At 69.2% G+C, this 55932-nt stretch carries 56 protein-coding genes (2 of these 56 only partly in view); 19 read left to right on the top strand and 37 right to left on the bottom strand.

The window, feature by feature from the left end; all coding sequences use genetic code 11:
* The 17 genes from WI697_RS08005 to WI697_RS07925 all read right to left on the bottom strand — a co-directional run.
* On the bottom strand, nt 1–1147 hold the 5' portion of the coding sequence (locus tag WI697_RS08005) for an efflux RND transporter periplasmic adaptor subunit (RefSeq protein WP_345958078.1). It extends 80 nt beyond the left edge of the window; the window shows 1147 of its 1227 coding nt (coding positions 1–1147); the start codon lies at nt 1145–1147; its stop codon lies beyond the left edge, outside the window.
* Nucleotides 1144–1701: a PadR family transcriptional regulator gene (locus tag WI697_RS08000; RefSeq protein ID WP_014744683.1), complete on the bottom strand. Its 558-nt coding sequence runs from the start codon at nt 1699–1701 to the stop codon at nt 1144–1146. The genes WI697_RS08005 and WI697_RS08000 overlap by 4 nt, the downstream gene beginning before the upstream one ends.
* Nucleotides 1702–1977: 276 nt before the next feature.
* On the bottom strand, nt 1978–2226 hold the full coding sequence (locus WI697_RS07995) for a type II toxin-antitoxin system Phd/YefM family antitoxin (RefSeq protein ID WP_345958077.1): 249 nt from the start codon (nt 2224–2226) through the stop codon (nt 1978–1980).
* 135 nt (nt 2227–2361) lie between these two features.
* On the bottom strand, nt 2362–3219 hold the full coding sequence (locus tag WI697_RS07990; protein ID WP_345958076.1) for a class I SAM-dependent methyltransferase: 858 nt from the start codon (nt 3217–3219) through the stop codon (nt 2362–2364).
* Nucleotides 3220–3326: 107 nt separating this feature from the next.
* Entirely contained in the window at nt 3327–5018 is a 1692-nt protein-coding gene (locus WI697_RS07985) for a molybdopterin-binding/glycosyltransferase family 2 protein (RefSeq protein WP_345958075.1), read from the bottom strand.
* Between the two features lie 57 nt (nt 5019–5075).
* A complete protein-coding gene (locus WI697_RS07980; RefSeq protein ID WP_345958074.1) occupies nt 5076–5807 on the bottom strand; it encodes an XdhC family protein in 732 nt (243 codons plus the stop codon).
* Between the two features lie 16 nt (nt 5808–5823).
* The gene (locus tag WI697_RS07975; RefSeq protein ID WP_014744689.1) at nt 5824–6162 is read right to left on the bottom strand and encodes an XdhC family protein; all 339 of its coding nucleotides are present in this window, start codon (nt 6160–6162) and stop codon (nt 5824–5826) included.
* A 5-nt stretch (nt 6163–6167) separates the two neighbouring features.
* Nucleotides 6168–7427 carry a vWA domain-containing protein gene (locus WI697_RS07970; RefSeq protein ID WP_345958073.1) on the bottom strand — a complete coding sequence of 420 codons (1260 nt, stop codon included), beginning with the start codon at nt 7425–7427 and terminating at the stop codon, nt 6168–6170.
* Nucleotides 7424–8386 (bottom strand): AAA family ATPase, encoded by a 963-nt coding sequence (locus WI697_RS07965; protein WP_296719175.1) that lies wholly within the window; start codon nt 8384–8386, stop codon nt 7424–7426. The genes WI697_RS07970 and WI697_RS07965 overlap by 4 nt, the downstream gene beginning before the upstream one ends.
* Nucleotides 8387–8571: 185 nt before the next feature.
* Nucleotides 8572–9372, bottom strand: coding sequence for an FAD binding domain-containing protein (locus WI697_RS07960; RefSeq protein WP_062770689.1), 801 nt, complete (start codon nt 9370–9372; stop codon nt 8572–8574).
* A gap of 61 nt (nt 9373–9433) precedes the next feature.
* Nucleotides 9434–11821, bottom strand: a complete 2388-nt coding sequence (locus WI697_RS07955; protein ID WP_345958072.1) for a xanthine dehydrogenase family protein molybdopterin-binding subunit — start codon at nt 11819–11821, stop codon at nt 9434–9436.
* Nucleotides 11822–11891: 70 nt separating this feature from the next.
* The gene (locus WI697_RS07950) at nt 11892–12362 is read right to left on the bottom strand and encodes a (2Fe-2S)-binding protein (RefSeq protein WP_014744694.1); all 471 of its coding nucleotides are present in this window, start codon (nt 12360–12362) and stop codon (nt 11892–11894) included.
* Nucleotides 12363–12796: 434 nt separating this feature from the next.
* Nucleotides 12797–13750 (bottom strand): 2-hydroxyacid dehydrogenase, encoded by a 954-nt coding sequence (locus WI697_RS07945; RefSeq protein ID WP_345958070.1) that lies wholly within the window; start codon nt 13748–13750, stop codon nt 12797–12799.
* 98 nt (nt 13751–13848) lie between these two features.
* A complete protein-coding gene (locus WI697_RS07940) occupies nt 13849–14157 on the bottom strand; it encodes a hypothetical protein (protein WP_345958069.1) in 309 nt (102 codons plus the stop codon).
* 69 nt (nt 14158–14226) lie between these two features.
* Nucleotides 14227–14523: a hypothetical protein gene (locus tag WI697_RS07935; RefSeq protein WP_345958068.1), complete on the bottom strand. Its 297-nt coding sequence runs from the start codon at nt 14521–14523 to the stop codon at nt 14227–14229.
* Nucleotides 14516–15115 carry a hypothetical protein gene (locus tag WI697_RS07930; protein WP_345958067.1) on the bottom strand — a complete coding sequence of 200 codons (600 nt, stop codon included), beginning with the start codon at nt 15113–15115 and terminating at the stop codon, nt 14516–14518. The genes WI697_RS07935 and WI697_RS07930 overlap by 8 nt, the downstream gene beginning before the upstream one ends.
* Before the next feature lie 177 nt (nt 15116–15292).
* Nucleotides 15293–15487 carry a hypothetical protein gene (locus tag WI697_RS07925; RefSeq protein WP_345958066.1) on the bottom strand — a complete coding sequence of 65 codons (195 nt, stop codon included), beginning with the start codon at nt 15485–15487 and terminating at the stop codon, nt 15293–15295.
* A gap of 184 nt (nt 15488–15671) precedes the next feature.
* Here WI697_RS07925 and WI697_RS07920 point away from each other — a divergent pair, with 184 nt between their 5' ends.
* Both WI697_RS07920 and WI697_RS07915 read left to right on the top strand, forming a co-directional pair.
* Complete coding sequence (locus tag WI697_RS07920) at nt 15672–16565, top strand: hypothetical protein (RefSeq protein WP_345958065.1); 894 nt, start codon at nt 15672–15674, stop codon at nt 16563–16565.
* 145 nt (nt 16566–16710) lie between these two features.
* Nucleotides 16711–17418 (top strand): response regulator transcription factor, encoded by a 708-nt coding sequence (locus WI697_RS07915; RefSeq protein WP_296719196.1) that lies wholly within the window; start codon nt 16711–16713, stop codon nt 17416–17418.
* 4 nt (nt 17419–17422) lie between these two features.
* On the opposite strand, the gene WI697_RS07910 is transcribed toward WI697_RS07915, so the two are convergent.
* The 6 genes from WI697_RS07910 to WI697_RS07885 all read right to left on the bottom strand — a co-directional run bounded on the left by WI697_RS07910 (nt 17423) and on the right by WI697_RS07885 (nt 23763).
* Complete coding sequence (locus tag WI697_RS07910) at nt 17423–18331, bottom strand: ABC transporter permease (protein WP_345958064.1); 909 nt, start codon at nt 18329–18331, stop codon at nt 17423–17425.
* Nucleotides 18328–19266: an ABC transporter permease gene (locus WI697_RS07905; RefSeq protein WP_345958063.1), complete on the bottom strand. Its 939-nt coding sequence runs from the start codon at nt 19264–19266 to the stop codon at nt 18328–18330. Before WI697_RS07905 ends, WI697_RS07910 begins: the two co-directional genes overlap by 4 nt.
* A gap of 6 nt (nt 19267–19272) precedes the next feature.
* Entirely contained in the window at nt 19273–20304 is a 1032-nt protein-coding gene (locus WI697_RS07900; RefSeq protein WP_345958062.1) for an oligopeptide/dipeptide ABC transporter ATP-binding protein, read from the bottom strand.
* Complete coding sequence (locus WI697_RS07895; RefSeq protein ID WP_345958061.1) at nt 20301–21245, bottom strand: ABC transporter ATP-binding protein; 945 nt, start codon at nt 21243–21245, stop codon at nt 20301–20303. Before WI697_RS07895 ends, WI697_RS07900 begins: the two co-directional genes overlap by 4 nt.
* A complete protein-coding gene (locus tag WI697_RS07890; protein ID WP_345958060.1) occupies nt 21242–22846 on the bottom strand; it encodes an ABC transporter substrate-binding protein in 1605 nt (534 codons plus the stop codon). The genes WI697_RS07895 and WI697_RS07890 overlap by 4 nt, the downstream gene beginning before the upstream one ends.
* Nucleotides 22847–22917: 71 nt before the next feature.
* On the bottom strand, nt 22918–23763 hold the full coding sequence (locus tag WI697_RS07885; protein WP_345958059.1) for a metallophosphoesterase family protein: 846 nt from the start codon (nt 23761–23763) through the stop codon (nt 22918–22920).
* A gap of 189 nt (nt 23764–23952) precedes the next feature.
* On the opposite strand from WI697_RS07885, the gene WI697_RS07880 reads away from it, so the two are divergent.
* Together WI697_RS07880 and WI697_RS07875 are read left to right on the top strand one after the other, a co-directional pair.
* A complete protein-coding gene (locus tag WI697_RS07880) occupies nt 23953–24612 on the top strand; it encodes a TetR family transcriptional regulator (RefSeq protein ID WP_345958058.1) in 660 nt (219 codons plus the stop codon).
* A 101-nt stretch (nt 24613–24713) separates the two neighbouring features.
* Nucleotides 24714–25847, top strand: coding sequence for a toll/interleukin-1 receptor domain-containing protein (locus WI697_RS07875; protein WP_345958057.1), 1134 nt, complete (start codon nt 24714–24716; stop codon nt 25845–25847).
* Between the two features lie 19 nt (nt 25848–25866).
* Here the strand turns inward: WI697_RS07875 and WI697_RS07870 are convergent, their stop codons facing one another.
* From WI697_RS07870 to WI697_RS07840, 7 genes are all read right to left on the bottom strand, one after another.
* On the bottom strand, nt 25867–26241 hold the full coding sequence (locus WI697_RS07870) for a cupin domain-containing protein (protein ID WP_345958056.1): 375 nt from the start codon (nt 26239–26241) through the stop codon (nt 25867–25869).
* On the bottom strand, nt 26238–26912 hold the full coding sequence (locus WI697_RS07865; protein WP_345958055.1) for a cysteine hydrolase family protein: 675 nt from the start codon (nt 26910–26912) through the stop codon (nt 26238–26240). The genes WI697_RS07870 and WI697_RS07865 overlap by 4 nt, the downstream gene beginning before the upstream one ends.
* A gap of 18 nt (nt 26913–26930) precedes the next feature.
* The gene (locus WI697_RS07860) at nt 26931–28508 is read right to left on the bottom strand and encodes an ABC transporter ATP-binding protein (RefSeq protein WP_385998633.1); all 1578 of its coding nucleotides are present in this window, start codon (nt 28506–28508) and stop codon (nt 26931–26933) included.
* Entirely contained in the window at nt 28505–29197 is a 693-nt protein-coding gene (biuH, locus tag WI697_RS07855) for a biuret amidohydrolase (RefSeq protein ID WP_345958054.1), read from the bottom strand. Before biuH ends, WI697_RS07860 begins: the two co-directional genes overlap by 4 nt.
* A gap of 47 nt (nt 29198–29244) precedes the next feature.
* Nucleotides 29245–30171: an ABC transporter permease gene (locus WI697_RS07850; RefSeq protein ID WP_345958052.1), complete on the bottom strand. Its 927-nt coding sequence runs from the start codon at nt 30169–30171 to the stop codon at nt 29245–29247.
* Nucleotides 30172–30175: 4 nt separating this feature from the next.
* Nucleotides 30176–31294 (bottom strand): ABC transporter permease, encoded by a 1119-nt coding sequence (locus tag WI697_RS07845; protein WP_345958050.1) that lies wholly within the window; start codon nt 31292–31294, stop codon nt 30176–30178.
* Between the two features lie 68 nt (nt 31295–31362).
* Nucleotides 31363–32490: a BMP family ABC transporter substrate-binding protein gene (locus tag WI697_RS07840; RefSeq protein ID WP_345958049.1), complete on the bottom strand. Its 1128-nt coding sequence runs from the start codon at nt 32488–32490 to the stop codon at nt 31363–31365.
* Nucleotides 32491–32882: 392 nt separating this feature from the next.
* Here WI697_RS07840 and WI697_RS07835 point away from each other — a divergent pair, with 392 nt between their 5' ends.
* On the top strand, nt 32883–33602 hold the full coding sequence (locus WI697_RS07835; RefSeq protein ID WP_345958048.1) for a GntR family transcriptional regulator: 720 nt from the start codon (nt 32883–32885) through the stop codon (nt 33600–33602).
* Nucleotides 33603–33614: 12 nt separating this feature from the next.
* On the top strand, nt 33615–35438 hold the full coding sequence (gene atzF / locus WI697_RS07830) for an allophanate hydrolase (protein WP_345958047.1): 1824 nt from the start codon (nt 33615–33617) through the stop codon (nt 35436–35438).
* 32 nt (nt 35439–35470) lie between these two features.
* On the opposite strand, the gene WI697_RS07825 is transcribed toward atzF, so the two are convergent.
* Together WI697_RS07825 and WI697_RS07820 are read right to left on the bottom strand one after the other, a co-directional pair.
* Entirely contained in the window at nt 35471–35809 is a 339-nt protein-coding gene (locus WI697_RS07825) for an STAS domain-containing protein (RefSeq protein ID WP_345958046.1), read from the bottom strand.
* 97 nt (nt 35810–35906) lie between these two features.
* Complete coding sequence (locus WI697_RS07820; protein WP_296719251.1) at nt 35907–36590, bottom strand: NTP transferase domain-containing protein; 684 nt, start codon at nt 36588–36590, stop codon at nt 35907–35909.
* 233 nt (nt 36591–36823) lie between these two features.
* Here WI697_RS07820 and sugE point away from each other — a divergent pair, with 233 nt between their 5' ends.
* The 10 genes from sugE (at nt 36824) to pepN (ending at nt 46740) form a co-directional block, all read left to right on the top strand.
* Nucleotides 36824–37144: a quaternary ammonium compound efflux SMR transporter SugE gene (gene sugE, locus WI697_RS07815; protein WP_062763325.1), complete on the top strand. Its 321-nt coding sequence runs from the start codon at nt 36824–36826 to the stop codon at nt 37142–37144.
* A gap of 165 nt (nt 37145–37309) precedes the next feature.
* Nucleotides 37310–37663, top strand: coding sequence for an HPF/RaiA family ribosome-associated protein (locus tag WI697_RS07810; RefSeq protein WP_062763323.1), 354 nt, complete (start codon nt 37310–37312; stop codon nt 37661–37663).
* A gap of 339 nt (nt 37664–38002) precedes the next feature.
* Entirely contained in the window at nt 38003–39019 is a 1017-nt protein-coding gene (locus WI697_RS07805) for a TRAP transporter substrate-binding protein (RefSeq protein WP_345958045.1), read from the top strand.
* Nucleotides 39020–39035: 16 nt separating this feature from the next.
* A complete protein-coding gene (locus WI697_RS07800) occupies nt 39036–39512 on the top strand; it encodes a TRAP transporter small permease subunit (protein ID WP_345958044.1) in 477 nt (158 codons plus the stop codon).
* A complete protein-coding gene (locus WI697_RS07795) occupies nt 39509–40813 on the top strand; it encodes a TRAP transporter large permease (protein ID WP_345958043.1) in 1305 nt (434 codons plus the stop codon). The genes WI697_RS07800 and WI697_RS07795 overlap by 4 nt, the downstream gene beginning before the upstream one ends.
* Before the next feature lie 4 nt (nt 40814–40817).
* Nucleotides 40818–42413, top strand: coding sequence for an AMP-binding protein (locus WI697_RS07790; protein ID WP_345958042.1), 1596 nt, complete (start codon nt 40818–40820; stop codon nt 42411–42413).
* A 129-nt stretch (nt 42414–42542) separates the two neighbouring features.
* Nucleotides 42543–42833: a hypothetical protein gene (locus WI697_RS07785; protein WP_062763313.1), complete on the top strand. Its 291-nt coding sequence runs from the start codon at nt 42543–42545 to the stop codon at nt 42831–42833.
* Nucleotides 42834–42871: 38 nt separating this feature from the next.
* Nucleotides 42872–43639, top strand: a complete 768-nt coding sequence (locus WI697_RS07780) for an AzlC family ABC transporter permease (RefSeq protein WP_345958041.1) — start codon at nt 42872–42874, stop codon at nt 43637–43639.
* Nucleotides 43639–43959: an AzlD domain-containing protein gene (locus WI697_RS07775; RefSeq protein WP_014744727.1), complete on the top strand. Its 321-nt coding sequence runs from the start codon at nt 43639–43641 to the stop codon at nt 43957–43959. Before WI697_RS07780 ends, WI697_RS07775 begins: the two co-directional genes overlap by 1 nt.
* Nucleotides 43960–44076: 117 nt before the next feature.
* A complete protein-coding gene (pepN, locus tag WI697_RS07770; RefSeq protein WP_345958040.1) occupies nt 44077–46740 on the top strand; it encodes an aminopeptidase N in 2664 nt (887 codons plus the stop codon).
* A 63-nt stretch (nt 46741–46803) separates the two neighbouring features.
* Here the strand turns inward: pepN and WI697_RS07765 are convergent, their stop codons facing one another.
* Nucleotides 46804–47982: a methyl acetate hydrolase AcmB gene (locus WI697_RS07765; protein WP_345958039.1), complete on the bottom strand. Its 1179-nt coding sequence runs from the start codon at nt 47980–47982 to the stop codon at nt 46804–46806.
* A 276-nt stretch (nt 47983–48258) separates the two neighbouring features.
* Here WI697_RS07765 and WI697_RS07760 point away from each other — a divergent pair, with 276 nt between their 5' ends.
* On the top strand, nt 48259–49260 hold the full coding sequence (locus WI697_RS07760) for a helix-turn-helix transcriptional regulator (protein WP_345958038.1): 1002 nt from the start codon (nt 48259–48261) through the stop codon (nt 49258–49260).
* A 97-nt stretch (nt 49261–49357) separates the two neighbouring features.
* On the opposite strand, the gene WI697_RS07755 is transcribed toward WI697_RS07760, so the two are convergent.
* Nucleotides 49358–50707, bottom strand: coding sequence for a globin-coupled sensor protein (locus WI697_RS07755; RefSeq protein ID WP_345958037.1), 1350 nt, complete (start codon nt 50705–50707; stop codon nt 49358–49360).
* 197 nt (nt 50708–50904) lie between these two features.
* On the opposite strand from WI697_RS07755, the gene WI697_RS07750 reads away from it, so the two are divergent.
* Nucleotides 50905–51726: a YdcF family protein gene (locus tag WI697_RS07750; RefSeq protein WP_345958036.1), complete on the top strand. Its 822-nt coding sequence runs from the start codon at nt 50905–50907 to the stop codon at nt 51724–51726.
* Between the two features lie 153 nt (nt 51727–51879).
* The gene (locus WI697_RS07745; protein ID WP_345958035.1) at nt 51880–54105 is read left to right on the top strand and encodes a sensor domain-containing diguanylate cyclase; all 2226 of its coding nucleotides are present in this window, start codon (nt 51880–51882) and stop codon (nt 54103–54105) included.
* 4 nt (nt 54106–54109) lie between these two features.
* Here WI697_RS07745 and WI697_RS07740 read toward each other — a convergent pair whose 3' ends face one another.
* The 3 genes in view from WI697_RS07740 to moaA are tightly spaced (at most 55 nt apart) and all read right to left on the bottom strand, a layout consistent with a single transcriptional unit that may run on beyond the window.
* Nucleotides 54110–54313 carry a DUF1289 domain-containing protein gene (locus tag WI697_RS07740; protein ID WP_296719293.1) on the bottom strand — a complete coding sequence of 68 codons (204 nt, stop codon included), beginning with the start codon at nt 54311–54313 and terminating at the stop codon, nt 54110–54112.
* Between the two features lie 49 nt (nt 54314–54362).
* A complete protein-coding gene (locus WI697_RS07735; RefSeq protein ID WP_062763353.1) occupies nt 54363–55145 on the bottom strand; it encodes an NAD kinase in 783 nt (260 codons plus the stop codon).
* A gap of 55 nt (nt 55146–55200) precedes the next feature.
* Nucleotides 55201–55932 carry the 3' portion of a GTP 3',8-cyclase MoaA gene (moaA, locus tag WI697_RS07730; protein WP_345958034.1) on the bottom strand. The gene runs 312 nt beyond the window's last position, so only the last 732 of its 1044 coding nucleotides appear in the window; the start codon falls outside the window, past its right edge; the stop codon is at nt 55201–55203.

Raw genomic sequence — 55932 nt, 5'->3', positions numbered from 1 at the left:
CCTCGGGCGGCAGCGGCACCAGGCCGCGCAGCTCCTGCGGCTGCACCTCGACCGCAACGACCCGGTCGCCGGGGGCGACATAGCCCTGGCCGACCACGATCACGCGCGCATGTTCGGCAAGCCCGGTGACCCAGACCCCGGCATCGCTGGCGGACAGGATCGAGACCACGTCGAAGGCGACCCGGTCGTCGCCGTCCACCACCTTGACACCCACCCGGCCGCGCTCGTCGAGCGACAGGAGGGCGGGGGTGAGCAGCACGGCCGGGTTGCGATCCAGCGGCACCGCCACCTCGGCGGTCACCCCGCCGGGGAGCCGGCCGTCGGGATTGCCGACCTCGATCTCCACCCGGAAGGTGCGGGTCTGGGCATCGGCCTGACGGCTGATATAGGCGACCGAGCCGGTCACCAGGCTGCCGTCGGCCAGCCGGGCGCGGGCCTGCTGGCCGACCCTGATGGCGCCGATATCGCGTTCGGCGATGTCGGCGACGATCAGATAGGGCTCGGGCGCCAGCACCCGGGCGACCTGGGTGCCGGGCGAGACATAGTCGCCGATTTCGACATGGCGGCGGTCGACGATGCCGGCAAAGGGCGCACGGACGATGGTGTCGTCGATTTCCTGCTCGATCTGGGCAAGTTCGGCGCGGGCGGCCTCGAACTCGGCCTTGGCCTCGGCCAGGCGCAGCTCGGTCTGGAAGCCCTTGGCGCTGAGCGACGAGGCGGCCTTCAGTTCCGCCCGGCGCTGTTCGACCAGAGCCTGGGCGCGGGCGCGACGCGGTTCCAGATCGCGGGTGTCGAGCTTCGCGATCTCGGCCCCGGCCTTGACCCGGCTGCCCTGGGACACGGGCAGTTCGATGACGCGGCCCGCGCTTTCGGCGGCCACATCCACCACCCGGCGCATCTCGGTGCGGCCGCTGACCACCAGATCCCGGACCTGGGCGGTCAGCGTCAGCTCGGCCACCCTGACCGTGAACGGCTCCGCCGCCGCCGCAGGGGCCGCCTCGCCAGCGGCCGGCGCCGTCCCGGCCGCTGCATCCGCCGCCGGATCGGTGGCGGCATCGGCGTCGAAACCGTATTCGATGCGGCCGGTATACATCCAGGCACCAAGGGCGGCGGCCAGAATCAGGGCGAGCAGGATGGAGCGGTTCATGAAGGATCCCCGTCGTTCCGGGCGGCGGTTGCGGCAAGAGCTTCGACCAGGGCAGGGCCCCGGGTTTCGACATGGGCGAGGGCGGCGCCATAGACGGCGCGCCCGAATTCAAGGGTGAAACGCGGCCCGGGCGGAATCTCGCCCTCTGCCTCGGCCTCGCGCCGGTCCAGATCGGCCAGGATCTCGCGATATTCCCCGGCCTTGATCTTGAGCGCGTCCTCGATCCGCGCCGGCGGCAGCAGGGCGGCGAAGAACATCTGGATCATGAATTCCGAGCGCACCCGCTCCCGCGGGCGCGTGCGGCACAGCGCCTCGGTGAAGCGGGTCAGGCCTTCGGGCGTAATCCTGTAGATCTTCTTGTCGGGCCGGCCTTCCTGCTCCACCTCGGTGACCGTCACCAGCCCTTCGGCGGCCAGATCGGCCAGGGCGGGATAGATCGAGCCGAAGCCCGCCGCGTGGAAATGCGCGAAGGCCCCCTCGAAAACCTGCTTGATCTCGTAACCCGTGGCCTCGCCGAGCGTCAGCACGCCCAGGCACAACGTCCGCACGTCCATGGCGTGGGCCCGTCCCGTCTCCCTGGTGGATCGTCCCGTGATATCGATCCGATATAACCCCGCCGCACTGTGCCATGACGGGTGGTGGTGCGCTATGTGAGATGTGTCACAGGTGAGGGGATTTCGGACGGGGCGGGGGCCCGGGCCAACCGGGGGCGCCGGGGCCAGCCGGGATCACGCCATGGTGGCGGCGTCGTCAGGCGCGAGCGCCTGAACCCCGAGGGGCAGGAAATGCCGGATATTCCGGGTAACCACGACGATCTTGTTGAAATCCGCTCACAGATCCACATCTCGCGACGGGGCGGGATTGCGTTCCACATCAAGACCCGGAAAGGTCTTGAGGTAGGATGCCAGACCGACGGGTCTGGGGGCCATTGCCTTGCGGGCCAGTTCCGCGGCTTCCACAGGCACGAGGGCCGCGACAGGCTTGCCGTGACGGGTGATCGTGATGAACTCGCCCGTTCCGGCCTTGTCCACCAGTTCCGGGAGGCCGGCTTCGGCATCCTTGAGATTGACGGTCGACATGGCGCCTCTCCTCCCGCAGCTGCCCCGCCCGGATCTTTCCTTGCGCCGGCACGACGATTCAAAACGAATTGGGGCGCTACGCGGGGGGCGTCAACCCCCCGTGCGCCCGCTGGTGTCCTGTGCGCCCGCGGGTGTTCACCCCGGCGCCACCCCCGACACCACCCGCATCTCGGCCCGGAGCGGCACCCGGCCTTCGGCATCGGCGAGGGCGGCGAAGGCGGTGCGGATGCGGGTTTCGATGGCCGGACGGGCCTCGGGGCGGGCGTCCAGGCGGTGGCCCCAGCTCATATCCAGCTGCGGGCGCCAGAAATCGTCGGCCAGACGCGGGCGTGGCGAGAAAACGTGGGTTTCGGCGGTAACCCCGGTCAGGCCGGCGCGGGTCAGCGCGTCGGGCAGGCGGGTGCAGCTGCCGAAACGGAAGGGGCCGAGGGCGTCCGGATGGGCGGGCTCCACGCCAAGTTCGGCTTCGACCGCGGTGCCCAGCACCTCCAGCATGGTGCTGGCTTCACGCGTGGTCCAGATCATCAGCGCGGTGCGGCCGCCCGGGCGCAGCACCCGGCGGATGCCGTCGGCCACCGCCTGGGTGTGGGGGGCGAACATCACGCCGAAGCGGCTGACCACGGCGTCGAAACTCGCCGGGGCGAAGGGCAGATGTTCCATATCTGCTGCGGCGACCGTCAGCACGCCGCCAAGCCCCGCTTCCCGGCCGCGCTCGCGGATGGTGGGCAGCATGGCCGGCACCAGATCGGTCGAGACCACGAAACCGTCCCCGCCCACCTTGCGGGCCAGCGTCATCGCCGGCTCCCCGGCACCGCCAGCCAGATCCAGCACCCGTGCGCCGGGGGTGACGCCCGCCGCCTCGGTCAGGATCTCGTTGAAGCGGGTCGCCATCGCCTCCAGCGGCCGGGCCCAGCGGCTCCAGGTCCGGGCCTTCGACGACCAGAGATCGCTCTGCTGGCGGGTGCGTTCGGCATGGGGGGGCAGGGTGGTCACGGGGCGTGTTCCTCGGGAAACGGGACAGGTCTGTCGGAAATGGGACAGGTCTCTCGGGCCGGTTGGCCGGCCTCGCTATCAGGGATGCGGCAGGATTATACCAGAGATCACCCGCCTGCGGCGGGAAGGGGCGCACCGCTCGCCGGCGGCAGGCCCTGGGCGCGGGCGGCGGCTTCGGCGGCTGCCAGCGCCTCGGGCGTGTCGATATCGCCCAGGCAGGCGGCATCGGGCATGTCCACCTCGACCACCACATCCTCGTGGGCGCGGATCACGTCGCGGGCGCCGCGGTCGCCGGTCTGGGCCATCATCTCGGCGAAAAAGCGGCGGTCGAACAGCACCGGATTGCCGCGCTTGCCCTGCCAGACCGGCACCACGATCAGCCGGCCCTCGTCCGGGTCATAGGCATCGATCAGCATGTCGATATGGCGGGGCGTGATGCCGGGCATGTCGGCGAGCAGCACCAGCGCCGCCTCGGCCCCCTCGGGCACGTCGGCGAGGCCGATCGCGAGCGAGCGCGACATGCCGGCTTCCGGCTCTTCATTCACCACCACCGGCACCGGCCGGCCGCCGATCGCAAGGCGCACCGAGGGATCGGTGTTGGTGACGACGGTCAGCGCCCTCAGCCGGCTTTCAAGGGCTGCATCGAGCACATGGCCGATCAGCGGCTTGCCCATGATCTCGCGCACCAGCTTGTTCACCGGCCCGCCCATGCGGGTGCCGCGGCCGGCGGCCAGCACCACTGAGGCGACGTTGCGCACCGATTTGGGCGCGCCGCGCCGCGGCCCGGGCGAGGCGGCGGCGCGCGGCAGCGGGCGTTCGCCCACTTCCTTCAGCAGGCCGCCGACGCCGAAATCGGCGATGTCCAGCGCCTCGATCGCCTCGCCCGCAGCCGCGCGCTGCAGCACCCGGTCGAAGCCGTTGATCTTCGGGCTGCGGGCACAGCCCGGCGCGCCGATCACCGGCCGGCCGGCCAGCCGGCCCAGCATCAGCAGATTGCCGGGATCGACCGGCATGCCCAGCCGCACGATGGTGCCGCCGATATCGGTCAGCGCCGCCGGGATCACATCGGCGCGGTCGACGATCGCCGAGGCGCCGGCCACGACGATCAGATCCATCGGCTCCCGCGCGATATCGGCCAGCGCCCGGGCCAGCCGGGTGCGGTCGTGGGGCACGCGTTCGATCACCGGAGTGCGGGCGCCCAGATGCATCAACCGGCTGCCGATGGCGCGGGCGGTCTCTTCATAGATCGACTGCTTCAGATGCGGCAGCTCGGTCAGGATCAGGGCGGCGTGGATCACCTGCCAGGGGGCGATGCGGATCGCCGGCCGGCCGGCCTTCGCGATCACCGCCAGCACCCGGTCCAGCGCCGCCCTGGGCGCGGCGAAGGGGATGATCTTGATCGTCGCCAGCATCTCGCCGCTTTCGCAGGCGGTGTCGTCGGCGAGCGTCGCGATGGTGATGGCCTCGTCGACCCGGTTGATCGCCTTGATCAGGGCCTCGTCGATCCGGCAGAGGCCGCGGGTGGCGGCGTAGAGATTGACCCGGCCGGTGAAGGCCCGGGCGATGCGGGCATTGGGCCCGGCCACCGCCTGGGCGACCAGGCGCGCCGCCTCGTCCTCGTGCACGTCGTCGGCCCCGAGACGGGCGCCGAGCACGGATGTGCGGCCCTCTTTGCGGATCAGCGCGATGGTCTCCGGATCCAGCCGGTGCCCCTTCTTCAGCACGCGGCCTTCGACCGCGATCGCGTGGGCCAGCAGAACGCCGTCTGCGTCGTCGAGCGGATGTTCGGAGAAATCCATGGGGGCGATCGGTTCACATGCTGGAGGGGGGACGGGATGGGGTGAAAGGCCCGGGCATCAGCCCTTGGGCGGCCGCCGCCGCAGCGCCTCGGCACTGCCGAGGCGGCGGACGGCCACCACTTCCGACAGGATCGAGAGGGCGATTTCCGGCGCCGTGCGCGCGCCGATGGCGAGGCCTACGGGCGCGTGGATGCGGGCGATGCGGCCGGCATCGAACCCGGCCTCTTCCAGCCGGGCGACGCGTTTTGCATGGGTGCGGGTGCTGCCCAGCGCGCCGATATAGAACAGCGGCGCGTCGAGCGCCAGGGTCAGGGCCGGATCGTCGAGCTTCGGGTCATGGGTCAGCGCCAGCAGGGCCGAGGCCGGGTCGAGGCCGATCTCGGGCAGCACATCCTCGGGCCAGGCGATCCGGGCGGTGACGCCGGGGAAACGGTCGGGCGTCAGGAAGGCGCCGCGCGGATCGACCACGACCATGTCATAGCCGACCGCCGCCGCCATGGGCGCCAGCGCCTGGGCGATATGCACCGCGCCGATCACGATCAGCCGCGGGCGCGGCGCGAAGACGTTCACGAACCAGCGCCGGCCCTCGGCCTCCACATTGGTCGCCTGGTCCTGGCGGATCGCGTCAAGCGCGGCATCGCGTACGGGCGCCGGCAGGGCGGCGCCCATGTCGCCGCCGTCGGTCGCCACCAGGGCGGTGGTCGCGGCATCGTCGAGCGCGGTGACCAGCGCCACGCCACGGCGTGCGGCGCGGTCTTCGGCGATGCGGCGGATCAGTGTCGCGTCCATCAGGCTGCCGCTCCCGTCAATCCAGCCGTTCGACCCAGACTTCCAGCCGGCCGCCACAGGCGAGGCCGACCGCCCAGGCCTGATCGTCGCCGACCGAGAAATCCATCAGCTTCGGGGCGGCACCCGCGATGCAGGCCTGGGCCGCCTCGATCACCGCACCTTCCACGCAGCCGCCCGAGACCGAGCCGGCGAAGCGGCCGTCGGCCGCCACCGCCATCTGCGATCCGGGCAGGCGCGGCGCGCTGCCCCAGGTGGAGACCACGGTGGCGAGCGCCACGCCCACGCCCTGGCCCCGCCAGTCGAGTGCGGCACCCAGAACGTCGTCGCCCGTGGCCATATCGGATCCGCCGGTCATCTGCGTCACCTCCTGATCGGGACTGCGGCATCGTCGGCCCGCAGGCCGCGCCGCCAGGCTTCAAGCCGCGGGTCCGCCTCGGCCTTCGTCCGGGTCAGCGCGGTTGCAAGCGCTTCGAGCCCGGTCAGATTATGCACCGCCCGGAACTCGTGGACATGGGGCAAAATCGCCCGCACGCCACGCGCCGCCGGCTGAAAGCCGTCGAAGCGCAGCAGCGGGTTCAGCCAGATCAGCCGCGGGGTCAGATGCGCCAGCCGCTCCACCGCCCGGCTCAGGCTGTCGTCCTCGGCCCGGTCCAGCCCATCGGTCACCAGCAGCACCACGGCATTGCGGGTCAGCACCCGGCGGGCGTAGCGGCGGTTGAAGGCGGCAAGCGCCGGCCCGATGCGGGTACCGCCCGACCAGTCCTTCACCTTACGGCCGATCGCCTCCAGCGCCTCGTCCGGGTCGCGGCGCGCCAGTTCGCGGGTCACCTCGCTCAACCTGGTGCCGAACAGAAACACGCTCACCCGCTGCCCGGCATCCTGCATCATCGCGTGCAGCAGATGCAGCATCATCCGGGCATAGGCATCCATCGAGCCCGAGACGTCGACGATCGCGACCAGCGGCGGCCGGGCGCGGCGATGGCGGCGGCGGGCCAGCGTCACCGCCTCGCCGCCGGTGCGGATCTGGCCGCGCAGGCTGCGGCGCAGATCGATGCGCGGGCCGCGCGGTGCGGCCTTCAGCCGCCGGACCGGCCGTTCGGGCAGGCGGGCGCGCAGCAGGCGGATCGCGCGGCGCGCCTCGGCCGCCTCGTCGGCGCTCATCTGTTCGAAGTCGCGGGTCTTCAGCCGCTCGGTCGCATCCCAGGTGAGGCTGGCATCGATCCGGGTCTCTTCGCGCAGCTTCTCTTCCGGTGGCGGGGGCGGCGGCGGGGCATCGCCGGCAAAGGCATCGGCCAGACGGCGGGCCAGTTTGCGGCCGTCGGGGGTGCGCTCGCTTTCCACCTGCGGCAGCAGCAGCGACAGCAGGCGTTCACGCAGCTGCGGATCGCGCCAGAACACGTCGAAAGCCTGTTCGAACAGCGGCAGATGCTCCCGCCGCTTGACCAGCGTCGCCTTGAGCGCCGCATGCACCTGGGTGCGCGAGGCCATGTCGACGGCGGCCACCGCCGCGGCCGCGACCAGCACGTCCCCCGGACCGATGGCGATGCCGGCCCGGCGCAGCAGCCGCGCGAAGCGGCCGATATTGGCCGGCAGGCGGCCGCTGGTGCCGTCCTGGATCAAGCCGGTCTCGTCTCATGGCTGCGCGCCGCCATGTCGGCGCGGGTCTCGGCCAGCAGGCGGGCGGTTTCGGCGCCGGTCATGCGGGCGATGTCGTCCTGGTATTTCAGCAGCACGCCCATGCTGCCGTCGATCAGACCGGGGTCGAGGTCGACGGCATCCAGCTGGACCAGGGCATTGGCCCAGTCGAGGGTTTCGGCCACGCCCGGTGCCTTGAACAGATCCTGGGCGCGCAGCCGCTGCACGAAGCCGACGATCTGGGCGGCCATCGCCTCGGCGACCGCGGGCGTCTTGCGGCGGATGATCGCCACTTCCCGCGCGGCATCCGGATAGTCGATCCAGCGGTAGAGGCAGCGGCGCTTCAGCGCATCATGGATCTCGCGCGTCCGGTTCGAGGTCACGATCACGATCGGCGGGGTCTCGGCACGAATGGTGCCGATCTCGGGGATGGTGACCTGGAAATCGGCCAGAAGCTCCAGCAGAAAGGCCTCGAAGGGCTCGTCGGCGCGGTCGATCTCGTCGATCAGCAGCACCGGCGCGCCGGCCGGATCGGGGCTGATCGCATCCAGCAGCGGCCGGCGGAGCAGGAAGCGTTCCGAGAACAGATCCTCCGACAGGCGCTCGCGCGCGCCGGCTTCACCGGCCTCGCCCGAGGCTTCGGCCAGCCGGATTTCCAGCATCTGGCGGGCATAATTCCAGTCGTAGAGCGCCTGGGCCTGATCCAGGCCTTCATAGCATTGCAGGCGGATCAGCCGGCGGCCGAGGGTTTTGGCCAGCACCTTGGCGATTTCGGTCTTGCCGACGCCGGCCTCGCCTTCAAGCAGCAGCGGCCGGCCGAGACGCATGGCCAGGAACAGCACCGTCGCGAGCGCCTCGTCGGCCACATAATCGCCCTGATCGAGCAGGGCCAGCGTGTCGGCGACCGAGGCAGGCAGCGGGACGGGGGAGGGGAAGAGCGTCAAGACCGGCTCCTCGAGGGATGGAATGGATCGGCATGCATCGTAAATCTGGCGCGGGGGACAGCCGCAGGCAAGCCGTCACGACATGCGAAGACGGCGGTGCGGGCACGTGATCCGTGCCCGCACCCGCCCTGGCCCGCACCCGTCCTGGCCCGCACCCATCACGGCAGGCCGTGGAGCCGCCCGGCTCAGCCGAGGGCGGCCGCCACCGCGCGCTTTGCGATCACGCCGATCAGATGGGCGCGATATTCGGCACCGGCATGCATGTCCGAATTCAGCCCGTCGGCCGGCACGGTGATGCCGTCCAGCGCCTCGGGGCGGAAATCGGCGGCAAGGGCGGCTTCCATCGCCTCCACCCGGAAGACCGAGGGACCGGCGCCGGTGACCGCGACGCGGACCGAGCCGTCCTTCGCCCGGGCCACGAACACGCCGACCAGGGCGTAGCGCGAGGCCGGGTTCGGGAACTTCACATAGCCGGCCTTCTCGGGGATCGGGAAGCGGACCTCGCGGATGATCTCGGCCGGTTCCAGCGCGGTTTCGAACATGCCGACGAAATAGTCGTCCGCCGGAATGCTGCGCTGGTCGGTGACGATGTCGGCGCCGAGCGCCAGCGCCGCCGCCGGATAATCCGCCGCCGGGTCGTTGTTGGCCAGCGAGCCGCCGATGGTGCCGCGGTTGCGGACCTGGGCATCGCCGATATGCGAGGCCAGATGCGCCAGCGCCGGGATCGCCGCCTTCACCTCGTCGGAGCGGCCGACGGCGGCATGGCGGGTCATGGCGCCGATGACCAGGGTGTCGCCGTCGCGGCTGATGCCGGCCAGCTCGGCGATGCCGTTCAGGTCGATGATGTCCGACGGTGCCGCCAGACGCTGTTTCATGGTCGGCAGCAGGGTCATGCCCCCCGCCACCAGCTTGGCGTCCTCGTTGGCACCCAGCGCCTGGGCGGCGTCGGCGACCGACGAGGGACGGTGATATTCGAATGCGTACATATCGGTGTCTTCCCCGATGACGTCCCGGTAACCCGGCGCGGGGCGCCGGGTCAGGAGGTGTTCACTCGGCAGCGGCGGGCATGCGCGCCGCCTGGATGGTCGACCACACCCGATGCGGCGTCGCCGGCATGTCCATGTCGGTCACGCCCAGCGGCCGGAGCGCGTCGATCACGGCATTGATGATCGCGGGCGGCGAGCCGATGGCGCCGGCCTCGCCGCAGCCCTTCACCCCCAGCGGGTTGGTGGTGCAGGGCACCTCGTTATGGGCGACGGTGAAGCTGGGCAGGTCGTCGGCGCGCGGCATGCAATAGTCCATGAACGAGCCCGACATCAGCTGGCCGCTGTCCTGGTCGTAGATCGCCGCTTCCAGCAGCGCCTGGCCGATGCCCTGGGCGATGCCGCCATGGACCTGGCCTTCCACGATCATCGGGTTCACCACCCGGCCGAAATCGTCCACCGCCACGAAGCGCTTGATCTCGACCACGCCGGTATCGGGATCGACCTCCACCTCGCAAAGATGGCAGCCATTGGGATAGGTGAAGTTCACGGGATCGTAATAGGCGCTTTCGTCCAGGCCCGGTTCCAGCTTCTCGTGCGGGTAGTTGTGCGGCACATAGGCCGCCAGTGCCACCTCGCCGATGCCGACCCCCTTGTCGGTGCCCTTGACCGAGAACCGGCCGTTCTGGAACTCGATATCGCCTTCGGCGGCTTCCAGCAGATGGGCGGCGATCTTGCGGCTCTTGTCGATCACCTTGTCGATGGCCTTGACCAGCGCCGAGCCGCCGACCGGCAGCGAGCGCGAGCCATAGGTGCCCATGCCGAAGGGGATGCGGTCGGTGTCGCCATGGACGATCTCAACCTGCGAAAGCGGCACGCCCAGACGGTCGGCCACCACCTGCGCGAAAGTGGTCTCGTGGCCCTGGCCGTGGCTGTGGGCACCGGTGAACACGGTGACCGATCCGGTCGGGTGCAGCCGGACTTCCGCCGCCTCGTAGAGGCCGGCACGGGCGCCGAGCTGGCCGGCCAGCGCCGAGGGCGCCAGACCGCAGGCCTCGATATAGGTCGAGACACCCAGCCCCAGATACCTGCCGCGCGACCGCGCCTCGGCCTTGCGGGCATCCAGGCCGGCATAGTCGATCAGCCGCATGGCGTCGTCGAGATTCCTGTGGAACTCGCCGCTGTCGTACTGCACCGCCACCGGGGTCTGATAGGGCATCATGTCGGCAGTGATGAAGTTCTTCTTGCGCAGCTCGATCCGGTCGATGCCGCTTTCGGCCGCGGCCTTGTCGACCAGGCGTTCCAGCAGATAGCAGGCCTCGGGCCGGCCGGCGCCGCGATAGGCGTCGACCGGCGTGGTGTGGGTGAAGGCCGATTTCACCTCGCAATAGATCGCCGGCGTCTTGTAGAGCCCGGCGAGCAGCGTGCCGTAGAGATAGGTCGGGATCGAGGGCGCGAAGGTCGAAAGATAGGCGCCCAGATTGGCGACCGTCTCGACATGCAGGCCCAGGAAATTGCCGTCGGCATCCATCGCCAGCCGGGCGCGGCTCCAGTGATCGCGGCCATGGGCGTCGGTCATGAAGCTTTCGGTGCGCTCGGCCGTCCAGCGGACCGGGCGTTCCAGCTTTTTCGCCGCCCAGGTGACGATGGCCTCTTCGGCATAGTGATAGATCTTGGAGCCGAAGCCGCCGCCGACATCCGGTGCCACCACGCGCAGCTTGTGCTCGGGGATCTGCAGCACATAGGCGCCCATCAGCAGGCGGATGACATGGGGGTTCTGGCTGGTGGTGTAGAGCGTGTACTGGCCGCTCGCCGGATCGTAATCGCCGATCGCCGCGCGCGGCTCCATGGCGTTGGGGATCAGGCGGTTGTTGATCAGCTCCAGCTCCACCACACGGTGGGCATTGGTGAAGGCGGCCTCGGTCGCGGCCCGGTCGCCCAGTTCCCAGTCGTAGCAGAGATTGCCCGGCGCCTGATCGTCCCAGACCGAGGCGGCGCCATCGGCCAGCGCCCGGCGGGCATCGGCCACCGCGGGCAGTTCCTCATAGTCGATGGCGACGTCTTCGGCGGCGTCCTTGGCCAGTTCCTTCGAGGTCGCGATCACCACGGCCACATTGTCGCCCACATGGCGCACCCGGTCGGGCACCAGCGGCGCATGCGGCGGCTCCTTCATCGGCGAGCCGTCCTTGGAATGGACCAGCCAGCCGCAGGGCAGGCCGCCGATGCCGTCGGCCGCCATGTCCTTGCCGGTGAACACCGCCACCACGCCCGGCCGCGCCAGTGCGGCCGAAGGGTCGATGTTCAGGATCTTCGCATGGGCGTGCGGGCTGCGGATGATATAGGCATAGGTCTGCCGCGCCAGCTGGATGTCGTCGGTATAACGGCCGCGGCCGGTCAGGAAGCGCCGGTCCTCGGTCCGCTTCACCGGCTTGCCGATCACCTGTTCGGTCATCTCGTCCTCACTCCTCCCGTCGCCCGGCAGGATCTTCGCCCGCCGGGTCTGTCCTGGCGGATGGCGGCGGTCAGCCGCGCATCGTTTCCGCGGCGGACTGCACGGCCTTGACGATGTTGTGATAGCCGGTGCAGCGGCAGATATTGCCTTCCAGGTGCTTGCGGATCTCGGCTTCGGTCGGGTTCGGGTTGTTCTTCAGCAGGTCGACCGAACTCATCACCATGCCCGGGGTGCAGAAGCCGCACTGCAGCCCGTGTTCCTGATGGAAGGCTTCCTGCACCGGGTGCAGCGTGCCGTTGGTGGCCAGGCCCTCGATGGTGGTGACCTCGGCGCCCTCGGCCTGGACGGCCAGCATGGTGCAGGACTTCACGGCATTGCCGTCGACATGGACGACACAGGCACCACACTGGCTGGTATCGCAGCCGACATGGGTCCCGGTGAGGCCGAGATGGTCGCGGATGAATTGAACCAGCAGGGTCCGCGGCTCGACCGAGCGTTCGACACGCTCGCCGTTCACCGTCAGGCTGATCTGGACCGGCATGTATAACCTCCCCATCGGTCGGTAGACGGACAGCCGCACACGCAAGGCTGCCGCAGGTCACGCGGTGCCGGCCCGGGCAGGCAGGCCCCAGGGTGGACGGGGAGAGGGGCGGCGACATTCCGGCGGCGAACGTGCAGCCGCGCGATCGACCACCGCGATGGCGGGAACGCGCAGGGGCACGGCTGGGGCCGCATGGGCGGCGGGACGACCGTCATCCCGCCGGGTGTTCCTGACTCAATCCTCCCCCGGTCCGGGGCCGGGGGTCTTCCCCCTTGTTCGCTCCGATCCGGCATCAAGAGTGTGGCGCCGCCAAGGCCGGCCGGTCAAGGGTGATGGCGGGGGAAACCGGCGGGAAAAAACGGCGGATTTATGCCGCACTGCACCAATTGCGGCCCGGTTTGAGATCGGTTCGCAGCGGTTCAACTGAACGTCGGTCAGTATCCGCGGGTCCGCTCCACCGGGTCGAGCGGCGGCCGGCCGGCGGCATGTCGGCGCAGGCTTTCGGCCAGGATGGGCGCCATGGTCTCAGGGGTGCTGGCCGCCGCGACATGGGGGGTGAGCACGATTTTCGGATGCGACCAGAAGGGGTGGCCCTGGGGCAGGGGCTCGACCGCGGTCACGTCGAGCGTCGCCGAGGCCAGCCGGCCGTCGTCGAGTGCGGCAAGCAGATCGGCTTCGACCACATGGCCGCCGCGGGCGACGTTCACCAGATGCGCCCCCCGGGGCAGGCGGGCCAGCAGGGCGGCATCAATCAGCCCGCGGGTCTCGTCGGTCAGCGGCAGCAGGTTGACCAGGCAGTCGGCGCCGCCGATCAGCCGGTTCAGCCCGTCGGCGCCCGACAGGCAGGTGACGCCCGCCACCTGCCTGGCGCTGCGCGACCAGCCGGTGACGGTGAAGCCGAGGCCTGCCAGCGCCTGCGCCGCCGCGGCCCCCAGCTCCCCCAGCCCCAGCATGCCGACCCTGAGCGCGCCGCCCGGCACGCTCCGCTCTTCCCACAGGCCGGCGGCCTGCTGGGCGCGATAGCCGGCCGCGTCGACCGAGATTGCCAGCACGGCATGGACAACGAAGCGCACCATCTCGCCGGTCATCGCCGGGTCGACCGCCCGGCCGAGGGCGACATGGTCGCCGATCGCCGGATCGTTCAGCAGATGCTCCACCCCCGCTCCCAGCGACTGGGCGAGACCGAGCCGGCTCATGCCCGCAAGCGCACCCGCCGGCTGCTTCCAGAGCAGCACCGCCTCGATCTCGGACACATCCCCCAGATCGGGCCAGAGCCTGACCTCCAGCCCCGGCGCCGCGGCCACGAGCGCCCGCTGCCAGCGCGGCTGATCCCAACCGGGCGCGATGATGGCGGTGACGGGCAGGCGGGGGGTGGCGGCGGTCGTCATCGCATGCAGGCTCCGGTATGGGGAAAGGCAGGACAGGGAATGGGCGCGCAGCATAGCGCGCCGTCACCGCTGCCGTCATCCTCGGCAACCCCTGCCGTTCAAAGCCTGACCGCAGCCTCGACGAGGAAGGTGATCACCGACCAGCCGGCAAATACCCGCGTCTGCACCCAGGGCTTGCGCCGCATCCCGGGCCTGCCCGCAACTGCCTCGTCCCAGGGCCCGGTGAGCAGACGCGCCACGACCATATAGATCAGCATCCCGGCGAAATACGGCGTCAGCGCCTCGCCCGTTATCAGACGCCCCCACCAGGCCGACCAGACCATCAGCAGCACGGCCAAAGCAAGGACGAGGTATTCGGGCCAGGAGAGGCGGGCAGGCGTAAACAAGGTCTTAAGGGTGCGCCACATCCGGGTGGCCCCTTCGTCTGAGCATCTGGGCGAGGAACGCAGTCCGGGCAGGTGAGCTTTCAGCATCCATCAAAACGCCATCCGCACCACGGCGGCCGCCACCAATGTGACCGCCACCCACCCGGCGAGCACCCGCGTCTTCACCCAGGGCCGCCGTTCCGAAACGCCCCGCCGCAGAAGCATCGCCTTCACGACCAGAAGATAAAGGCAGAACCCCGCGATATACGCCGCCCCGATCTCGCCGCCATAAAGCGGTGTCCACCACACGGTGAAGACGCCGACGATGCAGAGGAGCAGGGAGGTGAGGCGTTCGGGCCAGGGATCGCGGCTCGTTACGGCGCCTGATGTTTCGTTTGGTTCAGTCAAGGGACAGGCCTCGTTTGATTGCCTCTTCTTTGTAAGCCTGAGCATTGTTCCCGTAGAACATGGAGATGCGGCTCATAGAATAGCTTCCAAGCCCAACGACGTAGGCCAGGAAAGCCGACATCACTTTGGTGAGGGGGATCGCGCTCAGCGCTGACAGGTCCCCCGCGGTGGATGAAATTTCTGCGATCTCACCGAAGCGCCGCATATAGCGCCGAAGCTCGTCGTCAGAAAGCAGGGCGGGAAACCGCCACGGCTCGGACAGCGCCAATCCTATGAGCGCCTTGAGGCGCGTACTCATCAGGCGGTGCGTCACATCGGCGGCGCCCCATCCGTCAATCCGCTTGAGCAAGTCTGCGCGGGAGGTGTGAGGCATCGCCCGGACGCTCAACATCTCTCTCAGAAAATCGGTGACGCCTGGCAGATCGACCCCGGGTGGTGGCGACGTCTCGACGAACATCCATGTTCTCTGTGGCTCCAGATACCAGACACGTCTGAGATCCCGATCAGAGATGAAGCGCTTCGGAACAAGAGATGCATTGGTACCGGGATGGTCGACGATCGCTCTATTCAGCTCGGATGCAGCGGAAGTCATGACAGGAGAACTCCGAGGTATTCATCTCCCTGATGAATCTACCATGGGGTGAATTAGGTGGTCGTGACAAAATGGGATCAGTTTATGGCGGTTTCACCTGACATCAGCTGACCAGCCGCACCACGACCGCAGCCATCAGTGCGAACGTCACCTCCCCGTCGAGCCCCCTCGTCTTCATCAAGGGCCGCCGTTCCGAACGCCCCGCCGCAGAAGCATCGCCTTCACGACCAGAAGATAGACGCAGAACCCCGCGATATACGCCGCCCCGATCTCGCCGCCATAAAGCGGCGTCCACCACACAGCGAAGACGCCGACGATGCAGAGGAGCAGGGAGGTGAGGCGTTCGGGCCAGGGGGCGAACGTTTCGAGCAATGGAATGCAAAGCGTTCTTCATGGGGTGAATTATCCTCCACGATGAAAAATTTGCGGCGTGGAAAAAAGCGGACGTGGATGTCGACAGGGGGACAATCGCCAAGGACGAGGCGCTCGAACAGGTTGCCCGACGAGGTTCTGCTCTTCTACGATCGAAATGTCGGAGCGGATCGTGAGGACGCAGATGATCACGGACCTTTTCAGTGCTCGGTATCATGATTATGCGTGGGGGACTGATAGATCGAATGAAGTACTGGCTGTACGACAGATGGCGAGGTTATGGCACGATAGTTCTATTCGAATTTTTGGGAAAGAATTTGTAGATGAAATGACCGAGGAAGTGCACTGTTCAGTCTGTCGCGAGATTGGTGAGGATGAGTTATTTGGGCCTCCACACCGTGTAGGCGGTTTGCCAAGACAAAATGATTGGGCATTTTATTGTTGTGAATTTTTGATGTCCTTGCAGGAAAATGAGTCTAATTTTGATCATGAAATAAGTAATAGATTAAATATATTGGAAATTTTATTTCAAAAATTTGAGAACCGGGATCAGGAAGAAGAAGTTCGCGCAACCCTTCAAGAACTGAACCAGCGTCTCCGTCGGCTTTCGTTCCCGTTTCACTATCAGGCGGGGATGTTCCACAAAGCGGACGACGCCCTGTCGGAAACCCGAATCGAAGCCCCATTTTGGGAGGTGCTGCGGGGCGAACGATGGTGCAATGTCGATGCTGATATCAGAGCGGCAATCGGCCTGCGCGACACTGGGGGGCGTGATCCCGCCTTTCATGCCGCAAAGGCCCTTGAGAGTGCCATCAAGATCATCTCAGATGAGCGCGGCTTGTCTGGCGGCCGTGAGCGAGGTGCGGCGAACTTCATCGAAAATCTGGCGAGCGAACGTGCTGGCCATTTCATCACGTCTTGGGAAGCGGATACTCTGAGGTCCTTTTTCAAGCACGTCCGGAACCCGCTGGGACATGGAGCGGGTGGCGGCCCGATGCTGACGTTGACGCCTCAACAGACAGACTGGGCCATCGAGTTTTGCATGAGCTGGATCAAGAGCCTGATCCGGCGGATGTGATGTCTCTCATGGGCGCCGTTGTTGCTGTTGGCGAGGGCTATTGCAGACATGTTGGTCCTCTGGAGCGCAGTGACGCAGCTTTGCGTTCCCCCCGCCCCGCGCTATCCTCGACACGACACCCAATCCCGAGGATGCCGCCCGACCCATGTCCGAGCCCGTCTCCGCCTATCGTGTGTTGATCGTCGACGACCATTCGGTGGTGCGGGCGGGGTTGCGGCATCTGCTGGCGGAGGTGTTCGATCCGGTCGAGATCGTGGAGGCGAACGGGTTGGCGGCGCTGGAGGCGCTGCTCGACGAGGGCATGCGGTTCAGCTTTGCGGTGGTCGATCTCTATCTGCCGGATTTCCTGGGCCAGGACCGGCTGGACCGGATCCGGCGGCGGCTGGAGCCGGCGCCGGTGGTGGCCTTCACCATGTCGGAGAGCAAGTCCGATCTGCGGGCGGCGCTGGCGGCGGGCCTGCGCGGCTACATTCCGAAATCGACCCATGACGAGGTGATCATCGGCATCCTGCGGATGATCCAGGTCGGCGGCACCTATTTCCCCTATGAACTGCTGGCGCGTGATGCCGAGGCAGAACGCGGGCCCGCGCCGATCCCGGCGGCTGCCTTGCCGATTGCCGGGGATGCCGGCCTGGCGGAGGCGGGCGAGGGCGAGAGCGGCGCCGCGCTGACCGAGCGGCAGATGGAGATCATGGACCTGCTGGCCCGCGGCCATTCCAACCAGCAGATCGGCGATCTGCTGGGGTTGAACCTCAACACCGTGAAGGGCCATCTGTCGCGGATCTTCCGCCAGCTGGGCGTGGAGAGCCGGACCCAGGCGATCCTGAAATATCAGCGCATGCGCGGCGGCTGACGGTTCAGCTGCCGGTCGTGGGATCCAGCCGGTCGCGGAGATGATCGCCGATCAGGCAGACCGACATGGTGGTGGCCAGGATCAGCAGACCGGGGATCACCGCGATCCACCAGGCATTGAGCAGCAGCCCGCGCCCGTCGCCGAGCATCTGGCCGAGCGAGGTGGCCGGCGGCTGGACGCCCAGACCCAGGAAGGAGAGGGCGGTCTCCAGCAGGATCGTGCCCGGGAAGTTGAGGGTTGCCTGCACCACCAGCGGGCCGGCGACATTGGGCAGAACATGGCCCAGATGCAGCCGCGCGCCGGTGATGCCGGTCATCCGCGCCGCCCGCACCCAGCCGGCCGAGCCGGTGGCGAGCACCAGATTGCGCGACAGCCGGGCATAGCGCTCCCAGCCGTCGAGCCCGACCAGGATCACGAACAGCACCAGATCGTTGCCGAGAAAGGCGATCACCGCCAGCGCCAGAATCAGCGACGGCAGGGCCGCCTGCACGTCGACCAGCATCATCAGCAGCTGGTCGGCCAGGCCGCGGAAACGGGCGGCGAGGAAGCCGGCGCAGGTGCCGAGCACTGCCCCGATCGCGGTGCCGGCGACCGCGATCAGGATCGACACCCGGGCACCGTAGAGCACGCGCGAGAGCAGGTCGCGGCCGAGCGCATCGGTGCCGAGCGGATGGGCGAGGGTGCCGCCGAAACCTGCCGGCGGGCGCAGCCGCGCACCCAGATCCATGGTGAGCGGGTCGGCAGGCGCCACCCAGGGGGCGAAGATCGCGAGCAGGACGAGTGCCGCCAGAAAGCCCAGGGCGCAGCGGATCGACCAGGGCAGGCCGCGACCGCGCGCCGGCCCCCCGGCCTTGAGCGGCCGGAACAGCCGATGCAGCCGGCCGGCTGCGGGCAGGGCTGAGATCGGTCTCATCGGCGGGCCTCTCCGGCAAGGGCCGCGCGAACCCGTGGGTCCAGCCGGGCATGGAGCAGGTCGGCGGCGAGATTGGCCAGGATCATGGCGAGCGCGATCATCAGAATGATGGTCTGCACCACCGCCAGGTCGCGGGCCGCCACCGACTGGACCAGCAGCCGGCCGACCCCCGGCCAGCCGAAGACGCTTTCGACCACCACCCCGCCGCCGACCAGCAGCCCGGCTTCGAACCCCAGGAAGGTGATCACCGGCACGGCGGCATTGGGGGCGAGATGGGCCGCGACCAGGCGGATGCGGCCGAGGCGCTTGCCGCGCGCGACCCTGAGATGCAGCTGGCCCAGGACATCGAGCACGGCGCCGCGCACGAAACGGGCGAGCTTGCCGGCCATGGCGGTGCCGAGGGTGAGCGCCGGCAGCACCAGATGCGCCGCGGTGCCGAAGCCCGATGACGGCAACACCCTGAGCCAGAGCGCGAAGACCAGGATCAGCACCAGCCCCAGGAAAAAATTCGGCATCGCATAGCCGAAGACCGCCACCCCCATCACGCCCCGATCGACCGGCCCGCCGCGGCGAAGGGCGGCGATGGTGCCGGCGGGGATGCCGATCAGCAAGGCGAGGGCGAAGGCGGTGCCGCCCAGCAGCAGGGTCGCCGGCAGCCGTTCGGCCACCACGCCCGCGGCACTGCGCCCGTCGAGCAGCGAGCGGCCGAAATCCCCCGTCGCGAGCCCGCCCAGATAGCCCAGATACTGCTCGTAAAGCGGCCGGTCGAGGCCGAGGCGGGCGGCATAGGCGTCGCGGATGCTTTGGGGCGCATCCTCGGGCAGCAGCGCGTCGAGCGGGTCGCCCGACAGCCGGAGCACGACGAAAGTGAGGGTGATGCAGATCAGCGCGGTGACCAGGGTGCGGGCCAGGCGGATCAGAAGGGCGCGGGACATCGCGGATCAGGCCTCGGCCAGGGAGGGGGTGTCGGTCAAAAGATGGCAGGCGGCGAGATGGGGGGCGTCGGGCCGGTTGGGGGGCGCCGCGGGCGCGAGGTCCGGCCGGGCCCGCCGGCAGATCTCTTGCGCCTGGGGGCAGCGCGGATGGAAGGCACAGCCGGTGGGCGGGTTCAGGATCGCCGGCGGCTCCCCTTCAAGGCGCAGGCGCGGCCGGCGCAGCCCCGGATGGGCGACCGGTACGGCATCGAGCAGGGCGCGGGTATAGGGATGGGCGGGGGCGCCGAACACTGCGTCGACCGGCCCGGTTTCCACCACCCGGCCCAGATAGAGCACCGCCACCCGATGGGCCAGATGGCCGACCACGCCCAGATCATGGCTGATGAACACCATGGCGAGGCCACGATCCCCGGCCAGCGCCGCCAGATGATTGACCACCTGCGCCTGGACCGAGACGTCGAGCGCCGAGACCGGTTCGTCCAGCACCAGCACCGAGGGATCCAGGCTGAGCGCGCGGGCAAGCACCGCGCGCTGGCGCTGCCCGCCCGAGACCTGATGCGGCCAGCGGTCGAGCAGGGCGGGATCGAGGCCCATGGCGTCGAGCGCCGCAAAGATACGCCGGCGCCGGTCGGCCGGGGGCAACCCCGCCACCGCCAGCGGCTCGTCGAGCTGCCGGCCAAGGGTCATGCGCGGGTCGAAGGCGCCGAGCGTGTCCTGAAACACCAGCTGCACCGCCCGCCGCCGGGCCGGCGGCAGGGGCAGGGTGAGGGCAGCACCATCCAGCAGCACCCGGCCGGCATCTGGGGCGATCTCGCCCGCCAGCATCCGGCCGATCGTGGTCTTACCCGACCCGCTTTCACCCACCAGCCCCAGGATTTCCCCCGGTGCCACCTGAAGATCGATGCCGGACACGATCGCCACCCGGCGTGGACGGGCGAAGAGGCCGCGATCGCGCAGCACCACGCCGAGGCCCAGCCCTTCGGCGCTGAGGCGGGGATGGCCGGGGCTGGGAGGTCTGAGACCGGGATGGCCGGTCATGCCGGCACCCCGCAGGCGACCAGGCCGCCACCAGCAACCGGAAGCAATTTCGGAAGCGTCATCGAACAGCTTTCGATTGCATGCCGGCAGCGCGGCGCGAAATCGCAGCCCGGGCCGCGCCGGCCGGGCGGCGGCACCATGCCCGGAATCGCGGCAAGGCGGCGGTCACGCGCCTGAGGGCGGGGCATGTGAGGTCCGGGTCGGCAGGCCAGAAGTTCGGCGGTATAGGGATGGGCGGGGGCATCGAAGATCCGGCCGACCGGGCCCTGTTCGACGATCCGCCCGGCATACATCACCGCCATTTCGTCGGCGATTTCGGCGACCACGCCCAGGTCATGGGTGATGAAGACCAGCCCCATCCCGGTTTCGGCGGCGAGACCGGTCAGCAGGTCCAGGATCTGGGCCTGGACGGTGACGTCGAGCGCGGTGGTCGGCTCGTCGGCGATCAGCAGGGCGGGGCGGCAGGCGAGCGCCATGGCGATCGCGACCCGCTGGTTCATGCCGCCGGAGAATTCATGCGGCCAGGCCCGGGCCCGTTCCGCCGCCCCGGCGATGCCGACCCGTTCCATCAGCCGGACCGCTTCGGCCATGGCGGCACGACGGCCCAGACCCGCCTGTGCCACCAGCGGCTCGGCGATCTGCCGGCCGACCGTCATCAGCGGGTCGAGCGAGGCCATGGCGTCCTGGTGGACCATGGCGAGCCCGGCAGGGGTGGGGCCGCCCGGGCGGAAGGGCCGGCCGTCGATACGGGCGGTGCCGGATACCACCCGGGCGCCCGCCGGCAACAGCCCCATCAGTGCCAGTGCCGTCAGGCTTTTGCCGCAGCCGCTTTCGCCCACCAGGCAGAACACCCGGCCGCGGCCGATGGCGAGGTCGAGCCCCGCCACCGCCGGGCCGCCCGGGACGTCGATCCTGAGGTTTTCGACGGTGAGTGCGGTCATGCGAAGGACAGGTTGTCGGGGCGGAGATCGAGATAGTAGAGCGGGTAATGGGTCCAGTTGACCGGCCGGCGCTTGCCGTAGACCTCGTTGACGCCATAAAGCACCACCCCCGGCGCCTCTTCATCGAAGAGGTCGAGCAGATGCTGGAAGATCCGCCGGCGGTCGGCGGTTTCCTGCGCCGCCCGAAGCTCGGCGATCGCGGCGTTGAACCGGTCCGACGACCAGAAGCCGCGCTTCTGCACCGCCGAATCCGGCCCCCAGGCCGGCACCACGCCGCCGCCCAGCGGATCGGGAAAGCGGAAGGCGGCCGAGATCATCCGGACGTCGGCCCCGGGTTCCAGCGCCTGTTTCATGCTTTCGACGAATTCCAGCTCCAGCGGCACACCGATCTGCGCCCACATCGCCTGGATGATCTGCCCGGCCGCTTCGGCGCCGACGTAATAGCCCGAGATCAGGCGCATGCGCACGGGCGTGCCGCCATAGCCGGCCTCTGCCAGCAGCGCCTTGGCGCGGGCGGGATCGAAGGGGAAATGCCGGCGGTCGGCATCATAGAGCGGCCCGAAGGCGGGGGTCTGCAGGCCGTTCGGCCGGCTGAACCGTTCGCCCCAGACCGCGCGGCCGAGCGCATCATAGTCGATGGCGTAATTCAGCGCCTGGCGGATGCGGGCATCGGCCACCGCCGGACGGCGAGTGTCGTAGAACAGCATGTGCACCAGATCGAGCGGCACCGCCACCGCCTCGACATCGTCATAGCCGTCGAGCTGCGGCATCTGGTCGGGCAGAAGATTGGTGACGATGTCGTATTCGCCCGAGATCAGCCCGGCGATCCGGGTTGCGGCCTCGGGCACCACCTCGATGTGCACCTCGCGCGCCGCCGGCCGGCCCATCCAGTAGTCGTCGTGAGAGTTGAGGACCAGCCGGGTGTCGCGGACGAATTCGGCCAGCTTATAGGGGCCGGCCCCGACCGGGGCGGTGCGCATGGTCTCAGGCCCGCCGGCCGCCATCGCCTTCGCCCCCACGATCCAGGCGCCATAGGCGGCCAGGCGCTGGGGCATCACCGGGTCGGGGTTCCGGGTGACGAGATCGACGGTCAGCGCGTCTACCGTGCGGACCTCGGCCAGATGGCCGAACAGGATCCGGACCTCGGGCCAGGGCGTGTCGGGGCCGATCCGGCCGGGCGCGAAGGTCGCCGCCACATCGGCGGCCGAGAGGGTGGAACCGTCATGCAGCGTCACCCCCGGGCGCAGCGTCATCCGCCAGGTGAGATCGTCGATCCGGGTGACGGCGGTGGCGAGCTGCGGATCGATCTTCGCCGTGCCGGGCGTGGCGGCCTCTGCCTTGAAATCCCGGCGGAGCGGGCTGTCGAACAGGCAGGTGGTCTGGCGCAGGCCGATATTGGAGATGGTCTCCAGCGGCTCCAGACTGGCGGGCAGGGCCTGAACGGCGATGCGCAGAACCGGGCGCGGATCGTTGCCGGCCGCAGGCACTCCCGCCGCTTGGGCCCCCGCCGCTTGCGCGATGGACGAAAAGGCGCCGGGCAGGGCGGCGGTGGCGGTGCCGGCGCCGATCAGGCGCAGCAGGTCGCGACGGGTGATGGTCATGGGGCGTCGGGCCTCGTCGAATGCAGATCGGGGAGGGACGGATCGGGGGATACCGGCCAGAGAGACAGGGGTCAGGCAGGGGGGGATCGCCGCAGTGCCCGCACCGCCGGATAGGCGTCGTCATGGTCGAGCAGGTCGTTCTCGGGCAGGCCGGCCGGGTGGCGGAAATCCAGGCGATGGCGGCCGCCATCCAGGGTCAGCATCGCCCAGCCGACCCGCTTCTCGCCGATCCGCTCCTGAATGTGGTCGGGGATGATGAAGGCGGTGGAGGGCATCCAGAGATGTTCGACATCGCCGACCACCAGCCGCCGGGCCTGATGGGCATGGCCCGAGATCACGAAGCGCAGATCCACCCCCGCCAGCAGCTCCATCAGCCGGGCCCGGGGCGCCGCCGGGACATAGCGGACATGGGCCTCGTCGTCGCCGGGACGGTCGCGGAACAGCGGCTTGTGCAGGAACAGGCCCACGGGCCCGCGGGCGGCGGCGAGCGTTGCGGCCAGCCAGGCGATCTGGGACGCCTCGGCATCCAGCCCGGTGCCGAAGAGCTGGGCGTTGAGCCCGATCAGCCGGAAGCCCGCCAGTTCGGTCACCCAGTGATCGGGGCCGAAAGCGGCCGCCCAGGCGGCCAGGCGGGCCGGGGTCACCGGGCTTGCGACATGGGCGCCGGGATGGGGCGGGTTGTCGCCCAGATCGTGATTGCCCGGCACGGCCAGGCGCGGGGCAGACAGCGCCTGCATCGCCTCCAGCGCCTGGCCGTGCTCGGCCGGATCGCCCGCGCCGTCGACCGTGATGTCGCCCAGATGGATGATCAGATCCGGGCGCTCGGCCTCGATCAGCCGGGCGGCGATGTGCCAGTTGGCGGTGAAGGCCCGTGCACGGGCGGCGATATGGGTGTCGGAAACCAGGGCGATGCGCATGGGCGCGAACCTTTCGGCCGGTCAGATCCTTCCGGCCCCCGTCGCAGCCCGGTGTATGCGGCCGCGGCGAGGTGACGTGCCGACCATAAGCGGTCATGATGTCACCCTGGTGACCGGCTTCGAACGCCGCCCGAAAGCCGTCATCGAACCGTCGCGAAGCGCAGCCGGCCCCATGCCCATCGGAGCTGCATGTCCACCGAACTGACCACGGCCCGCATTCTGGAGGTCACCGAACGCCTGATGGCGACCACGGACGATCCCGACCGGATCACCGTGCGCCGGATCGCGGCCGCGGCCGGGGTGGCGGTGTCGGCGATCAGCTATCATTTCGGATCGCGTGAGGCGCTGATGGTCGCGGCGATGGCGCGCTGCTACACCCGCTTCAATGCCGAACGCCTGAACCAGCTGACCGCGGCGGTCGATGCGGCGCGGCCGTCACCGCCGCCGCTGGACGCGGTGCTGACGGCGCTGCTGGAGCCGTCGGTGCGCTGGCGCTATGACCCGACCTCGGATTATCGCGTGTTCCTGAACTTCCGCGCCGTCACCCGCCGCAGCGCCGACCCCAGGCTCGGCCGGGCATTGGCCGAAGAGGTCGACCATCTGGGCCTGTTCCTGGACGTGCTGGCCCGCCTTGCGCCGCATCTGAATCGGGCGGAACTCGGCTGGCGGCTGCATGCGGCCCTGGGCATCCGCGACAACGTGCTGCGCAACCGCACCCGGCTGGTGGCCCTGGCCGGCACCGCCATCGACCCGGACGACCCGGCACGGGTGCTGGCCGAACTGGTGGCGATGACCCGCTGCCTGTTTCTGGCGCCGGCGGGCGGGGTGGGCCGGGGTATGCGGCGGTGAGCGGAGGCTAAGACGGCGGGACGCGATGATGTTGTCACCTGACCGAATCTCCGATTGAATCAATGGGGCCATAAGCGCGGTCGCCGCCGTCGGGAGGCCCCATGTCGAACGTCTTCATCTCGCATGCATCAGTGGACAAGCCCTTCGTGCTGCGGCTGGCCGTGGGGCTTCTCGCAAAGGGCATTCCGGTCTGGCTCGACAAGTGGAGCATCACGCTCGGCGACTCGCTGCTCGATGCCATCTATGACGGTCTGGAGCGGAGCGGTTTTGTCGTGGTCGTGGTGTCCGACGCGGCCATCCGTTCCGGCTGGGTGAATAGGGAGCTGAATGCGGCGCTGGCGCGGGAAGAGCAGACCGGCCGCCGTTTCGTGATCCCCATCCGGATCGACGACACGACTATGCCGCTCAAGGTGGCGGACCGGCTTTATGCGAATTTCGCGACATGCGGCTTCTCCGAAGCCCTGGAGGATCTGGCCCGGGTGCTCGTCTCGAAAGGCGCTGCCGACATGGCGGTCCTGCCGGAGCGGGAGGTGCTGCCCTTGCGCTTCACCCGGCCGGTCGATCTGGACGCGGCGGTATTGGAGGCAAGCTGGAAGCACATGCGCCGACGCCACCCGGACCTTGTGCTGTCGCCTGACCAGATCGCTCTGGTCGAGGACGAGGACTACGGATCATTGCGCCGGTCGCTGCATCACCGCATCGACGGGATTGCGCAGGACCCGGATTACACGCCCGAAGTCGAAAGACATCTGAAGGAAATGAATGACCTGGCGGCCCGGCTGGAGGTTGTGCTGCGCACCGGGGTCGCAGAGCTTCTGAACCGGGGCAAAGAGATCGACGCGGTGCTGTGGTTCGCGAAGATCATCCGGGCGCGCGCCCTCTACCGGCTGTGGACGACCAGGATGGTTGCGGGCGGTCTGGGGCAGGGCTGGAAAATTGCCGGTCTTCACGATCAAAAGGATGCCCGCGATTTTTTCGGAACGGACGAGCTGGACCTCGTCGATCTGTGGCGGGACGGGCATCGGAACGGATCTTTCACCCTCTGGCTGCCGCGCCGCGACGTCGCGGATCTGCTTCGCTTTGGTACACCGCAGCGCTATTACGACGGCCTCCCGACGATGATGACGGAGCACATTTATGTGTACCCGCAGATGCTGGCGGAGCACCTCTGTTATCCGCTGAAGACCCGCGAGCCGGTCTGGGATCTCGCCGAGGCGATCATCGGCCTCCACTGACAGCGCCTGGCGCGGCGGGTCAGGTGCCCTCGTAAAGCCGCGGCGCGCGTTCCCAGATCAGCAGGGCGGTGCAGCCGGTGTCGCTGCGCACCTTGTGTTCCGTGCCGGGGTCGTTGACCACCAGCGTGCCGGTCTCGTAGGTGCCGGCATCGTCGCTCTGGCGGCCGTCGAGGATCAGGATGGTCTCGCGGCCGATATGGGCGTGGCGCGGCACCTCGGATCCGGGGGCATAGCGCAGCAACGCCGCCGCCGGGCCGCCATCGGGGCTGCGGTGCAGCCAGTGGGCCTCGACACCCGGGCGGAAGGGCTGCCAGTCCAGCGCCGCGCGGGCGGCGGGGTCGAGCAGGCCGGCGCGGAGCACGGCGGGAAGATCGACGGCAGGAGATCCGGTCATGTATCGGCCCTCAGCGCGGCAAGGACGGCATCCACCGGTGCCGCCCAGCCGACGATGCCGGCCTGGGCGGTGATCATGGCGATGGTCGCGGCCTTGAAGTCGGGGAAATAGCTGTCGGTGGCGTCGGTGGCGAGCAGGCAGTCGAAGCCCCGGTCGTTCGCCTCGCGCATCGTGGTCTGTACGCAGACCTCGGTGGTGACGCCGGCGAAGACCAGATGGCCGATGCTGCGGCGGGCAAGCTCGTCGCCGAGCGGGGTGGCGTGGAAGGCGCCCTTGCCGGGCTTGTCGATCACCACTTCGCCGGGCCATGGCGCCAGTTCGGGGATGATGTCCGCCCCCGGCTCGCCGCGGATCAGGATCCGGCCCATCGGTCCCGGATCGCCGATGCGGAGCGGCCCGGGCCCACGGCCATGCTTGGCCGGCGGGCAGTCCGAGAGGTCGGGCAGATGGCATTCCCGGGTGTGGAAGATCGGCAGCCCCGCCGCACGGAAGCCGTCCAGCAGGCGCCGGGTCGGCGCGATCGACGGCTGCAGCCGGGTGACGTCGTTGCCGAGCGCGGCGCCGAAGCCGCCCGGCTCCAGGAAGTCGCGCTGCATGTCGATCACGATCAGCGCCAGCCGGTCGCGGGGCGCGGTGAAGGCATAAGGGGCGGCGTCGATGGTGATGGGCATGGCGTGACGGGGCTCCCCTCAGTGGCCGGCCATGTGGCGGCCGATCGCCACACGGTCGGCGGTGGCGCCGGCCGTCTCGTGGACGATGCGGCCGTCGGAGATGACCAGGATCCGGTCGGCCAGCTCCAGCAACTCGTCCAGATCCTCGCTGACCAGCAGCACCGCGGCGCCGCGATTGCGGGCACCGACGATCTGGCCGTGGATGTCGGCCACCGCCGAGAAATCCAGCCCGAAGACCGGGTTGGCGGCGATCAGCACCTCGACCTCGCCGCCGATCTCGCGCGCCAGAACCGCCCGCTGGACATTGCCGCCCGACAGTGCCGCGATCGGCGTGTCGGGCGATGGCGTGCGGACGTTGTAGCGGGCGATCAACTCGCGCGCCGCCGCCCGGATCCGGCCCTTCGACAGGAACCAGCCGCGGGCATAGGGCGCCTGATCGAAGCGGCGGAAGGCCATGTTCTCGGCGACACTCATCCGGCCGACGCAGGCGTTCTTCAACGGCTCTTCGGGCAGCAGGCAGACCTTGTGGCGCAGCATCTGCGCGCGCCTGGCGGCATAGGGCGCGCCGTCGACGGTCATATGTCCCGCCTCGGCCCGGCGCTGGCCGGCCAGCACCTCGACCAGGGCGCTCTGGCCATTGCCCGACACGCCGGCGATGCCGACGATCTCGCCGCGCCGGACCTGGAGCGAGACGCCGCGAAGTGCGGGTTCGCCGGTATCGTCCAGCGCTTCCAGATCGCGGATGTCGAGCGCCACCTCGCCGGGCATGCCCGCAAGGCGGGCGGCCGGTGCCGTCGGCGTCGCCTCGCCGATCATCATCGCCGCCATCCGGTCGACATCCAGATCGGCGACCCGGCCGCCGCCGACCAGCCGGCCGCGGCGCAGCACCGACACCTCGTCGGCAAAGGCCAGAACCTCGCGGAATTTGTGGGTGATGATCAGGATGGTGAGGTCACCGGCCCGCGCCATGTCCGCCAGCAGGCCCAGGATGTCGTCGGCCTCGTCGGGGGTCAGAACCGAGGTCGGCTCGTCCAGGATCAGGAAGCGGACGTCGAGCCAGATCTGTTTCAGGATCTCGACCTTCTGCTTCTCGCCGGCGGCCAGGCTGGCCACGGGGGCCTCCAGCGGCACCCGGAAGGGCATGCGGGCCATGAAGGCTTCGGCCTCGGCGCGCGCCGCCGTCCAGTCGATGATCGCGGGCGTATCGGCCCGGGCCATCACCAGGTTTTCAAGCACCGTCATCCCCGGCACCAGGGTGAAGTGCTGATAGACCATGCCGATGCCCAGCGCATGGGCCTCACGCGGGTTGGAGATCGGCGTTTCGCGGCGGCCGACGATCACCGCCCCCTCTTCGGGGCGGTAATAGCCCATGATGCATTTGACCAGGGTCGACTTGCCGGCGCCGTTCTCGCCCAGCAGGGCATGAACGCTGCCCGGGCGGACCCGCAGGTTTACGCCGTCGAGCGCCGTGAAGGCGCCGAAGCGCTTGGTCATCGCCACGGCTTCGATGCCGAGCGCCCGGATCTCCGGGCCGTCATCGGCCCCGATCGGTACCGGGGCGTCCGGTACCGCTTCGATCCCGGCCGCGGTGCTCATGGCAGGGCCTCGATGAAGGCGGTGGAGCTGGAGACCGAGCCGAAAACGCCGCCCTGCATCTTGATCATGCGGATGGCATGATCGTGATTGGCCCGGTCGGTGGCGCCGCAGCAGTCTTCCAGCAACAGGCATTCGAAGCCGCGGTCATTGGCCTCGCGCATCGTGGTGTGGACGCAGACATCGGTGGTGATGCCGGCGAGCACGATGTTGCGGATGCCGCGGGTGTGCAGGATCAGCTCCAGATCGGTGGCGCAGAACGATCCCTTGCCCGGCTTGTCGATCACGGGTTCGCCCGGCAGCGGCGCCAGTTCGGGGATGATTTCCCAGCCCGGTTCGCCGCGAACCAGGATCCGCCCGCAGGGGCCCGGATCGCCGATGCCGGCGCCGATGCGCTGCGACCGCCAGAGCTTGTTGGCCGGCAGGTCCGACAGATCCGGGCGATGGCCCTCGCGGGTGTGGATGATGTGATAGCCCCGGGCCCGCATCGCCGCCAGCACTGCCCCGATCGGCCCGATCGGCGCGCGGGTCAGCGACAGGTCGTAGCCCATCTTGTCGACATAGCCGCCGACCCCGCAGAAATCGGTCTGCATGTCGATGATGATCAGCGCGGTATTGGCGGGCAGAAGCCGGCCGTCGAACGGCCAGGGATACGGGTCGCCGGGGATGGTGTTGAAGGCGGTCGCGGTCATGACGGGCATCCTCGGGTTGGGCGGGCGTGGGGCGGTCGGGAGCGGGATCAGCGGGTGACCGACAGCTCGCCCGGCGCGCCCGCCAGCCGGCGGCGCGAAGAGGAGGCGAGAACCATGATCACCAGGGTCAGCAGATAGGGGGCGGCGTTGAACAGGTAGTAGCCCTGGGTGACCCCCACCGCCTGGAGCGCGGGGCCGAGGGCGCTGGCGCCGCCGAAGAGCAGTGCGGCATAGAAGCACCACATCGGGTTCCAGCGGGCGAAGATGACCAGCGCCACCGCGGTGATGCCCTGGCCGCTCGACAGGCCTTCATTCCAGCTGCCGGGGTAGTAGAGCGACAGGAAGGCGCCACCCACACCGGCCAGGAAGCCGCCGGTCATCGTCGCCCACATCCGCACCCGGTCGGGGTCGTAGCCCATGGCGCGGGCGGCATCGGCGCTGTCGCCGGCCATGCGGATGATCAGCCCCCAGCGGGTGGCGTGGAAGGCCCACAGCATCGCGACCGCCAGCAGCGCGCCGATCACGAACAGCACGTTCACCTCCAGCGCCGCGCGGATCTGCGGCACCTCGCTCCAGAAGCCCAGGCTGATCGCCGGCAGATGCGGGGCGGTGGGCTGGATGAAGGGCTTGCCCAGGAAGAAGGCGAGGCCGGTGCCCAGCAGCATCAGCGCGATGCCGACCGCGATGTCGTTGACCCGCGGCAGGGCGCAGATCAGCGCATGCAGCAGCCCGAAGGCCGTGCCGGCAAGCCCCGCGACCAGCACGCCCGCCCAGGGCGAGCCGGTGAGATAGGCGGTGCCGTAGCCGCTCATCGCGCCCATCACCAGCGTGCCTTCCAGGCCGAGATTGATCCGGCCGCTCTTCTCGGTCAGGCATTCGCCCAGGCTGACGAAGAGAAAGGGGGTGGAGATGCGGATCGCGCCTGCGATCACCGCCAGCGGCACACCCCACCAGCCCAGAGCCGCGTCTTCCATGGGATCAGGCCTTTCCGGTGGCGGCCGGTGCCGCGGGGGCGGCGTTGCGGCGGCGGGGGAGAGAGGGCAGGCGCAGCCGGCCATAGAGGGTTTCACTGGCAAGCAGCACCACGAACAGGATGCCCTGCAGCACCAGAACCGTGGCGTCGGGCAGGTCCAGCCGGCGCTGAAGCAGGCCGCCGCTGGCGCCGATCCCGCCCATCAGGATCGCGACCGGGATGATGGCGAGCGGGTTCTGGCGGGCAAGAAAGGCGACCAGAATGCCGGTGAAGCCATAGCCGGCGGCGAGCGTGGCATTGGCCCGGCCATGGACGGCCGCGACCTCGACCATGCCGGCAAGTCCCGCAGCCGCGCCGCCGATCATGGTGACCGCGACGATCAGCCCGCCCACCGGCAGGCCGGCGGCCCGGCCGGCGCGGACATTGCCGCCGACCATGCGGGCGGCAAAGCCGAAGGTGGTCTTGAACATCAGAACCCAGGCGGCCAGGCAGAAGACGACGCCGATCACGAAGCCCCAATGCACATCCATGCCCGGCATGTCGCCGATCATGAAGCCATCGCCGATGGCGGGGGTGGAGGGCTTGTTCAGGCTGGCCGGGTCGCGCATCGGCCCTTCGACCATGTGGTTCAGCACCGCGATCGCGATATAGACCATCAGCAGGCTGGAAATCGTCTCGCTGACGCCGCGGGCATGGCGCAGCCCGCCGGCGATGCCGATCCAGACCGCACCGGCCGCCATGCCGGCCGCCGCCATGGCCAGCTGCACCACCAGCACCGGTGCCCCGGCATCGGCCAGCGGCAGGCCGGCGGCCATGGCCGCCAGCCCGCCCAGCACCAGCGCCCCCTCGGCGCCGATCACCACCAGCCCCATCTGGGCGGGCAGGGCGGTGCACAGCGCCACCAGCAGCAGCGGGGCGGCACGCTGAAGCGTGTTCTGCCACGAGAACCAGGTGCCGAAGGCGCCGCGATACATCAGCTGGTACAGCTCGATCGGATCCACCCCCACCGCCGCCACGAAGGCGCCGAACAGCACCATGCTGACCGCGACCGCCAGCACGGGAATGGCGACGGCCTCGGCCGCCTGCCGGAGTTTCGGGTCTGACATCGTCCGGGCCTGGAGCATGGCGCTGCGCAACTTCCTGACGGCGATGGAGGATGCGGGGGGAGGAGTCGATCGGGGGAGGGGGCCGATCAGGCGGTGGCGCCGATCACGCCCTCGACCAGGTAGTCCATCTTTTCAAGCGCGATGTCGGTCTGGCCGTGGGTGGTGCCGGCGGCGATCACGGTGCCGCCCTTGTTGTCCCTGATCGGGCCCTTGAAGATTGCGAAATCGCCGGCCATGAACTGCGCCTTGACCGCATCGGCCGCGGCGCGCCCGGCCTCGGGCGCCGCGGCACCATAGGCCGAGGTCTTGACGATGCCCTCTTTCAGCCCGCCGCGAACCAGCGACGGGATGTCGGTGCCGGCCAGCACGTCCTTCACGAAGCGGGGATAAAGGCTCTCCCAGTTCCATTCGGCGCCGGTGAGATAGCCCTTGGGCGCCAGCGGCGCCTGGGTGGCGTGATAGCCGCAGGTGAACATGCCCCGGCGTTCGGCGGTCTCCACCACCACCTTGGGGCTGTCGACATGGCAGGTCACGACGTCGGCGCCCTGATCGGCCAGACTGTTGGTGGCCTCGGCCTCTTTCACCGGCATCGACCAGTCGCCGGTGAAGATCACCTGGGTGGTGATGGTCGGATCGACCGACCGCGCGCCCAGCGTGAAGGCATTGATGTTGCGCAGCACCTGCGGGATCGGCTTGGCGGCGACGAAGCCCAGTTTCTTCGTCTTCGAGGCATGGCCGGCCACGATGCCCGACAGGTACTGCGGCTCGTCGATATAGCCGAAATAGCTGTGGGCGTTCTTCGGATGCCCCTCGGCCCAGAGCCCGCCGCAATGCAGGAAGGTCACGTCGGGATATTTCTCCGCCATCTTCATGACGTGCGGATCGTAATAGCCGAAGGAGGTGGGGAAGATCAGTCCGGCGCCGTCGAGATTGATCATGCTCTCGATGGTCTTCTGGACCTCGATCGTCTCGGGCACGTTTTCTTCTTCCAGCACCGTGACGTTCGGGAAGGCCGCCTTCACCGCCGCGGCACCCTGGGCATGGGCCTGGTTGTAGCCGAAATCGTCGCGCGGCCCGACATAGATGAAGCCGACCGTCAGCTTGCCGGCCGCCAGAGCCCGCCTGAGCGGCAGGCCCGCGGTGGCGCCGAGCAGGCCGAGCGCGCCGGCGCCCTTCAGCAGCGTGCGGCGGTTGAGGGAGAAATCATGGGCCATGACGAGAGCATCCTCCTCGGGACGGGCGGGCTGTGGGGCCGGACGGGCGATGGGGGCTGATCGGCCGTGTCTGATCCGCCGTCCGCAAGCCGCGTGCCAAGCGCCTCTGGACGTCGCAATGGATTGATTCAAAAAGAAGAAGCCGGCAGTTGCGCCGCCGACGCAGAGGCTGACCGCATGTGTCTGTCTATTTTATGTGCATGAATTGTATGCAATGATTAATTTATAATCATATATGAGGACGGCGCCCGAAAAATCCGGAGGAACTCTCCGGAGTTATTGAATTAATATGTTGTTTTTAAAGAGAAAAATATGACGTTTGCCGACTTGGCACTTTGCATGCAAACTCGTATGCAGCCCCTGACCCCCGCATCAGCAGTCGAAGGCCCCCGATGACCGATCAGATCCGACCCGCCGCCGACGGCCCGCCGGGCGGGCTGCGTCGCAGCCTGGCCGATACCCTTGCCCGTGCGATTGCCGACGACATCATCGAAGGCCGCCTGCTGCCGGGCGTGCGGCTTGACGAGCATGAACTGGCTGCCCGCTTCGATGTCTCGCGCACGCCGGTGCGTGAGGCATTGGGCCAGGTCTGCACCATGGGCCTGGCCGAACGCCGGCCCAATCGCGGCGTGCTGGTGATGGTGATGTCCGAGGCCCGGCTGGAAGAGATGTTCGTGGCCATGGCCGAGCTGGAGGCCGCGGCGGCCCGGCTGGCCGCCCTGCATATGACCGGCGCCGAACGCCGCGGGCTGGAGGCGCTGCATCTGGAAAGCGCCGCTGCGGTGCGGGCCGGCGCCACCGACGACTATGCCGCCTTCAACACCCGCTTCCACCAGGCGATCTATGCCGGCGCCCATAATTCCTATCTGGAGGAACTGGTCGGGTTGACCCGCAAGCGCCTGGCGCCCTTCCGGCGCGCCCAGTTCAACGTTCTGGGCCGGCTCGCCTCGTCCTGCGAGGAACATGACCGCATGGTGCAGGCCATCCTGCGCGGCGATGCCGAGGCCGCCGCGGCCGAGACCCGCGCCCATGTGCTGACGGTCAGCGCCGCCTCCGTTGCCTATGTCGGCACCCGCGCCCGCAGCACCGCCAGATCCGACCAGCCCGTTTAAGGACGTCGCCCGATGACCGACACCCTGCCTGCCGCCTTCGACATTGCCCGGCTCTCCGCCGCCTATGCCGCGGGCGAGACCGACCCCGTGACGGTGGTGCGGCTCGCCTTCGAGCGGATCCGCGCCTGGCCCGACCCTGCCGTCTGGATCCTGCTGCGCGACGAAGCGGATCTGCTGGCCGAGGCGCGGGCGCTGATGGCGCGCGGGCCCGCGGGGCTGCCGCTCTGGGGCATCCCCTTCGCGGTGAAGGACAATATCGATGTGGCGGGGCTGCCGACCACGGCCGCCTGCCCCGAATTCACCTACGTGCCTGAGCAGTCAGCCACGGTCGTGGCGCGGCTGGTGGCGGCCGGCGCCCTGCTGATCGGCAAGACCAATCTGGATCAGTTCGCCACCGGTCTGGTGGGCGTGCGCTCCCCCTGGGGTGCGCCCCGCAGCGCCTTCGATGCCGAGTATGTCTCGGGCGGGTCGAGTTCGGGATCGGGGGTTGCGGCCGCGGCCGGGCTGGTCTCGTTCTCGCTCGGCACCGATACCGCCGGCTCGGGCCGGGTGCCGGCCGCCTTCGGCAACACGGTGGGGCTGAAGCCCAGCCGCGGGCTGGTCAGCGCCGCCGGCGTGGTGCCGGCCTGCCGCTCGCTCGACTGCGTCACCGTCTTCGCCCAGACCGCCGATGATGCCGCGGCGGTGCTGGATGCGGCCGCCGGCCATGATCCGGCCGATCCCTATTCGCGCCCGGCCCCCTGGCCCGCGGGCCAGCCCCTGCCGGCGGCACCCGCGGCCTTCCGCTTCGGCGTGCCCGCCGCCGATGCGCTGGAATTCTTCGGCGACCGGCTCAACCCGCCGCTCTTCGCGGCGTCCGTCGCCCGGCTCGAAAGCCTGGGCGGCGAGGCGGTGGAGATCGATCTCGCGCCTTTCCTCGAGGTCGCGCGCCTGCTCTATCAAGGGCCTTGGGTTGCGGAGCGCACGGCGGCGGTGGGGGATTTCCTGGCCGCCAATCCCGAGGCCGGCCATCCGGTGGTGCGCGGAATCATCGAGGGCGGCCGTGGCGTGACCGCGGTCGCCGCCTTCCGCGCCATGTACCGGCTGGAAGAACTGCGCAAGGTCTGCGATGCCGTATGGGATGCGGTCGATCTGGTGATCACCCCCACGGCCGGCACGACCTACACCGTGGCGGCGCTGGAGGCAGACCCGGTGCGGCTGAACAGCAATCTGGGCTATTACACCAACTTCATGAACCTGCTGGACTATGCCGCAGTAGCGGTGCCGGCCGGGTTCCGCGACGACGGGCTGCCCTTCGGCGTGACCCTGTTCGCGCCGGCTTTCGCCGATCGCCGGCTGCTGGCGCTGGGCGACCGGCTGCACCGGGCGGCCGGGCTGACCGCCGGCGCCACGGGGCTGCCGCTTGGGCCCGCGGGCCCGCGCGGAGCGGTGGAGGCCGGGCGGACGGTCGATCTGGCCGTGGTCGGCGCCCATATGGCGGGGCTGCCGCTCAATGGCGAGCTGGTCGCGGCCGGGGCGCAGTTCGTGCGGGCGGCGACCACGGCGCCGGTCTACCGGCTGTATGCGCTGAACCAGCTGTCCCCCGCCCGGCCGGGGCTGGTGCGGGTGGACGAGGGCGGTGCCGGGATCGCGGTCGAAATCTGGCGGATGCCGGTGGCGGCGCTCGGCCGTTTCGTGACCGGCATCGCCGCACCGCTGGGTCTGGGCACGCTGGTGCTGGAGGATGGCGGCGCGGTCGCAGGCTTCATCTGCGAGGCGGCGGCGGCATCCGAGGCGCGCGACATCACCGGCCATGGCGGCTGGCGCGCCTGGATGGCGAGCCAGGCCGCGGCCTGAGATTGAGACCGGGGAGAGGAGATGCGGCGGCGTCAGCCGGCGATCTGCCGGCGCGCCGTATCCTCATCGTCCACCATCGGCAGCAGGTCGGCCAGGCCCGACATGGTGATGGTCTGGCGCACCTGATCCTGCACGCCGACCAGGATCATCCGGCCGCCGCGGCGGGTGACCGCCTTGGCATTGGCCAGCAGCAGGCGGATGCCGATCGAGGCCAGGAAGGCGACGTCGGTCATGTCGACGATCACGTTCTTCGCGGCACCGCAGGCGGTGGAGACGGGCAGTTCGGCAGTGGCGCTGCCGGCGACGTCGAGACGGCCCTCGAGCACGATCCGGGTGACGGCATCGTCGGATTTGTGGACGGTGATCTGCATCTGGGCGTGCTCCTGGTCGGAAAGGTCCGGCGGATCATGCCCGGGAATCATGACAGTTTCATGTCGGTATTATGTGATGTCGAGGTGGGGAGAGGGTTCAGCCGCGCCGGGCCGCGGCATCGGCGACCGCCAGGGCGGTGGGCGTGTTGATGTTCAGGAAGGGATCGCCGCCATCCCGGCGGGCGGGGAAGTCGGCGGCAACCGCCCCCAGCGCGGCCAGCGCCCCACCCAGAGAGGCGGCCCTGCCGCCGCCGGTGGCGCAGGCCCGGGCGGTATCGGCCAGTGCCGAGACCCTGGGCGCCAGCGCCAGCGGCCAGAGCGAGACCACCGGATGGATGCGGCCGAAACTGGCGGCGACCGCCGGGCGCGGCGGTCCGCCTGCGGGCAGGGCGGCGAGCAGGCCGCGCACCAGATCTTCGGGCAGCAGCGGCGCGTCGTTGGGTACCACCAGCAGGGCGCGGGGGCAGGGGGTGAGCGTGGCGGCCCAGGCGAGACCTGATTCGATGCCGGCGATCGGGCCGATCGGCGGGCCGGGCTGATCGATCAGCGCCCGCAGCGCACCCGAGGCGCAGCCGGGCGGCGCGTCGCCGGCAATGCGGGGGAGCGTGCGCCCGGCGCGGATGCTGATCGCCAGATGGCCGACCTGCGGGCGGATGCGGTCGATGACATGGATCAGCATCGGCCGGCCGGCGAGTTCCAGGGCACCCTTGTCGACCCCGCCCATCCGGACGGCCTGGCCGCCATTCAGGATCAGTCCCGCGATCTCCGTCCGTGCCGTCATCGCCTGTCCCTTCTGCGGTGTGCGGAGCGCTGCTTTCGCCATCTTGGCATTCCGTGGCCGCCGGGGCCAGCCATCCACGTGCTGGACGCAGGCGTCTGCGGCGGCTATATGGGTTGGCATCGTGACGCGCCGCGGAAGGACGACCTTCCGCCCGGATCCGGCTTGCCTCCGGATATCGGCTCCGGCGCCTCTGCGGGGACGACCCTGCGCATCAATGCGGGAGGTCTCCGCGCATGTCCTGGATCATTCTCGTCATCGCCGGCCTGTTCGAAATCGGCTGGGCGGTCGGGCTCAAATACACCCATGGCTTCACCCGGCTCTGGCCCTCGGTGCTGACCGTCGGGGCGATGACCGCCTCGGTGGTGCTGCTGGGCCTGGCGCTCCGCAGCCTGCCGCTCGGCACCGCCTATGCGGTCTGGACCGGCATCGGCACGGTCGGCACCGTGCTCTTCGGCATCTTCGTGCTGGGCGAACCGGCAACGGCGGCACGTCTGGCCTGCATCCTGCTGATCGTCTCTGGCATCGTGGGTTTGAAGATCCTGGCATCTCATTGAAATTAAATTGCGTTTTTGGGCTGCGGCGGGAGGTCGCAGCCCGGAACGGCCAGGAACGCAGAAGAAGTTTTTGTCAAGACGTGAACTGCGCGGGAAGGGCGCCCAAGTGGATCAATAGAGGCTGCGGCGCCTCGGCTGCAGCCCTGATCCAGATGGAGACCGATCATGACCAAAGGTTCGCCGACCATCACTTTCCGCAACCTCGACCGTTCCCCGGCGATCGAGACGGCGATACACGATCGGGCTGAGCTTCTCTACCGCATGGGCGGTCGTATCGAGCAGCTCCAGATCGTGATCGAGGCAGCGAACCGAACCCCCGACGATCGCGTGCAGGGCCTGACGGTGCGGGTGGAAATGGCCGTGCCCGGACCGGATATCGTGGTGACCCGTATCCGCCCGCGCGTCTCCGGCCCCGACGATGTGGTGCAGGTCGTCCGCGATGCGATGGATACCGCCCGCCGGCAGCTGGCGGCCCGGCTGTCGCAGCGCCGCGGCGGCCGCGAGCGCCGCATCGCCTGATCCTGCCCCCTAGGGCCTGATCCCTTCCCGAAAGGGCCTGATCCCTGCCCAGGACGGGCATGGATCGTTGCAGATCTCCAACCGGCCCGCCGGCCTCCGGCGGGCCTTTCTGTTGCCGGGGTATGCGCCTGTCCCGCGATGATCAAACCCCTTGAAAAACCATACGTGCTGATATAACCCTCACAGAAGAGATGTGCCGGTCCATTCAACCATAAGACTGTATGATCGCAGCAGACGGGTACCGGGCAGCGCATCATCGGGCGGGCACGTCAGACAGGGCGAGGGGACGGTCAGATGACGGAAACGGCAACGGGCATCCGCCGCAGGCGGATGCGGCGGATGATGACGTGTGGCCTGGCGGTGGCGTCGATGCTGCTGGGGCTGGGCGATCGGGCCGATGCGGCGGGGCAGGCGGTGCGCTTCGCCCATTGGGTGCCCACCACCCATGCGCTGCATCAGGGGGTGGAAGACTGGGCGAAGGCGGTGACCGCCGATTCGAAGGGCACGCTCGAGGTGCAGGTCTTCCCGGCCGAACAGCTGGGCAAGGCGCGCGATCATTACGACATGGTCGCCAGCGGCATCGCCGATCTGGCGCTGGTGGTGCCGGGCTACACCCCCGGCCGCTTCCCGATCGTGTCGGTGCTGGAACTGCCCTTCCTGGTGCCTTCGGCCGCACAGGCGGCGGCCCCCTTCGACAGCTGGTACCGGCCGCTCGCCCCCCGCGAAATGCCCGAGGTCACCTATTGCCTCGGCATCGTTCAGGAACCCGGCATTCTGCACAGCCGCCAACCGGTGACGGTGCCCGAGGATGTGGAGGGCATGAAGCTGCGTCCCGGTTCGGCCCTGGTCGGCCGGCTCTTCGCCTCGATGGGCGCATCCGCCGTGTCGATCAGCGCGCCCGAAGCGCGCGAGGCGGCGGCACGGGGCGTGATCGATGCGGCGACGCTCGCCTACGGCACCCTGGTCTCCTTCGGGCTCGACAAGGTGCTGAACAACCATATGGATCTGCCGCTCTACAGCGTGCCGGTGCTCTACCTTGCCAATACCCGCTGGTATCAGGGCCTGAGCGGCGATGCCAGGGCGGCGGTCGACGCCCATTGCTCGGTGGCTGACGCCGTGCGCCTGTCCACCGCCTGGGGCGATTGGGAACGCGCCGGCCGGGCGACGCTTGCCGGCCTGCCGAACCAGGTGTTCACCACTCCCGATGCGGCGCAGCGTGCGCTCTGGGCCGAAACCGGCAAGCCCTTCCGGACCCAGTGGATCGCCGATGCCACCGCCAAGGGCATCGACGGCGCTGCGGCATTGGCGGATCTCGAGGCCGCGATCGCGGCGGCACCGTCGCCCGCCGGGCGTTGACCGGATGCAGGCGGCATTGACACGAGGGGTGGCGGCCGCCGGGCGCTTCGCCGGCAGGGCGGCGGCTGCCGCACTGGGTCTTGCCGTGGTGGCGGGCGGGGTGACGGCCCTTGCCCGCTATCTTTTCGGCTATGCCGTGCCCGACGGTTTCGATCTGGTCCGGCTGACCGGCGGCATCGCCGCCTGCTGGGGGATCGCCGCCGCCATCGCGGCCGACGAGTTGATCCGGATCGATGTCGCCCGGGCCCTGCCGCGGCCGCTGGCGGCGGTGGTGGCGGTTCTGGGCGGGGCGGGGGCGCTGGCCGGCGCCGTGCTGCTCGCCCGGTCCGGCGTGCTCGGCACCGATCTGCTGCTGCGTTCGGGCGAAACCACGGCCGATCTGCAGTTGCCGCTCTGGCCCGCCCATCTGGTGATGGCGGCGGGGCTGGTGGTGGCGGCGCTGCTGGCCCTGCTGCGACTGCTGGCCCCGGTGGAGGGGGACGTGAAGACATGATCGATGGCGGGATTGCCGCCCTCGGCGGTTTCGGCGGCCTGTTTCTGCTGGCCCTGCTGCGGGTGCCGGTGGGGTTCGCCATGCTCATCGCCGGGCTGGGCGGCATTGCGGCGCTGATCGGCTTCAACCCGGCGGCGGCGGTGGCGGTGCAGTCGCCGCTGCGCACGCTGACCGGCTATGACATGCTGCTGATCCCGATGTTCATCGCGATGAGCGCGCTTGCCAACCACACCGGGCTGGGGCGAGAGCTGTACACGGCCGGCCATGCCTGGGCGGGGCGCGCGCGGGGCGGGCTCGGCCTCGCCACCATTCTGGCCAGCGCCGGTTTCGCCGGGATCTGCGGCTCGTCGGTCGCCTCGACCGCCGCCATGGCGCGGGTGGCCCTGCCCGAAATGCGGGCCCGGGGCTATGCGCCCGGCTTTGCGGCCGGCACGGTGGCCGCCGGCGGCACGCTCGGCATTCTGATCCCGCCCTCATTGGTGCTGGCCCTGTACGGGCTGTTGACGGAACAGGATATCGGCCGGCTGTTCGTGGCGGGCCTGGTGCCCGGCGTGCTGGCCGTGGCGCTTTATGCGCTGACGGTGACCCTGATCGCCCGGCGCCGGCCGGAAGCCGCCCCCGGCGGTGCGCCCGCCGGCCGGGCCGAACGCTTCGCCAGCCTGCGCGGGCTCTGGGCCGTGGCCGCGATCTTTCTCGGCATCATCGGCGGGCTGTATCTGGGTGTCTTTGCCCCTGGCGAAGCCGGTGCGATGGGCGCGCTGGCGGTGGCGGCGGTGGGGCTGATCCGCGGCCGGCTGACGCTGGCGGCCGTGGGCGGTGCCCTGACCGAGGCCGCCCGCAGTGCCGCCTCGGTGATGGTCGTGCTGATCGGCGCGCTGGTCTTCGGCTATTTCCTGGCCCTGACCCGGGCGCCCCAGCTGCTGGTTCAGGCCCTGACCGAAACCGGGCTGTCGCCCTGGGGGGTGATGGCGGCGATGCTGGCCGGGTATTTCCTGCTCGGCTGCGTTCTCGACACGCTGGCGATGATCGTGCTCACCGTGCCGATCACCTATCCGGTGGCGGTGGCGCTGGGCTTCGACCCGATCTGGTTCGGCGTGGTGGTGACCATGACGGTGGAGATCGGGCTGATCACCCCGCCTTACGGATTGAACGTGCTGGTGCTGAACACCATCGCCCGCGATGTCGGCCTTGCCACCATCTATCGCGGCGTCGCCCCCTTCGTCGCGGCCGATCTGGTGCGCGTGTTCCTGATCTGCCTGGCGCCCGGCATCGTGCTGTGGCTGCCATCGACCATGGGGTGAAGCGATGCGTCCGATCGACCCGTTCCTGCGCGGCCTGCAGCTGGCCCCCGATGCCGTCGCCGCGATCGATGTGGGAAGTGGCGGGTCGCCGCTCGATTATCGGGACCTGAACGCCAGGGTCGAGGCGCTGGCCGGCTGGCTGGCGGGGCTGCCGGTCGATGGGGCGGGGCAGCTGCGGGTGGCCGTCTATTCCCCCAATGCCGCCATGGGCTTTGCCGCCGTGCTGGCCTGCATGCGGGCCGGCGTGGTCTGGGTGCCGATCAATGCCCGCAACGCCCTGGCTGAAAATCTGTTCATCATGAACCAGGCGCGGGTGGGCGTGCTGGTGATCGCCGATGCCTTCCTGCCCGACCTGCCCGAGATCCTGGATGCGGCGCCGGGGATCGGGGCGGTGCTGCTGCTGGGGGCCGGCGATCCGCCGGAACCGCCCGCGCGGCCGTTGCAGCTGGCACGGGCGGCGGCGCTGATCGCGGCCCCGCCGCCGCCGGCGCCCGACCCGGTGCATGATCCCGACCGGGTGTCGGCGATCCTGTCGACCGGCGGCACCACCGGCCGGCCGAAGGGCGTGGTCTGGACCGACCGGATGTGGGAGGCCCTGACCCTGTCGATCTGGGCGCATATGCCCATGCCCGAAGGCGAACGGCCGGTGCATCTGGTGGCGGCACCCATGACCCATGCCGCGGGCGTGATCGCGCTGCCGCTGACGGCCGGCGGGGCCACCACCGTGATCCTGCCCAAGGCCGATCCCGTGGTGATCATGGATGCGATCGAACGCTATCGCGTGACACATCTCTTTCTGCCGCCGACGGTCGTCTATATGATTCTGGCCGACCGGTCGACCCATGGCCACGACCTGTCGTCGCTGCGCTATCTGATCTATTCCGCGGCCCCCATGGCACCCGACAAGCTGGCCGAGGCGATGGCCCTGTTCGGCCCGGTTCTGGTCCAGGGCTATGGCCAGGCCGAAATCCCGCTGATGGGCACCTTCATGAGCGCGGCCGAACATGTGGCGGCGCTGGATGCCGGGGATCATGCCCGCCTGGTTTCCGCCGGCCGGCCGGGGATCGCGTCTCAGGTTTCGATCCGCGACCCCGGGGGACGGGAACTGCCGCGCGGCGAGACCGGCGAGATCTGCTTCCGCGGCAGCCTGGTCACCCCCGGCTATGACGGCCGGCCGGAGCTGACGGCCGAACACCGTTTCGGCGACTGGCACCGCACCGGCGATCTGGGGTTCATGGACGCGGCCGGCTATGTCTCGATCGTCGACCGGGCGCGGGACATGATCATCACCGGCGGCTTCAACGTCTATTCGGCCGAGGTGGAGCGCGCCATCCTGGCCGACCCCGCCGTGCGCGACTGTGCGGTGATCGGCATCCCCGATCCGGTCTGGGGGGAGGCGGTGACCGCGATCGTCGAGCCTGCCACCCCCGATGCGGTCGATGTGCAGGCGCTGACCCAGCGGCTCCGCGCTGAACTCGGCGGGGTCAAGACCCCCAAACATGTGGAAATCTGGCCCGAATTGCCGCGCAGCCCGGTGGGCAAGGTGCTGAAGCGCAAGATCCGTGACCGCTATTGGCAGGGGCGCGAACGGCAGATCTAGATGAAAAATCCGTGGTTGTGCGCGACATCGCTTGACGCCGGGCCGCGGCTGGGGAACGGTGAGGGCCATCTGTGACCGGGCGCCTGCCCGGCGCATCCGGTTTCCTCTCTCCTCCGAGGATGCGACCCCATGTTCGCCTCGTCCTCTCCCGCGTCGGATCTGCGGCCGGTGCCGGTGCCTCGGGTGCTGGCCCTGGCCGAGGCCGATCCGCAGCGTCCCGCCGTCGAGTCCATGCTGATGGGGCTGGCGCTCGACGATCTGGCGGCCCTGCACGACCGCACCCGCAGCGCTGCGCGTGCGGCACGGGCCGCCGACGACATGCCGCGCCTGTTCGATCTGGTGCGCGGCATGAAGACCCTGCAGCGGATCGCGGGCGCACGCGGCCGGCTGCTGATGGCCCCGCCCGTCCGCCAGGGCTGATCCGGGCATTCCTCCGACCTGTCAGGACTCCCCCGCCGATGTCGGATGTCAATCGATCGGGCGACACCCCGTCGCCGGTGATCGCCGGGCTGAAACTGGCCCTGCCGATCATGGCCGCCTATTTCTCCGTGGCATTCTCTTTCGGCCTGCTTGCAACCGAATCCGGCCTGCCGGCCTGGGCGGCGGTGGCCATGTCGGTGCTGGTCTATGCCGGCGCCTCGCAATTCATGGCCGTGGCGCTGATTGCGGCCGGCACCGCCATGCCGGCAATCGTGCTGGCCGTGGGCGTGCTGAACCTGCGCCATATGGTGATGACCCTGGCCCTGCCCGGGATCCGCCCGGCGGTCGGCCGGCTGAAGCGGCCCTGGCGCATGGCGCTTTACGCCGGCATCACCGACGAGGCGTTCGCGGCGGCGAGTTTCGCCCGCGACCCCGCCGCGGCCCGGCCGGCCGCTCTGGGGACGCTGGTGCTTGCGATCTATCTGTCGTGGATCGCCGGCACGCTGGGCGGCATCGCCGCGGGTGCGCTGGTGCCGGCGGATCTGCGGGCCGCCATGGCCGCCGGGCTCTATGCCCTGTTCGTCGCCCTGCTGGTGCCGGGGTTGAAGGCGCGGCCGGCGATGGCGCTGGTGGTGAGCGCCGCGGCCATCCTGAATGCGGCCTTGAGCGCCGTGCTGCCGGCGGGCATTGCGCTGCTGGTCGCCATCCTGTGCGTGGCCGGCGGCCATGCCTTCATCTCGGGCGGCGGGTCGGCACCCGAGCCCGCCACCGATGCCGCCGGGCGCCGGCTGGGGAGGGGCGGGTGATGATGTCGGACACCCTGCTGCTGATCACCATCCTGGGCATGGCGGCGGCGACCGCCGTGCCGCGGGTGCTGCCGGCGCTGCTGCCCGCAGGCTGGCGGCCCGGCCGCCGGCTTCAGGCCTTTCTGGATGCGGTGCCCTTTGCCGCGCTGGGCGCGCTGATCGTGCCCGGCGTGTTCCAGATCGAGGGCGGGGTAACGGCCGGGCTGGCGGTCGCCGGCGCCGCGGCGGCGGCCGCCTTCGCCCGGGCGCCGCTTGCCATCACCGTCGTTATCGGTATCGCCGTCGCCTGGGCCATGGCCGGGGGTATCGTCGGCGGCTGATGCCGATGCGCCCTTGCCCCCGGCGATGCGCCCTTGCCCCCGGCGGCATGGGGGTGCAGGATCGATGCATGAGGCCGGCCCGGTGGCCGGCATCGCCTCGCTTCTACCGGGACGCGCATGAAGACCGATACGCCGAAGACCATCCTGCTCTCCGAGTACACCCCGCCGGCCTATCTGGTGCCGTCGATCGATCTGGAATTCCGGCTCGATCCGCATGCCACCCGGGTGACCGCCGTCTCGCGGATGGAGCGGACCGCCGATACGCCGGCCGATGCACCGCTGGTGCTGAACGGCGCCGGGCTCAAGCTGGTCTCGGTCGCGATCGACGGTGCGCCCGTCGGCCCCGACCGCTGGCTGCAGGAAGAGGAACGCCTGGTGATCCGCAAGGTCCCGGCCGCCTTCGAACTGACGGTGGTGACCGAGATCGACCCGGCGGGCAACACCGCGCTCGAAGGGCTCTACCTCTCCAACGGCATCTTCTGCACCCAGTGCGAGGCGGAAGGCTTCCGCAAGATCACCTATTTCCCCGACCGGCCCGATGTGATGGCGCGCTATCGCACCACCATCATCGGCGATCCGGCGGTGCTGCCGGTGATGCTGTCCAACGGCAACCCGGTGGCCGACGAGATCGGCGAGGACGGGCTCCGGCACATCACCTGGGAAGACCCGTTCCCGAAGCCCAGCTATCTCTTCGCCCTGGTGGCGGGCGATCTGGCGCTCTGCGAAAGCCCGTTCACCACCATGAGCGGCCGCGACGTCTCTCTCCGGCTGTATGTGGAGCCGCGCAACGCCGACAAATGCGAGCACGCCATGGCCTCGCTGAAGAAGGCGATGGTCTGGGACGAGCAGGCCTATGGCCGGGAATACGATCTCGACATCTACATGATCGTCGCGGTCGACGACTTCAACATGGGGGCGATGGAGAACAAGGGTCTCAACGTCTTCAATTCGAAGTACATTCTGGCCCGCCCCGACACCGCGACCGATTCCGATTACGGCGGGATCGAGGCGGTGGTCGCGCATGAATACTTCCACAACTGGACCGGCAACCGCATCACCTGCCGCGACTGGTTCCAGCTCAGCCTGAAGGAAGGGCTGACCGTTTTCCGCGAGCAGCAGTTCGTGGCCGACCACCAGTCGGCGGCCGTGTCGCGCATCCACGACGTGCGGGTGCTGCGTGCCGCCCAGTTCCCCGAAGATGCCGGGCCGACCGCCCATCCCGTCCGGCCCGACAGCTATATAGAGATCAGCAACTTCTACACCTCGACCGTCTACAACAAGGGCGCCGAGGTGATCCGCATGCTTCACACCCTGATCGGGCCCGAGGCCTTCGCCCGGGGCATGGATCTTTATTTCGAGCGTCATGACGGCCAGGCGGTGACCTGCGAGGATTTCGTCCGCGCCCATGCCGATGCCAACGAGCTGGACCTCGGCGATTTCTTCCGCTGGTACGTCCAGGCCGGCACGCCCGAGGTTTCGGTCGAAACCCGCCACGACCCCGAAAGCCGCAGCTTCGAGCTGACCTTCACCCAGACCCTGAAGCCGACCCCCGGCCAGCCGGTGAAGAAGCCGATGGTGATCCCCGTGCGCACCGCGCTGATCGGCGCCGACGGCGCGCCGCTCGCGCTCAGGCTGGCGAACGAGGCGGCGGATGCACCCGAAGCCGGCCAGACCGAGCGGGTGCTGGTGCTGGAGGATCGCGTCACCCGCTTCACCTTCGCCGATGTGGCCGAACGGCCGGTGCCCTCGCTGCTCCGCGGTTTCTCGGCCCCCGTTAAGCTGGAGACGCGCGCGGAAGATGCCGATCTGGCCTTCCTGATGGGCCATGACGACGACGCCTTCAACCGGTGGGAGGCGGCGCAGACCTATGCGATCCGGGTGATCCACCGCCTGATCGCCGATGTCGCCGCCGGCCGGCCGCTGGTGCTGCCCGCGGATTTCCGCGATGCCTTCGCCCGCACGATCGGCGATGAAAGCCTGGATCCGGCCCTGATCGCCGAGGCGTTGACCCTGCCGGGCGAAAGCTATCTGGCCGAGACCATGACCAGGATCGATGTCGAGGGCATCACCGCCGCCCGGCAGTTCGTCCGGCGCGAGATCGGCCGCAGCCTGGAAGGGCTGCTGCTGGAGGTCTTCGACCGGCTGGCGGCCGAGGATGCGGGCAAGCCCTACAGCTTCGATCCCGCCTCGGTGGGCCGGCGGTCGCTGGCCAATCTGTGCCTGGCCTATCTGGGCGCCCCGGGCGGTGCGGCAGGGCTGGAACGCGCCCGCCGGCGCTTCGAGACCGCCGACAACATGACCGATGCGCTGGGCGGGCTGCTGGTCCTGGCCGACCAGGAAGACGCGCTGTCGCAGCCGGCCTTCGACGCCTTCTATGCCCGCTGGAAGGACGAGCCGCTGGTGGTCGACAAATGGTTCATGGTTCAGGCGACGGCCTCGCGCGCCAATGCGCTGGACCATGTGCTGAAGCTGATGGAGCATCCGGCCTTTTCGATGCGCAACCCCAACCGGGTGCGCTCTCTGATCGGCGCTTTTGCCGCCAGCAATCCGCGCGGCTTCCACGAGGCCTCGGGCCGCGGCTATGACTTCCTGGCCGATCAGATCATCACGCTGGACGCCAGCAACCCGCAGATCGCGGCCCGGCTGGTGGGCCCGTTCAAGCGCTGGCGGCGCTATGACGACCAGCGTCAGGCCCTGATGCGCCAGGCGCTGGAGCGCATCGCCGCCCGCCAGGGCCTGTCGCGCGATGTCTACGAGATGGTCAGCAAGTCGCTGGCCTGATGTCGCGCGACTGACCGGGAAGGGGCGGCACCGTCACGGCGCCGCCCCCTGTTTTTGTCCCCGTCAACTGTGGCGATAGACCGCGGTTTCGAAGGCGAGATAGCCGCCGACCGAGGCGGCATCGGCGAAGGGCAGGATCTGCGTCGCCCAGAATCCGCCGAGCCCGTTCTGCCGGTCGATCCAGTAGAAGAGATTGGCGAGCCCCGCCCAGGCGAGCGCGCCCGCCGGCCGGCCGGTGGGGGCGGGCTCGTCGTTGATCATGAAGGTCAGCCCCCAGGATTTGGGCATGCCGGGGAAAAACTCGGCGTCGTTCGACAGGGCGGGGATCACGCCGGGCAGCATCTTGATCTTCATCTCGCCCAGCCCGTTCTGTTCCGCCATCCGCACGGTCTCGGGCCGCAGCACCGGGCCCTCGGGGCCCATACCGTCATTCAGCCACATGCGGATGAATTTCGTGTAGTCGGTGGCGGTCGATTGCAGGCCATGGCCGCCCATATGGATCTCGGGATCCTGGGGCAGCATGAAGTCGGGCAGGGGCGTCAGGCTGCCATCGGCCCCGCGCTGATGCATCGCCGCCAGCCGCGCACGCATGTCGGCGGTCATGGTGAAGGCGGTGTCGGTCATGCCCAGCGGGTCCAGGATCCGGCTCTGCATCACCTCGCCCAGGCGGCGGCCGGTGATCGCCTCTACCACCCGCCCGGCCTGATCGATATTGCTGCCATATTCCCAGGCCTCGCCCGGATCGAACAGCAGCGGCGTATCGAGCGCCGCCGCCGTGGCGGTGATCACGCTCGGCTGGCCCCTTGTGGTGGCCAGGCGCTCGTAGACCGGGTTGAAGAAGTCATAGCCGAAGCCGGCGGTGTGCAGCAGCAGCATGCGGGTGGTGATCTCGCGCCGCGGCGCCCGCAGCCGCGGGCTGCCATCGGCATCGAAACCCTCGATCACCTGCACCCGGCCCAGCGCCGGCAGATAGTCGCGCGCCGGCGCGTCGAGGTCGAGCAGGCCGTCTTCCACCAGCTGCAACACGGCCGTGCCGGTCAGTGCCTTGGTGGTGGAGAAGATCGCGAAGACGGTGTCCGCCGTCATCGGCGCATCCCCGCCCGCGGCGCGGAGGCCTGCGGCCCCCCGATAGATGTCGCCCGCGCGATCGGTCGCCACGGCCACCACGCCCGGCAGACCGGGGCCCTCGGTCACGGCCCGGTTCAGCACCGCATCGGCGGCGGTCTTCAATGTCTCGGTCATTGCCATCCTCCCTGGACGGAGCCTCAGGCCTCTCCGCTCTCGATCCGGGCGGGGTTCGACCTTGGGGCCCATGGCGGGCAAGGGTAGCGGGCAGGGGCGGCCCGTCTCTATCCGGCATCGGCAGCGCCTGTCGGATATCGGCAGTTTCTGCACCGCAGACCCGCCTGAAACTCGCCAGCCGCCGGGTCGGGACGCTATCGTGATGGCAAAGCGCCACCCGCAAAGGGGGCAGGGGGAAGGAAGACGTCTGCGTGCTTCGACAGGGGAGGCGGGCACATGCTGAAAGATGCGCTGATCTATGACGCCCGGGGCAACCCGATCCGCCAGCATCACAAGGTGAATTCCCGCGACTGGGACGAGATCCGCGACTGGTCGAACCGGGTCTACATGCCCTATCGGGTGGCGCCCACGGGCATGGCGGCGACGCCGGATTCGACCATGCATTCGGCGCGGGTGGGGCGGATCATCGTCACCCGCTTCGCCTATGGCATTCCGGTCCGCGTGCAGGACTGGTCCGAGGATGCCGGCAATGCGGTGGTGCTGACCACCATCGCCGGCAATGCCCGCCACGCCGCGACCGCACGGCAATTCGAGGATACCGGCATCGGCGAAAGCTTCGTGGCCGATTGCAGCCGCATCGACCATCTGATCGATTTCGACCCCGACCATTTGCAGCTGAACCTGACCATCCCGCACGCGGTGCTGGAACAGGCCTGCCGCGACTGGCTGGGTTTCGTGCCGGGCGATGCGCTCTGGCAGCACAAATGCCGGATCGGCGGTCGGGGCTCGGCCTGGCTTGCGCTGATGGAATATCTGGTCCGGGCGATCGCAGAGGCGCCGGACCGGCTGGCGGCCGACCGGGTCGGCCGGCATCTGGAGCAGACGGTCTGCCTTCATCTGCTGAACGACTGGGCCGCCCGGGCCGGGCTCGACCCCGCCGAGCCGGGGCGCAGCGTGGTGCCGCGCCATGTGAGGCTTGCCGAAGCCTACATGGCCGAGCATGCGGCCAGCCCGCCGGCCATGACCGAGGTCGCCCGGGCGGCGGGCGTCAGCCTGCGCAGCCTGACCGACGCCTTCAGGCGCTTCCGCGGCTATACCCCCAGCGCCTTCCTGCGCGAACGCCGCCTGCAGGAAGTGCGCCGCCTGCTGCAGGCGGGCGGGTCGGACATGACCGTATCGCGCGCCGCCTATGCGCTGGGCTATGTCAATCTGGGGGAATTCGCCCGCAGCTATCGCGCCCGGTTCGGCGAACGGCCGTCGGAGACCCTGCGGCTTTGAACGACGAACGCCCGCAGGCCCCCTCCGGTCCTGCGGGCGTTCCTCAACCGGACGCGGGTGCGCCTTGTCCGGTCAATGGTCAGGGCTCAATGCTCCGTCAGTCGCGGTTGGCCCGCAGCCGGTTCATGAAGCCGGTCATCTCGGTCGACAGATGGTTGGCGCGGACCTCCAGCATCCGGGCGGTTTCGGCCACTTCGTCCGCGGCCGTCTTGGTATCGGCGTTCACCCGCTCGATGCCCGACACGCCGCGGGTCACCTCGCGGGTGCCGGACGAGACCTGCTGAATGTTGAGCGCGATATCGCGGGTGGCGGCGCTCTGTTCCTCCACCGCCGCGGCGACACCGGTTGCGATCTCGTTCATCCGCCGGATGGTTTCGGCAATCTTGTCGATCGCCTGGGCGGTGGCCGAGGCGACATTGCGCATGTCGCCGACCTGGGCGCTGATGTCCTCGGTCGCGCGTGCCGTCTGGGCGGCGAGGTTCTTCACCTCGCCCGCGACCACGGCGAAGCCCTTGCCGGCCTCGCCGGCGCGCGCCGCCTCGATGGTGGCGTTCAGCGCCAGAAGATTGGTCTGTTCGGCGATGTCGTTGATCAGCTGGACGATTTCGCCCACCTTGCCGGCGGCACCCAGCATGCCCGAGACGGTGGTCGTGGTCTGGCGGGCATCCTCTACCGCCTGCCGGGCGATTTCCGACGACTGCGACACCTGACCGGCGATCTCGCTGATCGAGCGCGACAATTCCTCGGATGCGGCGGCCACCGCATCGACATTGGCGGCGGCCTGCTCTGCGGCGCCGGCCACGCTGCTCGCTTCGGACCGCGCCATGTCGGCCGCACTGGTCAGCCCGTTCGAGGCACCGCCCAGCCGGCCGACCGTCTGGGTCAGATCCTCGACCACGCCGCGGATCGAGGCGTCGAGTTCACGCGCCGCTTCAAGACGTGCTGCGCGCACCTGCGCCATGACGCCGGTGATGTACTGCTCCATCGCCAGATCCATGTCCAGGAACACCACCCGGCTCACTGCCGACATGGCCCGCTCCCGCTTGTCGTGCGACCAGCGATAGCTTCGCGAAATGGCGGCCAGCAGGCGCTGCAGCACCATCTGATAACCGCCCATATACCAGCGCGGCTCCAGCCCGATGCGGACATGAGCATTGCCGATCCGGGTGGCGCGCGCGACATAGTCGGCGTCGAACCGCCCGGACATCAGCGCCGTCCAATGCGCCTTCTGGGACGTTTTCAGATGGTCGACCATCCCCGGCTTCGCGATCAGCGCCTGCATCGGCGGGTAGGTCGCGAGCGTGCGGTAGAAAACGTCCAGAAGATCCTCGATCTCCGCCTCGATCACCGGCCGGACCAAAGCGAGATCGGCGATGGTGGCGGCATCGATGCCGAGGAAACGCAGACGCTCGGCGTCGAGCGCGGAAGCGGTGACGGGCGAAGCCATGATATGAGGGACCAACCTGTTGGTTCGTGACACTTTTCTGGGGTTCGCCCACGGCCTGTCGCCGGCCGTGAGGCGAACCGATACGAAATCTTAAGGCTGAGAGGGTTGATAAATGATTACGGAATGCGTATCCGGCTTGGGCGGACGCCGGCTTGACCGGTGTCTGCGCCACCCCATCACGGACAGGATTTCCGACCATGTTCTTTTCGCTGTCGAAGCTGGTCGGGCATCTGATCCTGCCGGTCACGCTGGTGCTGATCATGCTGTCGGCGGCGCCCCTGATCCGCTGGCTGGGTCTGCGCCGTCTGGCACGGTTCTGCGGCACCGCCGGCGGGCTCGCCCTGATCGTGATGCTCTTCACGCCGTTGGATAACTGGCTTCTCTCTCCTCTGGAGGATCGGTTCCCACAGATGGAGCGACAGGCGGTCGTTGATGGGGATTTCGCCGGCATCATCGTTCTCGGCGGCGCCGAAGACGGGCGGTTGACCCGGGCCCATGGCCAGCCTGCGGTCGGATCGGGGGCCGAACGCTTCATCGAGGCGGCGATCCTGTCCCGGCTGCGCCCCGACCTGCCGGTGGTCTTCACCGGCGGCAGCGGCTTCTACAGCGATCCCGAGGCGAGCGGCGGGCCGGTGGCCGAGGCGCTGCTGCGGGATCTGGGGGTGCCGGCCGATCGCCTCGTCATCGAAGGCCGCAGCCGGGATACCTGGGAGAACGCGACCTTCAGTCGCAGCCTCGTCGGGGACGTGGCAGGTCGCCCCTGGATCCTGATCACCAGTGCGTATCATATGCCGAGATCATACGGCGTGTTCATAGCCGATGGCTGGAATGTCCAGGCATACCCGGTGGACTACAATGCTCCGGGCCCGATCTGGGGGTGGAACGACTATCGGTTCGTCGATCGCCTGTGGCAGATCCATACGGCGGCGCGTGAGTGGCTGGGTCTGCTCGCTTACAGGCTGACCGGGCGCCTGGACGATATCTTTCCCGCTCCGGTGGTTCATCCGGTGTTTGAATGAACAGCGTGTTTTGATTTAACAAGGATGCTGTTGTGCAGGCCGCGGCACATCATTATACCTGTCTGTTGGCGGGAGTTTTGCCGAAGGAATGCACGCTGCAATTTGCATGACTTCGGGATCTTTGGGCAAGAGGCGGCGACCCGAAGTGAGGCCATGCGAAACATTGGTATCAGACAGCTGGCACTGGCACTGACGGTCATGACCGTCCTGCCCCTGATGGCGGTTCTGGGCTGGTCGGTGATCACCACCGGCCGGCTGGATCAACAGCGCGTCGGCGAGCAGTTTTCGGTGACGACGCATACCGCCGCTCAGGAGCTGCGCCAGCGGATCGATGCCGCCCGGCAGCTGATCGCGGCGATGGCGGCGGGCGGCGTGCCGGGCATGAATGATCCGGATTGTGATGCGCGCTTCGCCCAGCTGGTGCATCTGCGACCGATCTACAACAACATGTTCGTCACCGACCTCTCAGGCCGGATCGTCTGCTCGGCACGGCCGATCCCCTCGGCGGACGGCCAGCCGGCCAGCCTGGGGGCGCGGCCCTATTTCGCGGCCGGCATGCGGGCCACCGATCCCCTGGTCGCAGGCTGGCTGCCCGGCCTCGCCAATGGTCGTCCGATTCTGCCGGTGGTGATGCCGGTCCGCGATGCGCAGGGCCGGCCGGTCGCCATGGTCGGGGCGTCGATCGACCTGCTGGCCTTCGTGCAGGGGATCCGGGCAGAGCTGCCGGCGGATACCGGGGTGACGCTCTGGTCGCCCGAGGGAGCGCTGGTCACCCATGCCGGCCCGCTGCCGCCGCCGGATCCGAAGGAAACCGCGCCTCACCTGCAGTCGCAGGGGCTTGGTGCGGCTCTGGCTGCCGACGCCGGCTCGGCGATCCCGATTCTCGGCCTTCCCGCCGTGCAGGACCTGCCCGAACGGGTGATGATGCTGGAGACGGTGTCCTTCGGCGAAGAGGCGCTGACCATCGGGATCTCAATGGACGAGGCACGGCTGTTCGGCCCGGTCCGGGCGCTGATGTCGAGCAATTTCGTCCTGGCGCTCTGGCTGGCGGCCGGCCTGGTTATCCTGTCGATGGCGGTGATGCGCATGGTGCTGGTGCGTCCGCTCGGCCGCCTGTCGCATTATGCCAAGGCCATGGCCAGGGGAGAGGCGCCCCGCCATATTCCGGATGTCTCGAAGGTGCGCGAAATCAGCGATCTGGCCTCCACCCTGGATGCTCTTTTCGCCGATCTGGCCGAGCGCGAGACCCAGCGCAACCGGGCGGAAGAAGCGCTGCAGCGCGCCCTGGCGGGCATGGAGCGGACGGTGGCGGCGCGCACGGCTGAACTGGCGGATGCGCACGAGGCGGCGCGCCTGCGGGCGCGTGACCTGGAGCGCGGCCGCAACCGCGAGCGGATCGCCGGTCGGATGACCGATCTCATCCAGTCCTGCGCCTCGGTCGACGAGGCGATGGGCGTGCTGGCGCGGATGATGCCGTCGCTGTCGAACGGCGATCGCGGCCGGGCCTTCCTGCACCGGCCGGGCCAGACCGCGCTGGAACCGGCGGCGCTGTGGGGCGAGCCCCTGCTGCCCGGGCACAGCATCACCGAGGACGACTGCTGGTCGCTGCGCCTGGGCCATGCCCATGTCAGCCGGGCGGAGGGCACGATGCCGATCTGCCGGCATCTGGACGGCGTACCGGGGCGGCATCTCTGCGTGCCGCTGATCGCCCATGGCGAGATCCTGGGAATGATCACGCTGGAACGCGATGGCGTCGACGACCGCACCGACTGGGCCGAAGACGAAATCGCGGCCCTCGACCGCGTGGCGTTGTCGATCGCCAACGTCAAGCTGCGCGAGACGCTGCGCGGCATGACCATCCGCGATCCGCTGACCGGCCTTTACAACCGTCGTTTCGCAGACGAAACCCTGGTCCGCGAGGTTGCCGTGGCGCGCCGCGACGGCCGGCCGCTGGCGGCGGTGATGGCCGATATCGACCATTTCAAGCGCTTCAACGATGCCCACGGCCACGAGGCCGGCGATCGGGTGCTGCGGATGACCGCCCGGGTGATGGCCGATCACTTCCGCCGCAGCGATGTGGTCTGCCGCTATGGCGGCGAGGAATTCCTGATCCTGATGCCGGGCGCCACCGCCGCCGATGCCGCGGCACGGGCCGACGCCTTCCGCCGTGCCCTGGCCGGGACGGTGGAAGAAAGCGGCGATGCGGCATTGGGGCCGGTCACCATCTCGCTCGGCGTTGCGGTCTTCCCCGACACGGTGACCGACGATGGCCGCCTGATCGCGGCTGCGGATGCCGCGCTCTACGCCGCGAAGCATGCCGGCCGCAACCGGGTGATGCTGGATGGTCAGGTGCAGCCCGCCGACAAGCTGACGGGCTGATCCGTCACCTGGCCGCGCCGGCCGGTACCACCCGCCCGGCGCGGATGTCGCGGCGGCGATCCTCGACATGCTCCAGGATCGTCTGTTTGCCGTCGTCATCCAGCCGGCGCCAGACGCGGATCTCGTCGATGGTGCGATAGCAGCCTTCGCACCAGCCGGTGACGGTGCTGATGCGGCAGACATTGACGCAGGGCGAGGCGACGGTCATCGGGCAGCGGGGCTCCGGCTCTGTGGGGCAGGGGGCTCTGTGGGTCGGGTCAGGGTTCGAACTGTTCGCGCAGAATGCGCTCTTCCAGGCTGTGGCCGCGATCGAACAGCAGGGTCAGTTCACGCGCGGGATCGCGGGCGACATCCACCCGGCGCACGTCGCGAACCTCGGTATAGTCGGCAACCGCGCTGACCGGCCGTTTCATCGGCTCCAGGATCTCGAAGGTGATGGTCGCGGTATCCGCCAGCAGGGCGCCGCGCCAGCGCCGCGGCCGGAAGGCGCTGATCGGCGTCAGCGCCAGCACGCCCGCGCGCAGCGGCAGGATGGGGCCGTGTGCCGACAGGTTGTAGGCGGTGCTGCCGGCGGGGGTGGAAACCAGCGCGCCATCGGCGATCAGCATCGGCTGGCGCTCGATGCCGTCGACCAGAATGCGCAGCTTGGCGGTCTGGCGGGTTTCCCGCAGCAGGGACACCTCGTTGATGGCCAGTGCCCTGTGCTCGGTGCCGTCGACCGTATAGGCGCGCATCAGCAGCGGGTAGATCGTCGCCGGCACGGCCTCGGCCAGGCGCTGGTCCAGCCCTTCCACCCGAAACTCGTTCATCAGGAAGCCGACCGTGCCGCAATTCATGCCATAGATCGGCACATCGCGGTGCATGAAGCGGTGCAGGGTCTCCAGCATCAGCCCGTCCCCGCCCAGCGCCACGATGACCTCGGCGGTTTCGGGCGGGACTGTGGCATAGGCGGCTTCGATCGCCGCGCGGCCGGCGCAGGCCTCTTCGGTATCGCCCGCGACCACCGCAAAGGTGGGGATGCGGCCGGCGGCGGCCGGCATCGGGGCGGTGCCGACCGTTGCGACACCCTGGGGCGGGATCTGGGTCATCTGCCGGTCAGCCGCCCGTCATGCTCATATGCCGGGTGAGGGCCGGGGCGGCGCCCCGGCGCTCGATCACGAAATCATGGCCCTTGGGCTTGGCGTCGATGCCCCGGCGGATGGCCGCGAGCAGGGGCGCGTCGTCGTCCGGGCTGGCGCGGAGCGGCTCGCGCAGGTCGACCTGATCATCCTGGCCCAGGCACATATACAGCCGTCCGGTGCAGGTGACCCGAACCCGGTTGCAGCTTTCGCAGAAATTATGGCTGAGCGGGGTGATGAAGCCCAGCCGGCCGCCGGTTTCCGCGATCCGCACATAGCGGGCCGGCCCGCCGGTGCGGTCGGGCAGATCGGTCAGGGTGAAGCTGGCCTCCAGCCTGCGGCGGACCTCGGCGAGGGAGAGATACTGGTCGACCCGGTCCTCGTCGATCTCGCCCAAGGGCATGGTCTCGATCAAGGTGAGGTCGAAGCGGTTCTCGCCGCACCAACGGACCATGTCCTCGATCTCGTCTTCGTTCTCGCCGCAGAGCGCCACCATATTGATCTTGACCGCCAGCCCCGCCGCCTTGGCGGCGGCGATGCCGTTCATCACCCGATCGAGCGTGCCCCAGCGGGTGATGCGCTGGAAGCGCACCGGATCGCGACTGTCGATCGACACGTTGATCCGCCGCACCCCGGCCCGGTAGAGCCCTTCGGCATGGCGGTCGAGCTGGGTGGCGTTTGTGGTGAGCGTCAGTTCGTCCAGCCGGCC

The organism is Tistrella mobilis, assembly GCF_039634785.1.
Classification (GTDB): Bacteria; Pseudomonadota; Alphaproteobacteria; order Tistrellales; family Tistrellaceae; genus Tistrella; species Tistrella mobilis.
This window is presented reverse-complemented; position numbering and strand designations above follow the sequence as displayed.

Excerpts from the sequence above, each read along its gene's own strand:
- WI697_RS07790 (WP_345958042.1), top strand. The coding sequence starts at position 40,818 with ATGCGTCCGATCGACCCGTTCCTGCGCGGCCTGCAGCTGGCCCCCGAT.
- WI697_RS07995 (WP_345958077.1), bottom strand. The coding sequence starts at position 2,226 with ATGTCGACCGTCAATCTCAAGGATGCCGAAGCCGGCCTCCCGGAACTG.
- WI697_RS07825 (WP_345958046.1), bottom strand. The coding sequence starts at position 35,809 with ATGCAGATCACCGTCCACAAATCCGACGATGCCGTCACCCGGATCGTG.
- WI697_RS07850 (WP_345958052.1), bottom strand. The coding sequence starts at position 30,171 with ATGGAAGACGCGGCTCTGGGCTGGTGGGGTGTGCCGCTGGCGGTGATC.
- WI697_RS07860 (WP_385998633.1), bottom strand. The coding sequence starts at position 28,508 with ATGAGCACCGCGGCCGGGATCGAAGCGGTACCGGACGCCCCGGTACCG.
- WI697_RS07750 (WP_345958036.1), top strand. The coding sequence starts at position 50,905 with ATGTTCTTTTCGCTGTCGAAGCTGGTCGGGCATCTGATCCTGCCGGTC.
- WI697_RS07890 (WP_345958060.1), bottom strand. The coding sequence starts at position 22,846 with ATGACCATCACCCGTCGCGACCTGCTGCGCCTGATCGGCGCCGGCACC.
- WI697_RS07865 (WP_345958055.1), bottom strand. The coding sequence starts at position 26,912 with ATGCCCATCACCATCGACGCCGCCCCTTATGCCTTCACCGCGCCCCGC.
- sugE (WP_062763325.1), top strand. The coding sequence starts at position 36,824 with ATGTCCTGGATCATTCTCGTCATCGCCGGCCTGTTCGAAATCGGCTGG.
- WI697_RS07885 (WP_345958059.1), bottom strand. The coding sequence starts at position 23,763 with ATGCGCATCGCCCTGGTTTCCGACACCCATATCGCCGCCCGTGCACGG.
- pepN (WP_345958040.1), top strand. The coding sequence starts at position 44,077 with ATGAAGACCGATACGCCGAAGACCATCCTGCTCTCCGAGTACACCCCG.
- WI697_RS07845 (WP_345958050.1), bottom strand. The coding sequence starts at position 31,294 with ATGCTCCAGGCCCGGACGATGTCAGACCCGAAACTCCGGCAGGCGGCC.
- WI697_RS07960 (WP_062770689.1), bottom strand. The coding sequence starts at position 9,372 with ATGTACGCATTCGAATATCACCGTCCCTCGTCGGTCGCCGACGCCGCC.
- WI697_RS08000 (WP_014744683.1), bottom strand. The coding sequence starts at position 1,701 with ATGGACGTGCGGACGTTGTGCCTGGGCGTGCTGACGCTCGGCGAGGCC.
- atzF (WP_345958047.1), top strand. The coding sequence starts at position 33,615 with ATGACCGACACCCTGCCTGCCGCCTTCGACATTGCCCGGCTCTCCGCC.
- WI697_RS07945 (WP_345958070.1), bottom strand. The coding sequence starts at position 13,750 with ATGACGACCGCCGCCACCCCCCGCCTGCCCGTCACCGCCATCATCGCG.
- WI697_RS07905 (WP_345958063.1), bottom strand. The coding sequence starts at position 19,266 with ATGTCCCGCGCCCTTCTGATCCGCCTGGCCCGCACCCTGGTCACCGCG.
- WI697_RS07880 (WP_345958058.1), top strand. The coding sequence starts at position 23,953 with ATGTCCACCGAACTGACCACGGCCCGCATTCTGGAGGTCACCGAACGC.
- WI697_RS07870 (WP_345958056.1), bottom strand. The coding sequence starts at position 26,241 with ATGACCGGATCTCCTGCCGTCGATCTTCCCGCCGTGCTCCGCGCCGGC.
- WI697_RS07940 (WP_345958069.1), bottom strand. The coding sequence starts at position 14,157 with ATGTGGCGCACCCTTAAGACCTTGTTTACGCCTGCCCGCCTCTCCTGG.
- WI697_RS07955 (WP_345958072.1), bottom strand. The coding sequence starts at position 11,821 with ATGACCGAACAGGTGATCGGCAAGCCGGTGAAGCGGACCGAGGACCGG.
- WI697_RS07810 (WP_062763323.1), top strand. The coding sequence starts at position 37,310 with ATGACCAAAGGTTCGCCGACCATCACTTTCCGCAACCTCGACCGTTCC.
- WI697_RS07915 (WP_296719196.1), top strand. The coding sequence starts at position 16,711 with ATGTCCGAGCCCGTCTCCGCCTATCGTGTGTTGATCGTCGACGACCAT.
- WI697_RS07950 (WP_014744694.1), bottom strand. The coding sequence starts at position 12,362 with ATGCCGGTCCAGATCAGCCTGACGGTGAACGGCGAGCGTGTCGAACGC.
- WI697_RS07910 (WP_345958064.1), bottom strand. The coding sequence starts at position 18,331 with ATGAGACCGATCTCAGCCCTGCCCGCAGCCGGCCGGCTGCATCGGCTG.
- WI697_RS07760 (WP_345958038.1), top strand. The coding sequence starts at position 48,259 with ATGCTGAAAGATGCGCTGATCTATGACGCCCGGGGCAACCCGATCCGC.
- WI697_RS07930 (WP_345958067.1), bottom strand. The coding sequence starts at position 15,115 with ATGACTTCCGCTGCATCCGAGCTGAATAGAGCGATCGTCGACCATCCC.
- WI697_RS07920 (WP_345958065.1), top strand. The coding sequence starts at position 15,672 with ATGATCACGGACCTTTTCAGTGCTCGGTATCATGATTATGCGTGGGGG.
- WI697_RS07775 (WP_014744727.1), top strand. The coding sequence starts at position 43,639 with ATGATGTCGGACACCCTGCTGCTGATCACCATCCTGGGCATGGCGGCG.
- WI697_RS07805 (WP_345958045.1), top strand. The coding sequence starts at position 38,003 with ATGATGACGTGTGGCCTGGCGGTGGCGTCGATGCTGCTGGGGCTGGGC.
- WI697_RS07785 (WP_062763313.1), top strand. The coding sequence starts at position 42,543 with ATGTTCGCCTCGTCCTCTCCCGCGTCGGATCTGCGGCCGGTGCCGGTG.
- WI697_RS07780 (WP_345958041.1), top strand. The coding sequence starts at position 42,872 with ATGTCGGATGTCAATCGATCGGGCGACACCCCGTCGCCGGTGATCGCC.
- WI697_RS07765 (WP_345958039.1), bottom strand. The coding sequence starts at position 47,982 with ATGACCGAGACATTGAAGACCGCCGCCGATGCGGTGCTGAACCGGGCC.
- WI697_RS07745 (WP_345958035.1), top strand. The coding sequence starts at position 51,880 with ATGCGAAACATTGGTATCAGACAGCTGGCACTGGCACTGACGGTCATG.
- WI697_RS07980 (WP_345958074.1), bottom strand. The coding sequence starts at position 5,807 with ATGGACGCGACACTGATCCGCCGCATCGCCGAAGACCGCGCCGCACGC.
- WI697_RS07740 (WP_296719293.1), bottom strand. The coding sequence starts at position 54,313 with ATGACCGTCGCCTCGCCCTGCGTCAATGTCTGCCGCATCAGCACCGTC.
- WI697_RS07975 (WP_014744689.1), bottom strand. The coding sequence starts at position 6,162 with ATGACCGGCGGATCCGATATGGCCACGGGCGACGACGTTCTGGGTGCC.
- biuH (WP_345958054.1), bottom strand. The coding sequence starts at position 29,197 with ATGACCGCGACCGCCTTCAACACCATCCCCGGCGACCCGTATCCCTGG.
- WI697_RS07755 (WP_345958037.1), bottom strand. The coding sequence starts at position 50,707 with ATGGCTTCGCCCGTCACCGCTTCCGCGCTCGACGCCGAGCGTCTGCGT.
- WI697_RS07875 (WP_345958057.1), top strand. The coding sequence starts at position 24,714 with ATGTCGAACGTCTTCATCTCGCATGCATCAGTGGACAAGCCCTTCGTG.
- WI697_RS07795 (WP_345958043.1), top strand. The coding sequence starts at position 39,509 with ATGATCGATGGCGGGATTGCCGCCCTCGGCGGTTTCGGCGGCCTGTTT.
- WI697_RS07735 (WP_062763353.1), bottom strand. The coding sequence starts at position 55,145 with ATGCCGGCCGCCGCCGGCCGCATCCCCACCTTTGCGGTGGTCGCGGGC.
- WI697_RS07835 (WP_345958048.1), top strand. The coding sequence starts at position 32,883 with ATGACCGATCAGATCCGACCCGCCGCCGACGGCCCGCCGGGCGGGCTG.
- WI697_RS07985 (WP_345958075.1), bottom strand. The coding sequence starts at position 5,018 with ATGGATTTCTCCGAACATCCGCTCGACGACGCAGACGGCGTTCTGCTG.
- WI697_RS07840 (WP_345958049.1), bottom strand. The coding sequence starts at position 32,490 with ATGGCCCATGATTTCTCCCTCAACCGCCGCACGCTGCTGAAGGGCGCC.
- WI697_RS07820 (WP_296719251.1), bottom strand. The coding sequence starts at position 36,590 with ATGACGGCACGGACGGAGATCGCGGGACTGATCCTGAATGGCGGCCAG.
- WI697_RS07900 (WP_345958062.1), bottom strand. The coding sequence starts at position 20,304 with ATGACCGGCCATCCCGGTCTCAGACCTCCCAGCCCCGGCCATCCCCGC.
- WI697_RS07895 (WP_345958061.1), bottom strand. The coding sequence starts at position 21,245 with ATGACCGCACTCACCGTCGAAAACCTCAGGATCGACGTCCCGGGCGGC.